General features: G+C 43.0%; 59 protein-coding genes, 1 other RNA gene and 1 riboswitch (1 of these 61 running past the window's edge). Of the genes, 32 read left to right on the top strand and 28 right to left on the bottom strand.

All coding sequences use genetic code 11. The annotated features are described in order from the left end of the window. The 4 genes in view from lptA to H150_RS0102880 are tightly spaced (each overlapping or abutting the next) and all read right to left on the bottom strand, a layout consistent with a single transcriptional unit that may run on beyond the window. Positions 1 to 197, bottom strand: partial view of a lipopolysaccharide transport periplasmic protein LptA gene (lptA, locus tag H150_RS0102895; RefSeq protein ID WP_019957545.1) — the start only. 322 nt of this gene lie to the left of the window's left edge; 197 of the gene's 519 nt are visible here — the first part of the coding sequence; it begins with the start codon at positions 195 to 197; the stop codon falls past the left edge of the window. Further along, positions 181 to 762: an LPS export ABC transporter periplasmic protein LptC gene (lptC, locus tag H150_RS0102890; RefSeq protein ID WP_019957544.1), complete on the bottom strand. Its 582-nt coding sequence runs from the start codon at positions 760 to 762 to the stop codon at positions 181 to 183. Before lptC ends, lptA begins: the two co-directional genes overlap by 17 nt. Then, positions 759 to 1,322 carry a KdsC family phosphatase gene (locus tag H150_RS0102885; RefSeq protein ID WP_019957543.1) on the bottom strand — a complete coding sequence of 188 codons (564 nt, stop codon included), beginning with the start codon at positions 1,320 to 1,322 and terminating at the stop codon, positions 759 to 761. The genes lptC and H150_RS0102885 overlap by 4 nt, the downstream gene beginning before the upstream one ends. Continuing rightward, on the bottom strand, positions 1,319 to 2,296 hold the full coding sequence (locus tag H150_RS0102880; protein ID WP_019957542.1) for a KpsF/GutQ family sugar-phosphate isomerase: 978 nt from the start codon (positions 2,294 to 2,296) through the stop codon (positions 1,319 to 1,321). Before H150_RS0102880 ends, H150_RS0102885 begins: the two co-directional genes overlap by 4 nt. Before the next feature lie 583 nt (positions 2,297 to 2,879). On the opposite strand from H150_RS0102880, the gene H150_RS0102875 reads away from it, so the two are divergent. From H150_RS0102875 to H150_RS0102855, 5 genes are all read left to right on the top strand, one after another. Further along, positions 2,880 to 4,535 (top strand): ABC transporter substrate-binding protein, encoded by a 1,656-nt coding sequence (locus tag H150_RS0102875; RefSeq protein ID WP_019957541.1) that lies wholly within the window; start codon positions 2,880 to 2,882, stop codon positions 4,533 to 4,535. Between the two features lie 83 nt (positions 4,536 to 4,618). Beyond that, positions 4,619 to 5,638: an ABC transporter permease gene (locus tag H150_RS0102870; protein WP_019957540.1), complete on the top strand. Its 1,020-nt coding sequence runs from the start codon at positions 4,619 to 4,621 to the stop codon at positions 5,636 to 5,638. Between the two features lie 14 nt (positions 5,639 to 5,652). Next, positions 5,653 to 6,561: an ABC transporter permease subunit gene (locus tag H150_RS0102865; protein WP_019957539.1), complete on the top strand. Its 909-nt coding sequence runs from the start codon at positions 5,653 to 5,655 to the stop codon at positions 6,559 to 6,561. Then, complete coding sequence (locus H150_RS0102860) at positions 6,561 to 7,562, top strand: ABC transporter ATP-binding protein (RefSeq protein ID WP_019957538.1); 1,002 nt, start codon at positions 6,561 to 6,563, stop codon at positions 7,560 to 7,562. Before H150_RS0102865 ends, H150_RS0102860 begins: the two co-directional genes overlap by 1 nt. After that, positions 7,559 to 8,536 (top strand): dipeptide ABC transporter ATP-binding protein, encoded by a 978-nt coding sequence (locus H150_RS0102855; protein ID WP_019957537.1) that lies wholly within the window; start codon positions 7,559 to 7,561, stop codon positions 8,534 to 8,536. The genes H150_RS0102860 and H150_RS0102855 overlap by 4 nt, the downstream gene beginning before the upstream one ends. Positions 8,537 to 8,634: 98 nt before the next feature. Here H150_RS0102855 and H150_RS0102850 read toward each other — a convergent pair whose 3' ends face one another. The 3 genes from H150_RS0102850 to H150_RS15255 form a co-directional block, all read right to left on the bottom strand. Then, complete coding sequence (locus tag H150_RS0102850) at positions 8,635 to 9,558, bottom strand: MetQ/NlpA family ABC transporter substrate-binding protein (protein WP_019957536.1); 924 nt, start codon at positions 9,556 to 9,558, stop codon at positions 8,635 to 8,637. Between the two features lie 91 nt (positions 9,559 to 9,649). Next, a complete protein-coding gene (locus tag H150_RS0102845) occupies positions 9,650 to 10,972 on the bottom strand; it encodes an NAD(P)/FAD-dependent oxidoreductase (RefSeq protein WP_019957535.1) in 1,323 nt (440 codons plus the stop codon). A 368-nt stretch (positions 10,973 to 11,340) separates the two neighbouring features. Then, positions 11,341 to 11,940: an OmpA family protein gene (locus H150_RS15255; protein ID WP_019957534.1), complete on the bottom strand. Its 600-nt coding sequence runs from the start codon at positions 11,938 to 11,940 to the stop codon at positions 11,341 to 11,343. 188 nt (positions 11,941 to 12,128) lie between these two features. Here H150_RS15255 and glyQ point away from each other — a divergent pair, with 188 nt between their 5' ends. Together glyQ and glyS are read left to right on the top strand one after the other, a co-directional pair. Further along, positions 12,129 to 13,034 (top strand): glycine--tRNA ligase subunit alpha, encoded by a 906-nt coding sequence (glyQ, locus tag H150_RS0102835; protein WP_019957533.1) that lies wholly within the window; start codon positions 12,129 to 12,131, stop codon positions 13,032 to 13,034. A 75-nt stretch (positions 13,035 to 13,109) separates the two neighbouring features. Then, on the top strand, positions 13,110 to 15,173 hold the full coding sequence (gene glyS, locus H150_RS0102830) for a glycine--tRNA ligase subunit beta (protein WP_019957532.1): 2,064 nt from the start codon (positions 13,110 to 13,112) through the stop codon (positions 15,171 to 15,173). Between the two features lie 79 nt (positions 15,174 to 15,252). Here glyS and H150_RS0102825 read toward each other — a convergent pair whose 3' ends face one another. From H150_RS0102825 to H150_RS0102810, 4 genes are all read right to left on the bottom strand, one after another. Then, positions 15,253 to 17,052, bottom strand: coding sequence for a DUF262 domain-containing protein (locus H150_RS0102825; protein WP_019957531.1), 1,800 nt, complete (start codon positions 17,050 to 17,052; stop codon positions 15,253 to 15,255). A gap of 183 nt (positions 17,053 to 17,235) precedes the next feature. After that, positions 17,236 to 18,108 carry an MBL fold metallo-hydrolase gene (locus H150_RS0102820; protein ID WP_026353416.1) on the bottom strand — a complete coding sequence of 291 codons (873 nt, stop codon included), beginning with the start codon at positions 18,106 to 18,108 and terminating at the stop codon, positions 17,236 to 17,238. A 7-nt stretch (positions 18,109 to 18,115) separates the two neighbouring features. After that, entirely contained in the window at positions 18,116 to 18,532 is a 417-nt protein-coding gene (locus H150_RS0102815) for a YeeE/YedE family protein (protein WP_019957529.1), read from the bottom strand. After that, on the bottom strand, positions 18,529 to 18,948 hold the full coding sequence (locus H150_RS0102810; RefSeq protein ID WP_019957528.1) for a YeeE/YedE family protein: 420 nt from the start codon (positions 18,946 to 18,948) through the stop codon (positions 18,529 to 18,531). Before H150_RS0102810 ends, H150_RS0102815 begins: the two co-directional genes overlap by 4 nt. Positions 18,949 to 19,040: 92 nt before the next feature. On the opposite strand from H150_RS0102810, the gene H150_RS0102805 reads away from it, so the two are divergent. Beyond that, on the top strand, positions 19,041 to 19,352 hold the full coding sequence (locus H150_RS0102805) for an ArsR/SmtB family transcription factor (RefSeq protein ID WP_026353415.1): 312 nt from the start codon (positions 19,041 to 19,043) through the stop codon (positions 19,350 to 19,352). 25 nt (positions 19,353 to 19,377) lie between these two features. On the opposite strand, the gene H150_RS0102800 is transcribed toward H150_RS0102805, so the two are convergent. Continuing rightward, a complete protein-coding gene (locus H150_RS0102800) occupies positions 19,378 to 19,740 on the bottom strand; it encodes a YidH family protein (RefSeq protein WP_019957526.1) in 363 nt (120 codons plus the stop codon). Positions 19,741 to 19,919: 179 nt separating this feature from the next. Here H150_RS0102800 and H150_RS0102795 point away from each other — a divergent pair, with 179 nt between their 5' ends. From H150_RS0102795 to H150_RS0102770, 5 genes are all read left to right on the top strand, one after another. Then, complete coding sequence (locus tag H150_RS0102795) at positions 19,920 to 20,849, top strand: YihY/virulence factor BrkB family protein (RefSeq protein WP_019957525.1); 930 nt, start codon at positions 19,920 to 19,922, stop codon at positions 20,847 to 20,849. 164 nt (positions 20,850 to 21,013) lie between these two features. Further along, complete coding sequence (locus H150_RS13590) at positions 21,014 to 23,506, top strand: AI-2E family transporter (protein ID WP_051082976.1); 2,493 nt, start codon at positions 21,014 to 21,016, stop codon at positions 23,504 to 23,506. 115 nt (positions 23,507 to 23,621) lie between these two features. Further along, positions 23,622 to 24,278 carry a hypothetical protein gene (locus H150_RS0102785; protein WP_019957523.1) on the top strand — a complete coding sequence of 219 codons (657 nt, stop codon included), beginning with the start codon at positions 23,622 to 23,624 and terminating at the stop codon, positions 24,276 to 24,278. Between the two features lie 282 nt (positions 24,279 to 24,560). Then, positions 24,561 to 25,922 (top strand): MFS transporter, encoded by a 1,362-nt coding sequence (locus H150_RS0102780; protein WP_040755620.1) that lies wholly within the window; start codon positions 24,561 to 24,563, stop codon positions 25,920 to 25,922. Between the two features lie 344 nt (positions 25,923 to 26,266). After that, positions 26,267 to 26,581, top strand: a complete 315-nt coding sequence (locus H150_RS0102770; RefSeq protein ID WP_026353413.1) for a hypothetical protein — start codon at positions 26,267 to 26,269, stop codon at positions 26,579 to 26,581. A 96-nt stretch (positions 26,582 to 26,677) separates the two neighbouring features. On the opposite strand, the gene H150_RS0102765 is transcribed toward H150_RS0102770, so the two are convergent. After that, positions 26,678 to 27,079, bottom strand: coding sequence for a hypothetical protein (locus H150_RS0102765; RefSeq protein WP_019957520.1), 402 nt, complete (start codon positions 27,077 to 27,079; stop codon positions 26,678 to 26,680). Positions 27,080 to 27,186: 107 nt separating this feature from the next. Between H150_RS0102765 and H150_RS0102760 the strand changes: the two genes are divergently transcribed. Both H150_RS0102760 and H150_RS0102755 read left to right on the top strand, forming a co-directional pair. After that, positions 27,187 to 27,780, top strand: coding sequence for a thermonuclease family protein (locus H150_RS0102760; RefSeq protein ID WP_019957519.1), 594 nt, complete (start codon positions 27,187 to 27,189; stop codon positions 27,778 to 27,780). Between the two features lie 450 nt (positions 27,781 to 28,230). Further along, positions 28,231 to 29,334 carry an ABC transporter substrate-binding protein gene (locus tag H150_RS0102755; RefSeq protein WP_019957518.1) on the top strand — a complete coding sequence of 368 codons (1,104 nt, stop codon included), beginning with the start codon at positions 28,231 to 28,233 and terminating at the stop codon, positions 29,332 to 29,334. A 70-nt stretch (positions 29,335 to 29,404) separates the two neighbouring features. Here H150_RS0102755 and H150_RS0102750 read toward each other — a convergent pair whose 3' ends face one another. The 3 genes from H150_RS0102750 to H150_RS0102740 form a co-directional block, all read right to left on the bottom strand. Next, positions 29,405 to 31,363 (bottom strand): oxidoreductase, encoded by a 1,959-nt coding sequence (locus H150_RS0102750; RefSeq protein WP_019957517.1) that lies wholly within the window; start codon positions 31,361 to 31,363, stop codon positions 29,405 to 29,407. A gap of 101 nt (positions 31,364 to 31,464) precedes the next feature. Further along, the gene (locus H150_RS0102745; RefSeq protein WP_019957516.1) at positions 31,465 to 31,818 is read right to left on the bottom strand and encodes a cupin domain-containing protein; all 354 of its coding nucleotides are present in this window, start codon (positions 31,816 to 31,818) and stop codon (positions 31,465 to 31,467) included. Between the two features lie 227 nt (positions 31,819 to 32,045). Then, on the bottom strand, positions 32,046 to 32,615 hold the full coding sequence (locus H150_RS0102740; RefSeq protein ID WP_019957515.1) for a helix-turn-helix domain-containing protein: 570 nt from the start codon (positions 32,613 to 32,615) through the stop codon (positions 32,046 to 32,048). A gap of 312 nt (positions 32,616 to 32,927) precedes the next feature. On the opposite strand from H150_RS0102740, the gene H150_RS0102735 reads away from it, so the two are divergent. Then, positions 32,928 to 33,413 (top strand): DUF2798 domain-containing protein, encoded by a 486-nt coding sequence (locus H150_RS0102735; RefSeq protein WP_019957514.1) that lies wholly within the window; start codon positions 32,928 to 32,930, stop codon positions 33,411 to 33,413. A gap of 64 nt (positions 33,414 to 33,477) precedes the next feature. Here the strand turns inward: H150_RS0102735 and H150_RS0102730 are convergent, their stop codons facing one another. From H150_RS0102730 to H150_RS13585, 4 genes are all read right to left on the bottom strand, one after another. Then, on the bottom strand, positions 33,478 to 34,080 hold the full coding sequence (locus tag H150_RS0102730; protein WP_019957513.1) for a hypothetical protein: 603 nt from the start codon (positions 34,078 to 34,080) through the stop codon (positions 33,478 to 33,480). A gap of 110 nt (positions 34,081 to 34,190) precedes the next feature. Continuing rightward, positions 34,191 to 34,757 (bottom strand): HdeD family acid-resistance protein, encoded by a 567-nt coding sequence (locus H150_RS0102725; protein ID WP_026353411.1) that lies wholly within the window; start codon positions 34,755 to 34,757, stop codon positions 34,191 to 34,193. Positions 34,758 to 35,031: 274 nt separating this feature from the next. Next, the gene (locus H150_RS15250) at positions 35,032 to 35,448 is read right to left on the bottom strand and encodes a VWA domain-containing protein (protein ID WP_211206665.1); all 417 of its coding nucleotides are present in this window, start codon (positions 35,446 to 35,448) and stop codon (positions 35,032 to 35,034) included. Further along, complete coding sequence (locus H150_RS13585) at positions 35,381 to 36,319, bottom strand: TerD family protein (RefSeq protein ID WP_211206664.1); 939 nt, start codon at positions 36,317 to 36,319, stop codon at positions 35,381 to 35,383. The genes H150_RS15250 and H150_RS13585 overlap by 68 nt, the downstream gene beginning before the upstream one ends. 80 nt (positions 36,320 to 36,399) lie before the next feature. On the opposite strand from H150_RS13585, the gene H150_RS0102715 reads away from it, so the two are divergent. Together H150_RS0102715 and H150_RS13580 are read left to right on the top strand one after the other, a co-directional pair. Next, positions 36,400 to 37,644 carry a TerD family protein gene (locus H150_RS0102715; RefSeq protein ID WP_342345097.1) on the top strand — a complete coding sequence of 415 codons (1,245 nt, stop codon included), beginning with the start codon at positions 36,400 to 36,402 and terminating at the stop codon, positions 37,642 to 37,644. Positions 37,645 to 37,740: 96 nt separating this feature from the next. Next, complete coding sequence (locus H150_RS13580) at positions 37,741 to 39,279, top strand: KAP family P-loop NTPase fold protein (protein WP_019957510.1); 1,539 nt, start codon at positions 37,741 to 37,743, stop codon at positions 39,277 to 39,279. A gap of 57 nt (positions 39,280 to 39,336) precedes the next feature. Here the strand turns inward: H150_RS13580 and aspS are convergent, their stop codons facing one another. The 5 genes from aspS to lysM all read right to left on the bottom strand — a co-directional run bounded on the left by aspS (position 39,337) and on the right by lysM (position 44,106). After that, on the bottom strand, positions 39,337 to 41,145 hold the full coding sequence (gene aspS, locus H150_RS0102705; RefSeq protein ID WP_019957509.1) for an aspartate--tRNA ligase: 1,809 nt from the start codon (positions 41,143 to 41,145) through the stop codon (positions 39,337 to 39,339). A gap of 26 nt (positions 41,146 to 41,171) precedes the next feature. Continuing rightward, entirely contained in the window at positions 41,172 to 41,858 is a 687-nt protein-coding gene (locus H150_RS13575; RefSeq protein ID WP_019957508.1) for a DUF502 domain-containing protein, read from the bottom strand. 53 nt (positions 41,859 to 41,911) lie between these two features. After that, positions 41,912 to 43,027: a phospholipase A gene (locus H150_RS0102695; RefSeq protein ID WP_019957507.1), complete on the bottom strand. Its 1,116-nt coding sequence runs from the start codon at positions 43,025 to 43,027 to the stop codon at positions 41,912 to 41,914. An 83-nt stretch (positions 43,028 to 43,110) separates the two neighbouring features. Beyond that, positions 43,111 to 43,374: a 30S ribosomal protein S20 gene (gene rpsT, locus H150_RS0102690; protein WP_019957506.1), complete on the bottom strand. Its 264-nt coding sequence runs from the start codon at positions 43,372 to 43,374 to the stop codon at positions 43,111 to 43,113. A gap of 255 nt (positions 43,375 to 43,629) precedes the next feature. Then, positions 43,630 to 44,106: a peptidoglycan-binding protein LysM gene (gene lysM, locus H150_RS0102685; RefSeq protein ID WP_019957505.1), complete on the bottom strand. Its 477-nt coding sequence runs from the start codon at positions 44,104 to 44,106 to the stop codon at positions 43,630 to 43,632. Between the two features lie 206 nt (positions 44,107 to 44,312). Here lysM and thrB point away from each other — a divergent pair, with 206 nt between their 5' ends. Together thrB and H150_RS0102675 are read left to right on the top strand one after the other, a co-directional pair. Next, the gene (gene thrB / locus H150_RS0102680) at positions 44,313 to 45,236 is read left to right on the top strand and encodes a homoserine kinase (protein ID WP_019957504.1); all 924 of its coding nucleotides are present in this window, start codon (positions 44,313 to 44,315) and stop codon (positions 45,234 to 45,236) included. Positions 45,237 to 45,249: 13 nt separating this feature from the next. Continuing rightward, entirely contained in the window at positions 45,250 to 46,650 is a 1,401-nt protein-coding gene (locus H150_RS0102675; RefSeq protein WP_019957503.1) for a hypothetical protein, read from the top strand. Between the two features lie 112 nt (positions 46,651 to 46,762). On the opposite strand, the gene H150_RS0102670 is transcribed toward H150_RS0102675, so the two are convergent. Together H150_RS0102670 and H150_RS0102665 are read right to left on the bottom strand one after the other, a co-directional pair. After that, on the bottom strand, positions 46,763 to 47,425 hold the full coding sequence (locus H150_RS0102670) for a 7-cyano-7-deazaguanine/7-aminomethyl-7-deazaguanine transporter (protein ID WP_019957502.1): 663 nt from the start codon (positions 47,423 to 47,425) through the stop codon (positions 46,763 to 46,765). Between the two features lie 82 nt (positions 47,426 to 47,507). Beyond that, positions 47,508 to 47,552: riboswitch (PreQ1 riboswitch) on the bottom strand. 50 nt (positions 47,553 to 47,602) lie between these two features. Then, the gene (locus tag H150_RS0102665) at positions 47,603 to 47,986 is read right to left on the bottom strand and encodes an Mth938-like domain-containing protein (RefSeq protein ID WP_019957501.1); all 384 of its coding nucleotides are present in this window, start codon (positions 47,984 to 47,986) and stop codon (positions 47,603 to 47,605) included. Between the two features lie 118 nt (positions 47,987 to 48,104). On the opposite strand from H150_RS0102665, the gene H150_RS0102660 reads away from it, so the two are divergent. Together H150_RS0102660 and H150_RS0102655 are read left to right on the top strand one after the other, a co-directional pair. Further along, positions 48,105 to 49,418 carry a homoserine dehydrogenase gene (locus H150_RS0102660; RefSeq protein WP_019957500.1) on the top strand — a complete coding sequence of 438 codons (1,314 nt, stop codon included), beginning with the start codon at positions 48,105 to 48,107 and terminating at the stop codon, positions 49,416 to 49,418. Continuing rightward, complete coding sequence (locus tag H150_RS0102655; RefSeq protein ID WP_019957499.1) at positions 49,411 to 49,812, top strand: hypothetical protein; 402 nt, start codon at positions 49,411 to 49,413, stop codon at positions 49,810 to 49,812. The genes H150_RS0102660 and H150_RS0102655 overlap by 8 nt, the downstream gene beginning before the upstream one ends. Positions 49,813 to 50,103: 291 nt before the next feature. Here H150_RS0102655 and H150_RS0102650 read toward each other — a convergent pair whose 3' ends face one another. Continuing rightward, positions 50,104 to 50,598: a DUF1841 family protein gene (locus H150_RS0102650; protein ID WP_019957498.1), complete on the bottom strand. Its 495-nt coding sequence runs from the start codon at positions 50,596 to 50,598 to the stop codon at positions 50,104 to 50,106. Between the two features lie 119 nt (positions 50,599 to 50,717). On the opposite strand from H150_RS0102650, the gene ssrA reads away from it, so the two are divergent. The 10 genes from ssrA (at position 50,718) to H150_RS0102595 (ending at position 57,568) form a co-directional block, all read left to right on the top strand. Then, positions 50,718 to 51,082: a transfer-messenger RNA gene (ssrA, locus tag H150_RS14935) on the top strand. 252 nt (positions 51,083 to 51,334) lie between these two features. Further along, entirely contained in the window at positions 51,335 to 52,528 is a 1,194-nt protein-coding gene (locus H150_RS0102640; protein WP_019957496.1) for a tyrosine-type recombinase/integrase, read from the top strand. 81 nt (positions 52,529 to 52,609) lie between these two features. Further along, positions 52,610 to 53,695 carry an ATP-binding protein gene (locus H150_RS0102635; RefSeq protein WP_019957495.1) on the top strand — a complete coding sequence of 362 codons (1,086 nt, stop codon included), beginning with the start codon at positions 52,610 to 52,612 and terminating at the stop codon, positions 53,693 to 53,695. Positions 53,696 to 53,858: 163 nt separating this feature from the next. Beyond that, on the top strand, positions 53,859 to 54,689 hold the full coding sequence (locus H150_RS0102630) for a hypothetical protein (protein ID WP_155970382.1): 831 nt from the start codon (positions 53,859 to 53,861) through the stop codon (positions 54,687 to 54,689). 185 nt (positions 54,690 to 54,874) lie between these two features. Beyond that, positions 54,875 to 55,126, top strand: coding sequence for a helix-turn-helix transcriptional regulator (locus H150_RS0102625; RefSeq protein WP_019957493.1), 252 nt, complete (start codon positions 54,875 to 54,877; stop codon positions 55,124 to 55,126). Positions 55,127 to 55,128: 2 nt separating this feature from the next. Next, positions 55,129 to 55,428 carry a helix-turn-helix domain-containing protein gene (locus tag H150_RS0102620; protein ID WP_019957492.1) on the top strand — a complete coding sequence of 100 codons (300 nt, stop codon included), beginning with the start codon at positions 55,129 to 55,131 and terminating at the stop codon, positions 55,426 to 55,428. Continuing rightward, entirely contained in the window at positions 55,428 to 56,096 is a 669-nt protein-coding gene (locus H150_RS0102615; protein ID WP_019957491.1) for a KilA-N domain-containing protein, read from the top strand. The genes H150_RS0102620 and H150_RS0102615 overlap by 1 nt, the downstream gene beginning before the upstream one ends. Positions 56,097 to 56,562: 466 nt before the next feature. After that, entirely contained in the window at positions 56,563 to 56,799 is a 237-nt protein-coding gene (locus tag H150_RS0102605; protein ID WP_019957489.1) for a hypothetical protein, read from the top strand. Beyond that, on the top strand, positions 56,796 to 57,155 hold the full coding sequence (locus H150_RS0102600; protein ID WP_019957488.1) for a hypothetical protein: 360 nt from the start codon (positions 56,796 to 56,798) through the stop codon (positions 57,153 to 57,155). Before H150_RS0102605 ends, H150_RS0102600 begins: the two co-directional genes overlap by 4 nt. Before the next feature lie 98 nt (positions 57,156 to 57,253). Continuing rightward, positions 57,254 to 57,568 (top strand): hypothetical protein, encoded by a 315-nt coding sequence (locus H150_RS0102595; protein WP_019957487.1) that lies wholly within the window; start codon positions 57,254 to 57,256, stop codon positions 57,566 to 57,568. Positions 57,569 to 57,671 lie beyond the last annotated feature (103 nt).

Here is a 57,671-nt window from a genome sequence, read left to right as displayed (position 1 = left end):
GCACGAATGTCAATAGAACCTTGTTTAACCACCACATTGCCACTGAACACCGTCACTTGTTTGCCTTGATCGACCACGCCATTGTCCGCTTCAATGCTGATAGGCTGATTTTGATCCGATTGTAAAGCCCAAACAGGTGCAGCCAAGGCACAAGTGAGCAATGCCACACTGTATTTGAATTTAAGGTTGCTCATCATAAATAATTGCTTTCACACGAGATTGCAGGTTTAACACATCGTTTTTTTTATCATAATTGAATCCAACCGCACTGCCATGCGATTGACCATATTCATATTGCACTTCTGCATCGGTATGCGCCATTTGCGTGGGAATGTCTACAGTCAAAGTCGGCATGCTCACTTTTCCCTCTAAGCCACCATCCACTGCGGTTTTGGTCAACACCACTTCTTGCTTGAAAAAGATTTTTTCTTCTTGATCTGCATAACGCGCCTCTTGTGAACTCACTCGATACAATGGCTGCCCTTGTTGCCAAACTTGACCATCTGGCTGCTGCAATAAAACATCGTTGCTATTGGGATACATCGATGCTTCTTTGGCAACCAAAGTTTGTACGGGCAAGCCTTGCGCATCAAAACGCAAACCACTGATGTCTTTCATCACATATTGTGGCTGACTCAAATCCAACAAGGTGGTTTCAACGTTGACATCTGTGGCACGATTCAGCCAAAACGTCATACCACCCATCAACACGGCCAAAACCATTGGAAAAACCAATGGCATCATGCGACTGGAGATATTCATAATACATACTCAGTCAAAGCGTCCTGTAAACTGCCTTGTGCCCACATAATCATCTCGCACGCCTCACGCACAGCGCCCAATCCTGCTGCCGCTTGCGTCACATAATCGGCATAATGAATCACCCAGTTGTGTGCACTTGGCACCGCAATCGGCAAACCACAACGCACCATCACCGGCAAATCCACCACATCGTCACCCACATACGCACATTGCTCTTGACTCAAACCCAATTGGGCAATCAAATTCAAATAAGCTGTGCGCTTGTCATGAATGCCTGCCAAATAATGGTCTATGCCCAAACCACGCACACGGTGTCCCACACCTGCGGCATCGCGTCCTGTAATGATTGCCAACTGTACGCCTGTTTTTTGGAGCATTTTCAAACCATGTCCATCCAAAGTATTGAACGCCTTGATTTCTTCGCCTTGCGCTGTGATATAAATCTCACCATTGGTCAAGACACCGTCTACATCCAAAATCAATAATTTAATCGCTTTGGCTCGTTGTAAAACCGCTTCGGGCACATCAAGATTGAATGCCAATTCAGGGATATTTTTCATACAATTCCTGCTTTTAATAAATCGTGCATGTGCAACACACCCACCAATTGTTGTTCGTCATCGACCACCAACAAACCATTGACTCTCTGGCTTTGCATCACGTGCAAAGCTTCGCTTGCCAATTTGCCCATTGCAATGGTTTTAGGGTGTAAGCCCATCACATCTTTGACCCAAATGCCATGAATTTGACCACTGTGTTCTAAAATGCGACGCAAATCACCATCGGTCAAAATACCGATTGCTTGGTTGCCCTCAACGACAGCCGTCATACCCAAACCTTTAGCGCTCATTTCCAAAATGGCTTCTTTCAAATCCGCACTCACGTCCACTTGCGGTAAAGCACTGTCTTTGTGCATCAAATCTCCGACACGCACCAACAAACGCTTGCCCAAAGAACCTGCAGGATGGCTTAAAGCAAAATCATCAGGCGTAAATTGGCGTGCTTGCAACAACACCACCGCCAAAGCATCACCCAAGACCAAAGATGCCGTGGTACTTGAAGTAGGTGCCAAGCCCAAAGGACAGGCCTCTTGGCTGACTGCTGCATTTAAAAAAATGTCTGCCGCTTGCCCCAAAGTCGATTCACGACGGCCGCTCATCGCAATCAAGGTCACCCCTTTGCGCTTTAGAGCTGGCAACAAATTGATTACCTCTTCGCTCTCGCCTGAATGCGACAAGGCCAAAACCACATCTTTTTCCATGACCATACCCAAATCGCCATGCGCCGCTTCCGCAGGATGCACAAAAAAAGCAGGCGTCCCCGTAGATGCCAAAGTCGCCGCAATTTTGCGGGCAATGTGACCTGATTTGCCCATACCAGTGACAATCAAGCGGCCTGTAGTATTCAAAATGGTATCAATGGCTGCTGCAAAACCTTCGTCCAACTGCGAACTAATTTGTCGCAATGCCGCTTGTTCAATTTCAATCACAGTACGCGCTTGTTCAATATAGTTTTTTGTCATTTTCACCATCATCAAAATTCATCCAACTCATGAAGACAAAGCTCAATCAGTGCTTTGAATTTCTCACACCATCCATTGGCAAATTCACAATGTCTGTTATGTACCCATCACATTGTATCGCACAGTGCCTGTTTGAGCACCATCAACCCTCGCGAAGGCTGTCACTGTGTACCATTACAATGAATCCATCCTAAACAAGTCGCTTTATTTTAAAACATACTTCTATAAAGTATCCATTGTCTATTTCGCCTATTCAAATCTAAAATTGTGTTGTAAATAACACTGCTTAAACCCTGCCTACTCAGCAAAATAGGTAGCGCAATCCAGCTTTTGAAGCTCCTAAAAGCCCCTGATAATTCACTATCTGACCTTATTTTGCTACTTTAAATAGATTATTTACCCATCAAAAAAAATCAATTCAATCAATACAAAATTGTCAAATTTATTCATTTAACACCCGTTCACTGCAGAAATTTTCTTGATTTTGAATTTTATTGTCACTATATTTATTCAGCATTTCATAAAGTCGTAACAAACTCTGTTGTACTCCCCAAGTAAATTTGAAGTTCCTCTTTAAAGAATCGGAGTAGTCATAATGAAAAAACGTCTTTGTACTTTGTCTGTAATCAGCGCAAGTTTATTACTTGCTGCATGTGGTGGTGGCAATGATGCCCCTGCTAAGGGTAACGAGCCTGCCAAGCAAGAAGCTGCTGCCACTGGCGGCAGTAAAACATTGGTGTATTGCTCAGAAGGCAGCCCCGCTGGTTTTGACCCTGGTCAATATACTGCTGGTACAGACTTTGATGCGGCGGCATACCCGATTCGCAATGGTCTGGTACAGTTTGAACGCGGTGGCACCGAAGCCAAGGCAGGTTTGGCTGAAAAATGGGATATTTCAGAAGACGGTAAAACCTATACTTTCCATTTACGCAAAGGCGTTAAATTTCATACCACCGACTACTTCACACCTTCTCGTGACTTCAATGCAGACGATGTAGTATTCACCTTCAAACGTTTGACTGATCCTAATTTTGCATTCAACAAAGCTTATCCTGCAGAGTTTCCATACGCCACCGATATGGGTTTGCCTGACAACATTGTCGCAATTGACAAAATCGATGACCACACAGTCAAATTCACTTTAAAAGAAGTAGATGCTCCTTTTATCCAGAATCTAGCCATGCCTTTTGCTTATTTGCATTCGGCTGAATACGCAGAAAAACTAGAAAAAGAAGGCAAAGCCGCTGACATCAATACCCATCCGATTGGCACAGGTCCATTTGTGTTCAAGTCTTATCAAAAAGACAATATGATTCGCTACGCGAAACATCCTGAATATTGGGACAAAGACAATATCCACATCGATAATTTGGTCTTTGCCATCACCAAAGATTCTGCGGTACGGGCGCAAAAAGTCCAAGCAGGTGAATGTAATGTATCAGCTTACCCAAAAACCGCCGAAATTGAAGCGGCTAAAAAGTCTAGCAAAGTCAATGTACTAGACAAACCAGGCTTTAACGTCGGCTATGTCGGTTACAACGTCAAAAAAGACAAATTGGGCGACCTGAAAGTACGCCAAGCTTTGGACATGGCGATCAATCGTGATGCCATCATCAATGCCGTATATCAAGGTGCAGGTACGGTTGCGACCAATCCCATGCCACCGACCCAATGGTCTTACAATGACACGTTGAAAAATGCACCTTATGATCCTGAAAAAGCCAAAACTTTGTTAAAAGAAGCAGGTGTACCAGAAGGCCATCAAATCAACTTATGGGCAATGCCAGTACAACGTCCATACAATCCTAACGCCAAATTGATGTCTGAGATGATTCAAGCAGATTGGGCGAAAGTCGGTATCAAAGCCAATATTGTCAGCTATGAATGGGGCGAATATTTGAAACGCGCTTCCAAAGGTGAACACGATGCGATCATCGTTGGTTGGACTGGTGACAATGGTGACCCTGATAACTGGCTGGGTACGTTGTTAAGCTGTAAAGCCATTGGCGGCAATAATTATGCCCAATGGTGTAATCCACAGTTCGACCAATTGGTCACTGATGCTCGCCGCATCACCGATACGAGCAAGCGCACTGAATTGTATTCACAAGCCCAAGTCATATTCAAACAAGAATTGCCATGGACGACGATGGCTCACTCGGTGGTGACGGTAATGACCACACCGAATGTGAAAGAATTCAAGATTGATCCATTTGGTTCTGTACGCTTTGAAGGGGTCAAAATCGACTGATGATGCAACAACAACCGTACTGACACACTCGTGGCAGTACGGTTTTTTTTACCTGTTGATTGTTTTCCCACAAGGAAGTGCATATGTTTTCTTTTATTTGTAAACGGATCTTACTGCTGATTCCGATTTACATCGGCTTGACCCTCTCCACCTTCACCTTGGTTCGTATGGTGCCAGGAGACATTGTGCAAGTTTTAATGGGTGAAAGAATGGTCGATCCAGAATTACATGCCCAAGCCATGAAGCGCTTAGGGCTAGATCAACCCTTGCCGGTGCAATATTTTGACTATCTCACCAAAATTTTAAAAGGTGACTTTGGCAATTCTTTCCGCGACCGCAGCCCGGTTTTGAATGACTTTTTCTCTCATTTTGTACCCACTTTAGAGTTGGCCATTTGCGCCATCTTGATTGCCAGTGTTTTGGGAGTTTCATTTGGCATTATCGCTGCACTCAAACGTGGCTCGTGGCTAGACTACACATTGATGAGTGCTTCTTTGGCTGGCTACTCGATGCCTATTTACTTATTAGGTCCAATTTTAACTGGTATTTTTGCGCACTACTTGGGCTTGTTGCCCGTGTCTGGCGTCATCAGCGTAATGCAATTTTTAGATGTTGAGCCTTATTATGGCTCATGGTTATTGGGTTCTTTCTTCAGCGACCAACCAGGGGCATTTTGGGACGTCATCAAACACTTTATCTTGCCATCCATTGCCTTATCAACCATCCCACTAGCCATGATTGCCCGCATGACCCGCTCTGCTATTTTAGAAGTTTTGGGTGAAGACTACATTCGTACCGCCAAAGCCAAAGGTCTGTCCCCGACTCGCATCGTGCTCGTTCATGTGATGCGCAATGCTTTGATTACCGTTGTCACTGTCATTGGTTTGCAAATGGCGACTTTACTGGCAGGCGCAATTTTGACTGAGACCATTTTTTCATGGCCGGGCGTTGGCAACTGGTTGCTCGATGGCTTTCACAATCGCGATTACCCTGTGGTGCAAAACGGCATTTTATTAGTCGCCACCGCCTTGATGCTCATCAGCTTGCTGGTAGACATTTTGTACGGCTTGATTAACCCTCGCATTCGCCACGCGGCCAAATAAGGAAGGGCTTTTATATGTCACAAACGACCACCCCCGCCACAGCCGCCAGTTTAACACCACCCAAACAGTGGCAACAATTTGTCAGTGCTTTTATGAAAAACCGCGGCGCAGTCATTGGCTTATTGGTCTTGATTGCTTCCATCATCATCGCACTTTTCGCCCCGCTCATCGCCCCACACAACCCATATGAATTGTTTCAAGGCAAAGAGCAATTGCCACCTGTCTTCATGGAAGGTGGCGACAGTACGTTTTTATTGGGTACGGACGATGCAGGACGCGATACCTTGTCACGCGTCCTGTACGGCGCACGCTATTCTTTGTTCATTGGTTTGTGTGCCACCACTTTGTCTTTATTGATAGGCGTCAGTTTAGGTTTGATGGCCGCATTTTGGCCCAAGCTTTTAGGAAAATTCATCATGCTCATCAATGACATTTTGATGTCTTATCCAAGCTTGCTATTGGCCATCATCATCGCCGCCATCTTAGGGCCATCGATGACCAATACCATTTTAACCATTGCCTTGGTGTGTTTGCCGCCATTCATCCGTTTGACCCGTGCCACCGCTATGGTGGAATTGCAACGCGATTATGTTACCGCTTCTCGGGTCATGGGTGCGGGCACCATGCGTTTGTTATTTGTCACCATTTTGCCCAATTGTATGGCGCCGCTGATTGTACAAGCGACCATGGTCTTTTCTTCGGCAATTTTGGAAGCTGGTGCCATTGGTTTCTTAGGCTTTGGCGTTCAACCACCCGATGCCGAATGGGGTGCGATGCTCGGCACAGCACGCCAATACATCCAAAGCAATGTGTGGTTGGCGATTTTTCCAGGTGTGGCAATTTTCATTTCTGCATTGGCAATTAATTTGACTGGCGACGGTTTGCGCGATGCCTTAGATCCAAAACTCAAAGAGGTATCATAATGACAGAACCTTTATTACACATAGACCATTTGAGCGTGGTGTTTGGCAAAGGCGAACGGGCTTTTCGTGCAGTCGATCAAGTGAGCTTGTCTTTACAAGCGCAAGATGTGTTAGCCGTAGTCGGAGAATCGGGTTCTGGCAAATCAGTCACGATGATGGCATTGATGGGTTTATTACCCAGCAGCGCCAATATCCACGCCAACAGCTTGCGTTTTAATGGCCAGGATTTGCAAGCCATGAGCGCCAAGCAAAAGCGTCAAATCATCGGCAAAGACATCTCGATGATTTTTCAGGACGCTATGAGCAGCCTGAACCCAAGCTTCACCATCGAAACCCAAATCAGCGAAGTTTTAAAAACCCATTTGGGTTTAAAAGGGGCAGCCGCTCACCAACGCTGTATTGAATTGCTGCAACTGGTGGAAATTCCCGATGCCAAAAATCGTCTCAAAGCCTATCCACATCAATTATCAGGCGGCATGAGCCAACGGGTCATGATTGCGATGGCTTTGGCGTGTGAGCCCAAATTGTTGATTGCCGATGAACCGACCACCGCACTGGATGTAACGGTACAAGCACAAATTATGGATTTGTTGCGCCGCTTACAGCAAGAACGACATATGGCGATGATTTTAATCACACATGATTTAGGTTTGGTAGCAGAAAATGCCCATGAAGTGGCGGTGATGTACGCAGGGCAAATGGTGGAACGCTCACACGTTGCCAAAATTTTCAAACGCCCTGCCCATCCTTATACCGAAGCTTTGCTCGCTGCCATTCCTGAATTGTCTATTGGTCAAAAACGCTTGCATTCTTTACCAGGGGTCGTACCGAGCCAATATGACCGCCCACAAGGTTGTTTGCTGTCACCGCGCTGCCCTTATGTACATGAGGCGTGTCACCAGCCCGTGTTGTTGCAAAACAGCCCTTTTGGACAAGTGCGCTGCGTTTATCCTGACATCAGCGCCATTTCCACCTCTCAAATCACGGGAGTTTCAGCATGACCCATTCACAAAACATCGTGCTCAGCGCCCAACAATTGAGCCGCCATTATCAAATTCCACAAGGCTTTGGCAAATCCAAAGCCACTGTCAAAGCCTTAAATGGCGTGTCGTTTGAATTGGCGCAAGGCAAAACCTTGGCCATCGTGGGCGAATCTGGTTGTGGTAAATCCACGCTCGCCCGACAACTGACTTTAATTGAAGAACCCACTGGTGGCAGCTTGTATGTCAATGGTCAAGACACCACCCATTTGAACAAAAACGCCCAAAAAAAACTGCGTACCGAAATTCAAATGGTGTTTCAAAACCCATACGGCTCATTGAATCCGCGCCATACCATTGGTTTTCAATTGACCGAACCTTTGGACATACACACATCGCTGAGCAAAACAGAAAAAAAAGACCAAGTGGAAGCGATTATGAAACAAGTCGGCTTGCGACCTGAACATGTAGGGCGCTATCCGCACATGTTTTCAGGCGGCCAACGCCAGCGCATCGCCTTAGCGCGAGCGATGATGTTGAATCCCAAAATCATTGTTGCCGATGAGCCCACTTCCGCTTTAGATGTGTCAATTCAAGCACAAGTATTGAACTTGTTCATGGATTTACAGGACGCTTATCACACCGCTTATGTGTTCATTTCACACAATTTATCGGTGGTGCGCCATGTGGCGGACGATTTGATGGTGATGTATTTGGGCAAAGCGGTGGAACACGGCCCCAAAAAAGCCATTTTTGACAAACCTTGCCATCCCTACACACAAGCTTTGCTCGCTGCCGCTCCCAGCTTGAACGGTCATCAAGCCCAAATCAAGCTTGCAGGCGAATTGCCCAGCCCTTTGAATTTGCCGCAAGGCTGCGCCTTGCATTTGCGTTGTCCTTTTGCCCAAGAAACGTGCGGCCACAGCGAACCTGAGCTGCGTCCATGGCAAGGTCGCTTGGTTGCCTGTCATCGTTTGGAAGAGATTGCCGCTTAAAAAGGATATTTCACCATCAATGCATTAAGCATTGTATAAAATCAAGCGTCCTGTAAAACATTTACAGGACGCTTGATTGACAATCACATTACGTCAAATCAATGGGTTGCAGAAGCTGCTTGCAAAGCTTCAGCTGAGCCTTCGCTGGCACCTGATTTACCCGCGACTTTCCACTGTACTGGGTATTTGTAACCTGGATAAGTTGCAAACGTGTATTTTTTGAACTCATCTGACTCATAAGCTGCGATGACATCTTGCGCCCATTTGCTGTCTTTGTCAGCGGTACGGAATGCGCCCCAGTTCACATACGCATAGCTTGGCTCTTGGTACAAAGCATCGGTCAATTTCATGCCGCTGCTCAAAACGAAATTGCCATTGATAATGGCATAATCGGCATCAACGCGCGCGCGGGGCAAATTCGCCGCTTCCATTTCGATGAATTCTACTTTTTTGATGTTTTCAGCAATGTCGGCTTTCGAAGCTTGCAAAGCATTGACATTGTCATTCAAACGAATCCAACCCAATTCACTCAACATCACAATCGCACGTGCAAAATTCGATGGGTCATTCGGCACAGCAACAGTCACGCCATCTTTGACTTGGTCTAGCGCGGTCAATTTACCTGCATACAAGCCCAATGACGAAGTCGGCACTTGGAAACCCATGCTCAAAGGCAATTTGTGTTCGGCCACAAAACTGTCAAAATACGGTTTGTGTTGGAATACGTTCACATCCACCGCACCCTCAGCCAAAGCCATATTTGGGGTTACATAATCATTGAATTCGGTCAATTTGACTTGATAGCCTTGCTTTTCCAAAATTGGCTTAATGGAATCTTTCACCATGTCACCAAAATCGCCCGCAGACGTACCAATCACAATTTCTTTTTTCTCAACATCCACACTCACTGCACTACCAGACGCTTCTTTGGCCGCAGGCGCAGCCGCTTGTGGTGAACAAGCAGCCAAACCCAAGCTGACAAAAGCCGCAGTCAAAGTCATCGTCGTTTTCAAGCCCAACATACATCTCTCCCAATGCGCCGCAGCGCCACTACTTCAGTCTAAAAAACACAGCAATGCTGTGGCTGATGCGTAAGAGCCATCAGCTGCTCCGTCAAATATCCAAACCCGCAGTTTGCTGCTCTTTATGGATGCGCCATTTGGCACCTAAGCTGCGAAATGGCTCAGGTGGTACTTTGGTTGGTTGGCTGGTTTGGCGAATAAACTCCAAAGCCTCGCTGTTATTGCCATGCATCATTTCTGCCATGTAATAACCCAAATACGTTCCCTTAGCCACGCCCACACCGTTACAACCACAAATCACATACACATTGTCTTGCGGCTGTGCAAACACCGATTGGTAATTCATCGTCACCGCCAACACGCCGCCCCAAGTGTATTGAAAATCCACTTGTTTCAAAAATGGGAAACGCGCTTCAAACGAGGCACGATGTTGTTGCCATGCTTGTTGGCGCTGCTGCTCGCTAGAATGTTGACTAGGATTGAATTCCAAAATATTGCGCACTAAAATACGGCGGTCTGGCGTCCATCGAACCGTGGTCCCCGCAGGATGTGCCGAAGTCACACCCCAAGGCTGAATATGATGAAAATGTTTTTGCCACAAATGTTCTGGTAATGGGTCGGTTAAGCTGCCATAGGTGAATACAGGCGCGATGGTATTTTTGGTCAACGCACTGACATCGGTAAATGAGCTGGTACATTGCACCATTTTTTTGGCATGTAACACGCCACCTACCGTATGCAATTTAATTTCATCGCCATATTCAATATGAATGATGGGAGAACGGGTATAAAAATCGATGTGTTCTTGCAAACCCAAAGCAATACCGCGCACCAAAGCCGCAGGATTCATCAAAATATTACCCGGTGTGAAAATACCTTCTTGATAATAATCTGTTCCCAAACGTGCCGCCAATGCGTCCCGCTTGAAGCGTTGATAAGCATCTTGACGTTTTTGCAACGAGGCTTCAAACGCATCCAAACCGGCTAAATTGGCGGTTTCTTTGGCAACCAAATATTTGCCAGCTTGGTGCCACAAACAATCAATTTGAAATTGCTCACGCCAATTTTGCAAACGCTCAATGGCAAACGCATTCAATCGGCGAATGTGTGCATCTTGTTCAGGCGTGTTTTCTTGAGCATCGACATTGTGAGGCAAATCAATGATGAATCCGGCATTGCGGCCTGAAGTGCCTTGCCCCACATCCAAAGCCTCCACAACGGCAATGGTTTGATTGGGATACAATTCCTTCAAACGCTGCGCTGCTGATAAGCCCGTAAAACCCGCGCCCAACACCACAATGTCTGCGCGCTGCTGACCTTTTAAAGGTCGTCCAATACTTTGCTTGACATTGGCAGCCGTCAAATACCAACCCAAATCCCCATCCACTTGCGGCAAACACTTGATTACACCCATCACACCTCATCCCAACAACTGCCCGTCAATGTCATTTTGTTGCTGACACATGCCATTGACACGCCAATTCATTTATTTCGAATAACAAACTCTGAGCAATGATGATACAAGTTTAAAATAAGCAATTGGTTGTTATTCATACACATCTAAATAAAATCAGCATAAAATATTTATTAAATGCCAAAAATCCCAATGTTCATACCAAGATTGAGCATTTTTTTGCCATGATTGTGACTTGTTTACATCGAAAACAACGCTTTATGTGCCTCTTATGTAGATTCATAAACAACAAAATATTCTATTTTTGAACATTTAAAAAAGCGTCCTGTAAACATTTACAGGACGCTTTGTATGCCATTTCAATTCATTTATTTCAAAACCACTTCCACGCGACGTGCCTCAGCATTTTCGCCTGTGCCTTCCAATACTTTTGGTTTCACCAATTCAATGTCTTGCTCAGGCACACCCAATTTCACCAATGCATCACGCACCGCCTGCGCTCGTTCCTTAGACACGCGCTCATTCACTTCCAACGAACCCGTACTGTCGTGAAAACCCGACACTTGTGCTTTTTTGCCTTGTTTCACGCCTGCAACTATGGCTTCTAAAGCCTCATCAGCACCGGTTGCCAAAGCAGTTTGACCTGACGCAAAATAAAATTTCACCGTGCCTTGTTCTACCACCACGCGCGCACCGTCACTCTCCACCGCAGCCACAGGCTCACTCGCACTCGCCATCACAGCAGGTTCAACGATGACCAAACCATTGGCTTCTGCAATTTCTTGGCTGTCGGCTGTGGCAGGCTGCTCAGCCACCACATCGCTTGCTGACGGTGCTTGATTTTCTTTGGCATCCACCGCAATGGCATAAAACAACACGATTGCCGTCACCGCACCCACCAACGTACCGAGAAACAAAAACAATTTACGTTGGGTCTTTAAATCTTCATCTTCATTATCGAACGACACCTGACACTCCTTGTTACTTCTATCAATGGGAACAAAATCAAACTGAACTTTTCAATAAAACCAAAGCATTATACTGTTTTTTATTTTCTATGCGTATGTTTTGCCATGCAATCGGCGCCGTTCACTACCCACTGTCCGCTTGATACAGTAGAATAAGCCTATTTACGACTACCTCTAAAGTCCGTTCCATGTTGACCTTTCAAGAAATCATTTTCAAATTACAATCATTTTGGGCAGCCCAAGGCTGTGTGGTTTTACAACCATTTGACTTAGAAGTCGGCGCAGGTACATCCCACCCTGCCACTTGCTTACATGCTTTGGGCCCTGAACCTTGGTTTGCCGCTTATGTACAACCTTCACGCCGCCCTAAAGACGGTCGTTATGGCGATAATCCAAACCGTTTGCAACACTATTACCAATTTCAGGTCGCTTTGAAACCCGCTCCTGACAACATCCAAGAATTGTACTTACAATCGTTACAAGAATTGGGCTTGTCTCCTTTGGAACACGACATCCGTTTTGTCGAAGACGATTGGGAAAATCCTACTTTGGGCGCTTGGGGCTTGGGTTGGGAAATTTGGTTAAATGGTATGGAAGTGACGCAATTTACCTATTTCCAACAAGTTGGCGGCATTGATTGCTCACCTGTTTTGGGTGAAATCACTTACGGCATCGAACGCTTGGCGATGTATTTGCAAGGCGTAGAAAATGTGTACGATTTGGTGTGGGCAAAAACCTTAGATGGTCAAACCGTCACTTATGGCGATGTGTACCACCAAAACGAAGTGGAACAATCGACGTACAATTTTGAATATTCCGATGCTGAATGGTTATTGGGTCAATTCAACCAATACGAAGCACAAGCGCAACGCATATTGGCAGTGGAAGACGCATCTTTGGCTTTGCCTGCTTACGAATTGGTGTTAAAAGCAGGTCACACTTTCAACTTATTGGATGCGCGCGGCGCCATTTCTGTGACCGAACGCGCCACTTACATTGGTCGTGTGCGTGCGTTGAGCCGCGCTGTGGCACAAAAATACGTCGACAGCCGCGAAGCTTTGGGCTTCCCATTGATTAAAAACGCCGACAAATAATATTAAAGCGTCCTGTAAACCCAATCTGTTTTTACAGGACGCTTGATTTCCAAGATTGCAAAAAAGGTTAGCCAAATGAGCACCGAAACCCTATTGATTGAACTTCGTACCGAAGAATTGCCGCCAAAAGCTTTGAACAACTTAGGTCAAAGCTTTGCCCAAAACATCATCGAACAATTGCAAAAAGACCAATTCATTGGTCAAGATGCCGTTTACAAAGTCTTTGCCTCACCACGTCGTTTGGGTGTGCAAATCCAAAACGTCACCGCCATTCAAGCCGATCAACAAATCGTGAAAAAAGGTCCATCTGTTGCCAATGGCATGAAAGATGGCGAACCAACCAAAGCTTTATTGGGTTTTGCCCGTGGTGCTGGCGCGGACGTGGCGGATTTAAAAGTTGTTTTCGATGGTAAACAAGACGTTTACGCCTACGAATACACCCAAGCGGGTCAAAGCTTGGAAAGCGTGATTTCAGATGTGTTGGCACAAGCGGTAAAAAAATTGCCGATTCCTAAAGTGATGCGTTGGGGCAGCTCAACTTACACTTTTGTGCGTCCTGTACACGGCTTAATCGTGATGTTGGGTGCACAAACTTTGAACGCTTCTGTGTTGGGTTTAGAAAGCCAAAACTGGACTTTGGGTCACCGCTTTTTGTCTAACGACCCTGTGACTTTCAACCATGCTGACGAATACGAAACCAAAATTGCCGAACAAGGCAAAGTGATTGCCAATTTCGCGGCGCGTCGTGCTTTGATTAATTCACATTTGGCACAAGCGGCTGACAAATTAAACGCCACCGTTGCCGCTGATGAAGCTTTGCGTGACGAAGTCACCGCATTGGTAGAATTGCCTGTGGTTTTGGAAGCAGGTTTTGAGGCGCATTTTTTGAATGTGCCACAAGAATGCTTGATTTTGACCATGCAACAAAATCAAAAATACTTCCCATTGCTCGATGCCAATGGCAAGTTGATGAACCGTTTCTTGCTCGTGTCTAACTTGAAAGCCCAAGACCCGATTCACATCGTTCAAGGCAACGAACGTGTGTTGCGTGCGCGTTTGTCTGATGCGGAATTTTTCTACCAAACCGACCGCAAAAATACTTTGGAAAGCCGTTTACCACGTTTGGATACTGTGGTTTACCACAACAAAATTGGCAGCCAAAGCGAACGCATTGGACGTTTGGTGGGCATCGCCTCTCACATCGCAAGTTTGATTGGTGCCGATGTGACCTTAAGCGAACGTGCTGCACGCTTGGCCAAAGCCGATTTGGTCACTGAAATGGTGGGCGAATTCCCGGAATTGCAAGGCACTATGGGCAAATATTATGCCCAACACGATAACGAAAACGCCATTGTTGCCCAAGCCATCGAACAACATTACCAACCACGTTTTGCAGGCGATGCTTTGCCTGACTCAGCCGAAGCCACTGCAGTCGCTTTAGCAGACAAACTCGAAGCGATTGTCGGCATTTGGGGCATTGGCTTGATTCCAACAGGCGACAAAGACCCTTACGCTTTGCGCCGTGCGGCTTTGGGCGTGGTACGCATGTTGATGCAATACAATGTCAACTTACCGAGCTTGGTACAGGCCGCTTACGACAGCTTCCCTGCAGGCATTTTGGCTGATAAAACTGTCTCTGAAGTGGTCGACTTCATGTACGCGCGTTTGGCGGTATTGTTGCAAGGCGATTACGCCCACGACGTGGTCGCAGCAGTCTTGGCACACCGCCCTGAAAGCTTGCACGACATTGGCGCACGTTTGGAAGCGGTCAGCGCATTCAAAGCCTTGCCAGAAGCGGCAGCTTTGGCAGCAGCCAACAAACGTGTGCACAATTTGCTCAAGAAAACCGATGGTGAATTGGGTGCAGTGAATGCCGATGGTTTACAAGAAGACGCGGAAAAAGCTTTGTTTGCAGCCACTGAGAACTTGCAAGCGAGCATCAACACTGCCATTGCAGCGCAAGACTTCACCGCAGCTTTAAGCCAATTGGCGACTTTGCGTGCACCTGTGGATGCGTTCTTTGATGGCGTGATGGTGATGGCAGATGATGCCGCTTTGAAACAAAACCGCTTGAATTTGCTCAATCAATTGAATTTGCAATTGAATGCCGTAGCAGACATTGCCTTGTTAAGCGAATAATCTAAGCTTGAAACCACTTTAAACCATTTAAAAAGCGTCCTGTAAGGTTTACAGGACGCTTGTTTTTAATGCGATACCATTACTGCATAAAAATAAAATCAATCAAACGCTGCGTGGCTTTGTCAGTGGCCGCTTCAATGTCTGACTTTTCCCAAACATCTTTTGGATAATGCTGTAATGCTGCTGCAATGTGGTATTGGCTGTCTTTATAACCCGATTTTTCGGACACGGTCTTTTGTTTTTTGGTTTTAAACCATTGGTTGCCAATGGATTTGTTAATGTTTTCTTCCAACAAAATTTTATTGCCCACTTGGTTCACCAACGCTTTGAACTCTTCTTTGTCCTCAATGCCTGCATCGGTCTGAATGCTGGTGATGTTATTGCCGCTAGATGGCATGATGTGTTCAATATTCACATTGTCTGCAAAATCAAATGGCAAACCTTTTTCTTTGGCATACAAATATTCATTTAAATACACCAACGCATTTTTTTCATATACCCAAATCGCCTCTGCAACCGCTTCAGAACGCCAATTTTTTTCATTGCCTATATGCTGATTAAAGTCTTGCTCGATTGCATTAAAATCAATTTCAGCATCGACCAATCTGATGTTTTCTTTGAATAAAAAAGCTTTGTATTTCGCGCTAGAATAAGCCGTATCATCAAGCTCTAACAACACAAACAAACGCAACAAACATTCACAAATATCGGTAATAATGGCATCGGTTAATTGCGCAACATCATAACGATATACATAACTGGCCAAAAACAACTTGGCATTTTCATTGAATTTCAACAACAATTTCACCATAGGATGCGTTTTAATGGCATCCCAAGCATCGGCGATTTTCAACAAATCCGCACACAACTGCATCGGCTGATCTAATAATGCACTATTGATTTCAGTGTAATACCGTCTCAATCCCGGTGTGCTGGCATCGAACTCATTGTTTTTAGCACGCTGAATATACATAAATTGTTGCAATACCGAATTCATATCCACCATTTTTTGATGGCTTAATTCATGCACCAAATGGTTGATTTTTTCCCACTCTGTATTAAATTGAGTTTTGTCTTCAGACTTGGAATACATTTGTGCTGAAATGATGTCTGCATCTGACAACGGCATACCTGTTGAATTCAGAGAATTGAACATCGTGATGGCTTGAGCGACTTCCCAACTGCGAATTTCAATGATTTGGCATTTACCTAAAAAATTTTTAGCAAAACCATTTAATTCAGATCCATCTTTTTTCTCCAACTCTTTGTAGAAAAATTTGAAATTTCGAAAATGGTGGGTGTATTTGTTGTCTCTTTGCTTGCGCGGCAATTTGGCCACATGTTTTTCTGCATCCATAAAATCCACAGCAGCAAGAATTTTTGCCACTTCATCTTTGTAAAGTTCATTAATAGAATGATTTTCTAAAATGACAATACCTTGCATACTGCTAGGATTTTTAATCATCGCAGGGATATCTTCTGCTTCTGCTTGATACAAGATACCCATAATTTTCTTGCGATTGTCTTTTAAACCTTCTTTCAAAGGTTCCGATTCCTCATCATTAGAGATTTTGGGAATCACCTCATTCAACCGCACCAATAATGCTTTTAGTAACAATAAAAATGTCGTGGTTCTTTGCTGTCCATCAATCAAACTAAATGTTTTAGAATCTGACACATCCACAATCACCGTACCGAAAAAATAAGGATCATCGGATTCTGATGTCCGAAATGCTTCAATGTCTTGCCATAATTTATCACACTGATCCAAACCCCAAGAATATGCTCTTTGATAGTTAGGAATCACAAACTTAGCAGATTTTTCTAACTGTAAATAAGTACTGATTAATTTCAATGTTGGTTCAATGTTCTTTGCCATACCATTTCCTTACTGACATACAATATTGTGTTTTAAATTCGTTCGGCATATATACCACTGCAAAAAGACAGGTTATGTCTATCTACACGACAATATAATGCTTTGCCTCATAAATTCCAAATAAGTAAAAGCGTCCTGTAAACACTTACAGGACGCTGATTGCATACACGTTGGAAATCAATATTATTTTTTAAAATAATTCAAAGGCAATTTCAAATACGACACACCATTGCTTTCCGGCTCTGGCAATTGACCGCCGTTCATGTTAATTTGAATGGCAGGCAACATCAATTTGGGCATGCTCAAAAATGCATCGCGGCTTTGGCGCAGACTGATAAAATCGGTTTTAGTGGTGTGTTGGTTAATGTGAATATTGTGTTGCTTTTGCGTGCGAATATCGGTCTGATATACATATTCACTTCGGCTTTCAGGCAAATAATCATGGCATAAAAATACCCGTGTGGTTTCAGGCAAAGCATATAATTTTTGCACTGAATCGAACAAATCGGCAGCATTGCCTTTAGGAAAATCACAACGTGCCGTACCATAATCAGGCATGAACAAAGTATCGCCTACAAACACATTATCGCCAATCACATAACTCAAACATGCAGGAGTATGTCCTGGTGTGGGAATATTGTACGCTTGCAAAGTACCGATTTGAAAAGCCTCACCATCGGCAAACAAATGATCAAAAGGCGGCATGTCTCGGTATTTTTGCACATCCAAATGGTAAATTTGACTGAACATTTCTTGCACCAACACGATGTGTGCACTCATCGCTACTTGACCACCCAGCTGCTGTTGCAAATAATGCGCAGCACTCAAATGGTCTGCGTGCACATGGGTTTCCAACAACCATGCCACGGTCAATTTTTGTTCTTGTATATAGGCAATGATGCGGTCTGCATGAGTCGTTGTCGTGGTGGCACTGGCTGTATCATAATCCAATACACTGTCGATAATGGCACACTCACGGGTATTGGCATCACTGACCACATAACTGAAGGTATTGCTTGATTCATCAAAAAAAGCTTGGACTATGGCTTGGGACACGATGTATTCACCTTTTTGAATATTGACGATGCAACCACACACCAACGGCCATCGCAACAATAAAATAACCAGCCTCATAATGACCCAAACCAATTAAGGTCAAGCTCGGTGCTGGACACATGCCTGCAATGCCCCAACCGATACCAAACAACACACTGCCTATTAGCAATGGGCGGTCAATTTGTATGGCTTGTGGCAAATCTATCGGCTCATTGAATACGGTAGTCGGTTTGGCTTGGCGCGCTGCTTTTTGAAATGGCACAAACGCCACCGCAATTGCACCCATCATCACAAAAGCCAAGCTGGCATCCCATTGTCCAAAAACATCCAAAAAGCCCAACACTTTTTCAGGATTGGCCATACCTGAAAACGACAAACCTATGGCAAAGATGCCACCGAATACAAACGCCAAAATATTTTTCATGAAATGACTCCCACCACATGGCGCATTACTGCAACCGTAGCCATGCCTGCTAACATGAATACGGCCGTTGCCACCAACGAACGCTTGGACAAACGACTAATACCACAAATGCCATGCCCACTGGTGCAGCCTGAACCCATACGCGTGCCAAAGCCCACCAACAAACCTGCTAAAATCATCATCCAAGGATTGGCATCCACCCAGATTTCAGGCTGAGAAAACCACGCATATCCAAACGGCACAATCAACAAACCCGCTAAAAACCAAATGGCAGGTGTTTTGAAAGCCGTTTGCGGATTTAAAGTTTGGGCAATCAAGCCGCTGATGCCGGCAATGCGACCGTGGACGTACAAATAGCCCACCGCCGCCAGCCCTAACAAAGCACCACCTAAAAAGGCAGCCAAAAAATCGTGCATGCTCAACACCTCAAAAATAAAATATATTTTTATATTATATAATTTTATATAATATAACAAGCATGATGTTTCAAATACCTATGGATACCCAAATGAATCCCGACACTACTCACACCCATTTCGATTTTTCGCAAGCGGAGCTTGTCAGCCAATGTTTGAAAGTTTTGTCCAATCCTGTGCGATTGAAAATCTTGTGTGTTTTGGCCAATGCTGAATTGAATGTGCAACAAATTGAAGCCATGACCGACATCCATCAACCCACGTTATCACAACAATTGACCATTTTACGCAACCATCACATGGTCACCACGCGCCGTGATGGCAAACAAATTTTTTATCAAATCCATGATGACAAAGTGCTCACACTGATGCAAACCTTGCACCAACTGTATTGCCAAGCATAATCAGTTTACAAGCGTCCTGTAAAACTTAATGTATCCAAAACGAAACCATGAGCAACAAGCCTGTTAACAAAGTAAATAAGTTTAATACCAGCGGATATTGGGTGCGATAATGTGGCAAAAATTCTGCCTCGGTTAAAGAGCGCAAACCTGCTCGGTATTGAAACAAAGAACCGACATTTACCACCATGCCAAACACAATCACCGCCACGCCCAACCAATGGTTGTAAACAATTTTGTCATGGTATTTTATAGGGTCAATTAACTGTACCAACAAGCTGGATTTTTGAATCAAAAAACCAAATGCGACCAAGGCCAAAGCACTGCGATTCCAAGCCAAAGCCGTACGCTCTAATGCAAACAAAACTCTCGGATCTTCTAAATTGGACATAGCCCCACCTCTTAAATAATATTAAAACGTGCATTCTATGATGTCTGTTGCTGAATAGGCCATCTCAAACCTAACGCAACTTTAACCATCAAAAATCACACAAATGGATCAAATAAAAATAAACTTGTTTGACCTTGATTTTATCTATCATTCATTTGGTTTATACAAAAAGGCCACATATGCCTCCATTCATCCAATATATTCAATCATTTGTAGTGAAAAATCCCAATCAAATCGATATTTTGACTCACAAAGGCATGTGGCAAGATTTGATTTGGCGGGTCAAAAACGTGGACTTGTCTGCATTAGGGGCTCAATTGGCCTATTTTTTCTTATTGTCATTTTTTCCGCTGATGATTTTTTTCATCGGTTTGATTCCCTATTTGAATTTAAACCCATCGCATGTGTATGAATTGATGGCGGATGTGATGCCGCCTGATATTTTTAAAATGGTACAACAAATTCTAAGCCCGATTTTGACCCATCAAAACAGCAATATTTTGTCTTTGGGTGCATTAGGTACTTTATGGTCGGCTTCTAAAGGCATGAATGCTTTGATGGCTGCGCTGAACAAAGCTTACAACCTCGAGACCGCCATGACTTTCACAGACCGTTTGTGGTCGGTGATATTTACTTTGCTGTTTTTAGCACTGCTGCTGATGGCGTTGGTATTGCCAATTTTTGGTGGGGCGATTATGACATTTGTACACCAATGGATTGACGTGCCCGATGCCATACGTGGCTTGTGGGAGACTTTGCGTTTGATTATGCCTGCGTTGATGATTTTTGTGTTGTTATTGGCAATGTATTGGATTGTGCCCAAAACCAAACCGCGCTTACATGTCTCACGTGTCTTTGTAGGCACATCGGTCGCAAGCTTAGGTTGGTTGGCGTTGACTTATGGCTTTTCCACTTACATTGCCCATTTTGGCAATTATTCAGCCACTTACGGCAGCATTGGTGGTGTGATTGTGCTGATGTTATGGCTGTATTTCACTGGCATGATTTTGATTTTTGGAGGCATCATCAACGCCACTTTTCAACGCCGCCACGATGCCAAATTGCGTTTAAAAACACCGTTAACACAAACACAATCCCCGACCATTTAAGTCGTCAGCTGCGGCATGCTTAAAACTTTACAGGACGCGTAAAAGATGATTTGCCATATTCATGTTAAACGACAGCCTGAACTTTTACCGTCCGTCATTCATCTGAATTCATACTGATGAATTCAATTTAAATCTTCATGAATCAATACATAAGGATGGTTGCCATGAATCAACCCAATCCCCATCTTCCTCCAAATAAACCCACGCCCTCTGCCGAAAACCCACACGACAATACAACACCGCAACCCTCAGATACCACCTTAGAAAACCAACATTTAATGGCGCAAATAGTCTCATTATTGCCCAATTTGCGCATCTTAATTGGATTGTGTATTGCCGCTTTGGTCATCAGTGGTTTGTATTTTGGACGCTCTTTATTGATTCCCTTAGCTTTGGCAACATTTTTAGGCTTTTTATTGCATCCCATCGTCTTAAAACTCAAACATTGGGGCTTGCCACATTTGGTTTCAGTGATGACGGTGATTACAGTCTGCTTGGCTTTGCTCATCGCTGGCACCACTTATTTGGGCATGCAATTGGTGAATTTGAGCCAACAATTGCCCACTTACCAAGACACCATTCAAGAAAAAGCCCAAAACCTGAAAACCTATACCGAAGGACCAAGCGTGTGGGACGGCGCCATCAGCACATTTTCTATCATTCAACAAACCATCAGCGACACAGCACCTAACATCAAACACGATGATGACCAAGAACCCAAAAATTCCAATGAAGCGGCCATTACCGAAGTCAAAATTGTTTCAGATGAATCCAATCCCATCAATGCAGTGGCGGTATGGATTCAAGCGGTGGCAGAACCGATTGTCACCGCAGGCATTGCGTTGTTGTTTGTGATTTTAATTTTAATCAATCGCAGCGAATTGCGTGATCGCATTTTATTGATTTTAGGTAGAAATTTGAACGTCGCCACTGACATGCTCAATGAAGCCGCACAACGCATCGGTACTTATTTGCGCATGCAATTGTTGGTCAACGCCAGCTACGGCATTCCTATGGCCATAGGTCTGTGGTTTATTGGTGTGCCTGCTGCATTTTTGTGGGGCACGATTGCCGTTGTCATGCGTTTTATTCCGTATGTCGGTCCTGTGATTTCATCCATTTTTCCATTGGCTTTGGCTTTTGCGGTAGACCCTAGTTGGGACATGGTTTTGTGGACTATTGGTTTGATTGTGGTATTGGAATTGATCAGCAACAATGTCATCGAGCCGTGGCTGTATGGCAGCAGTACGGGTTTGTCCACCTTATCCATCATTTTAGCCGCCACATTTTGGACCGCTATTTGGGGACCTGTGGGCTTGATTTTGTCCACCCCGATGACGGCTTGTTTGTTGGTGTTGTCTCGCTCCATTCCATCTTTGCGTTTTATTGAGGTTATTATTGGCAGTGATCCTGTTTTAGAAACCCCACAACGCTTTTACCAAAGATTGTTAGCACAAAATATTGCCGAAGCGGTAGAGCTGGCCGAAAATTACATCGAAGCCGACTTACCGCACAAAGCCGATACACCACTGCTGGCACGCAAAGTCATTGGTTTTTACGATGATGTTGCCATTGAAGCTTTGCGCTTGTTTTCCTCTTCACACGATGATATCGCCACCGCGCGCCACCGCTTGCGTATGAATTTAGGCATCGCTGAATTCAACCAACATATGTACAAAGATTATCCAGTTAACGACATTGCCTCCGTATGTGATTTGAATATTGTGTGTTTGGGCGCACGCTGGTATGTCGATGTGCAAGCGGCGGCAATGGTGACCCATGCATTGCAATTGAGCGGCTTTCAAGCACAAACTCACAACAATGCTTTTTTGCAAAACCAAAATGGTTTGGAGCAAATTGATTGGGAAAATATGGATGTATTGTGTTTGTCTATTTTCAATGCCGAACCCATGGCACAAATTCGCCTGATTGCCCGCCATTTACGCGCATATGAGCATTTGCATATTATTGTCATTGCATGGAATGGCGATATTCAAACCTTGAACGTCGCCATGCAAGAGCGATTTGAATTGACCGCAGTTGTGGACAGCATACACAGTTTAAACTTGCACTTGCCTTTATTGCCTAGCCATCATTCCACCACCATTAACCCGACTTTATTGCCCGACAACGAAGCGGAACGTTTACAAGCTTTGGTGCAATGCGATGTCTTCAATGCCGCTTATTTGCCTGTTTATCAACATATTATTAAACAAACCTTGCACAGCTTCAATGTGGATTATGCACAAATTGCTTGGGTAGACGAGCATTGGGTACACACCCCTGCCAATACTTTGTTATCAAACACACAAGACACTGGCATTGCACGCGAACAATCCATCGCCACCTATATCGTGTATGAAAATGAAGATTTGATTTTGGAAGACATTCAAAACGATCCTCGTTTTGACAAACATTCTGAATTGGCAGGTCATAAAATCCGTTTTTATGCAGGTGTGCCACTGCGCAATAAAAAAGGTTTGATTTTGGGATGTTTATCCATTATGAACCATCAAAGTCGCAGCTTGAACGAGCAAGATTTGGAAGTTTTGCACAGTATTGCTGATTATTTGATGCAATTGCTGCGAGAACCCAATCAAATGAATGCTTTAATTGCCGAATTACAAGAAACGGCATCAATCGACTCTACCCATTAATCCAAGCGTCCTGTAAATCTTTACAGGACGCTTTTTACATTCATTTAGAATAAAGCCATTGCCAAACAATCTCTTACTGTTTTAATCTTGCAAGCATATTGAGATTAGGAGAAAAATGTTGAAAACAATACACAAAATCATCGCTATCAGTATGGTTTTAGGCACGGCTCAATGGGCACAAGCACAGGTTTTAGGCGAAGCGCGCGGGGATTTGGATGGTGATGGGCAAGCAGAAATCGTGGTGGTGACCGATACAGGACGCCCAAGCAACAATGATTTAGGCAGCATACGCAAATTGGAAGTATTCAAAATCCAAAATGGTAAACGCAGCTTGTGGCAACAAAGCCAACAAGTGATTTTGCCTTCCCAAGCAGGTGGTATGATGGGCGATCCGTTTCAAGAAATCAGCATCAAAAACGGCTCTTTGTTTGTCAACCACGCCGGTGGCAGCTCATGGAAATGGGACACACGCGACCAATATCGCTATCAAAATGGTCAATTTGAATTAATCGGCTACCAATCTTCCAGTGGGCGTATTTGTGATTCTTGGACAAAAATTGATGTCAATTTTCAAACAGGTAAAATGATTTACAAGCAAGAAGCCGATGGCAATGTCGATGCATGCGATGACAATATTGCAAAAATAAAACCCATCAACGAAACCTTTGTGAATAAAAACGTTAAATTAAACTTCAAAAATCGCCATGCCCAAGAAGTGTATGTCATTGCACCAAAATCTAAAGAAAAAATCTATTTTTCTTCAGGCAATTAGAAAACAATTTATACATGATGCCCATTGATGCATCTGCCACATTAATGGGTATTTTTATACTCAAAATATGACTATTTCATGTCAAAATCAACCAAAAATAAACGAATACATTAATTCAGCTATGCATTTAAAACATATCAATTAGATAAGTTTTTTGCTATTTCCTAGACAAAATTGCGCCTAATATGCATCTTCGCCTCGTATAACTAAGCATATTAAATATGCATTTTAAACATAATAAACGCGAGGCTTCTCAAACAACTAGTCAGAAGAGAAGACCAAATGAAGATTAACGTGCAGGAATTTTTCAATCAACACAAGTTGTCATCCTTTCAATGGATGATTTTCGTATTCACATTCTTAGTGGCATTTTTTGATGGCTTGGATACCGCTGCCATCGGTTACATTGCACCAAGCTTGCTCGCAGAATGGGGCATGGAGAAAAAAGAATTGGCTCCTGTGATGAGTGCTGCCTTGTTTGGCTTGGCATTCGGTGCAGTGGCATTCGGTCCTTTGGCTGACAAAGTCGGTCGTAAATTGATGTTAGTCGTATCTGTCTTCATTTTCTCTGCATTCAGTATCGCGTCTGCTTTTGCAACCAACTTAACGCAATTGGAAATCTTGCGCTTTATCACAGGCGTGGGCTTGGGTGCAGCGATGCCTAATGCTGTGACCATTTTGTCTGAATTTTGTCCTGAGAAAAAACGCTCATTCTTGGTGAACACCATGTATTGTGGTTTTCCTTTGGGTGCGGCAGCAGGCGGTTTTGTTTCAGCGTGGTTGATTCCTAATTTTGGTTGGCAGTCTGTATTGATTGTGGGTGGCTCGATTCCATTGATCATGAGCATCATCATGTTGTTTATGATTCCTGAATCTGTAAACTACATGGTTTTGAACAAACACCCGTTGGATAAAATCAAACGCACTTTGGCCAAAATCGACCCTTCTGCTAACCAAGCAACCGAATTCGTCTTGACTGAAAAAGCACCTGTGACAACCAATCAACAAAGTGGTATGTCAGTAGTATTGTCTAAACACTACATCGTGGGTTCGGTGATGTTGTGGGCATCTTACTTCTTGGGCTTGATGGTGTTTTATGCCATCATCAACTGGATGCCAACTTTGATTGCCGAAGCCAAAGGTGCAGGTATGGATCCTAAATTAGGTCCTGTGATTTCTGGTTTGTTTGCTTTGGGTGGTTTGGGCGCGATTGCCAATGGTTGGTTGATGGACCGCTTTAACGGTAACTTGTTGATTGCTTTGTTCAGCATTTTAACTGCTGTGTTTGTAGGCATCATTGGTGTGTCTTTGAGCTGGGGCGTATCGGCATTCATTGCTGTGGTGATTTTGGCAGGTATTTTCCAAAACACAGCCCAATCGTCTTTGCCTTCTTTGGCAGCCAACTTCTACCCAACTGCTGGTCGTACTACTGGCGTGTCTTGGATGACTGGCATTGGTCGCTTCGGTGCGATTGCAGGCTCATTCTTGATGGCTGAAATGGTAGCGCGCGAAATGACTTTGGAAAACATGTTCTACGTTTTGGCAATCCCTTCTGTCATCATGATGGTGTGCTTGTTGGTGAAAAATGCTGTGTATCCAGAGAAAAAATCTGCTAGCAATGCCAATCAAGTAGTGGGTCATTAATTGACTTAAGCAGTCACAATATACAGCGTCCTGTAAAGCTTACAGGACGCTTTTTTTATGTGAAATAGCCGTGTCATTCTCTCAATATATACATCATTGGCATATTCATTCATCTTCGCTAACCGACTATCAATAAGCAAAAAAACACCTGACATGGGTCAACAAATTTCGAGGCCATGACTCTATGTCATATGCCTGTTCACCATCATTGATTAAGACCATGCCATGAACACACCCACCACCTTTTCATCGCTGTCGCCTTCAATCTTTGCCTTTTTTCCGCGCATGCCACCCATCTTAAAAAATCAATGCCGCCTATTCCCAGCAGCTTTCAAGGCGATTGGATGAATGTTGCCAATGAAACACGCCGTTTGAAATTATGCCGTCAATTGGCAGAAAACGCTCATATGCCCATTCCCAAAATTTACGCCCTCACCTTCACAGAGCAAACGGTTGAGCATCGCTATATTGCAAACGGTCAACCGATTTTTGTGAATGAATTCAAGCTGCGTTACAGCATTTTTAACGCCAACCACATTATTGGTAAAAGCGAGCAAGAATACCAAAAATGGGGGACAGAGACCGAATTTCCTGTGCGCTTTAATCTGCCTTTTGCTTACACCATTGACAACCATGTCATACACACCTCATTTGCCTAGCAAACGTTTTTATCCTTGTCCCAAAGATTCACCTTATTAATTCCAATAAAAAAGCGGCCTGTAAAGTTTACAGGCTGCTTGATGCATACATATTAACTAATCCGCAGACATCACAATTTCCACTTGTACATTGCCACCTTTAGGTTGCAATAAAACGGTGGTTTCACCGCCTTGATAACCCAAATCCATAACCCAAGCACCATTTTTCAATGAATATGCCGCCTTCACCAAACCCTCATCGTTGTTCTCAGGCAATTCATCGCTCACAGCTTGTTGTGGAAATTGTTCACGCAATAAATCGCCACCATCCAACACGCTGCGCACATGTTGATAAACTTGGCTCAAATTTTGGCTTTCATACACACAAACCATTTTGTCTGCACCCGCACCCAAACTCACAGATTTACACGATTTCGGTGGTGCTGCCCAAGCCAAAGAACTGCCTAAAACCATACTTACTGCTGCCAAAGTCAAACTTTGCCATGTTTTTACTGTCATCGGTTTTCCTTATTTTTTTGTCATAGTACACATTGTAAACAAATCTCATATTAAGGCAAAAAAGCTTTGGCAATGCGTGTATCTATTTTACAATGACTCTCTTTTTAATGTGCAACAGCACGAATGTGGATGTGGTTTTGAAAGCTTGGTTATTAGAATATTGGCAATGGCTGGTCGTTGCAGTGTTAATGTTGTTGCTGATTGTCGTTGTAGTCTACACCTTAAAACAAATACACCGCTTATGGATGATTTGGACTGAACCGTTTAAAAAAGGCCACACTTACCGTTGTAAAATCATCCGTGTCACCGATGGCGATACTGTGGTTTGCCAAAAACGCTTTTTCAGTCGCCAACAAACCACTGTGCGCCTAGCCTATATCGATGCCCCCGAAAGCAAGCAAGTTTACGGCAGTGAATCCACACATGCTTTACAACGCATGGTCTTGAACAAAAACGTCCAAATTTTGATTACCACCATCGATGGTTATGGTCGCCATGTCGGCGATTTGTACCGCAATGGCAAAAACATCAACGAAACCATGATTACCCAAGGCCATGCGTGGGCTTATCCGACTTATGGTAAAAACAAAGCCCACAAAGAACATTTATTGTCTTTGCAAGCCAAAGCGAAAACCAAGAAAATCGGCTTGTGGAAAAACCGCAAAGTGGAAAATCCCAGCGATTTTCGCAAACGCAAATAACCGCAAATCAACCTATATACTTCTGCTGATGTCGGCAAACGCCCACATGATTTTAATAAAGCGATGGATTGATGAAGGTGATTTTGACATCTTATCGCCTTCTGTATCTTCATACATTTAATCACATCTTAAGAAGCGTCCTGTAAAGATTTACAGGACGCTTCTTCAATAATCCATATAAAACATTCAAATATTCATTAATATTTCAAACATTTAAAAACCATTTTCAATCGAATTTACAACGGCTTAAATTTTATTAAAAGTAAAAAATAATATTGATTTTTTACTTTTAACTAATTATTCTGAATATGAATTTTAAACCATGCTCATGCAATAATTCGCCAAAAGCATGGAATAAAAATCATCTTGATAAAGGCTTTCCCCATTCACATACCACTTATGTTTTTTTACACTTTATAAAAATAAAAAACGTCTCTACAAAGGAAGTTTATGAAATTTGCATCAATCGCCTTATGCCTCAGCAGTTTGTTCGCAGTTGCGGCATGTGGTCAAAGCAATCAAACCACCAGCAATGCGGCAACAGATACTCAAGCAAGTTCTAATACCCATTCCAACCAACGCAGCTTCACCATTGCCGCCACTGGTGGCAATTATCAAGATGCCATACGAACCTTATATTTCAAGCCTTTTTCAGAGAAAATCAAACAACCTGTTTTAGACGAGGTGTTTGATGGTGGCTTTGGCATCATTCAAGCCAAAGTACAAGGCGGCAACGCCAATTGGGATGTGGTACAAATGGAAGCCCAAGACTTGATTCGAGCTTGCGACGATGGCTTGTTAGAGCCTTTGGATTGGGCAAAATTGGGCGGCAAAGAAAGCTTTATCGACAGTGCCACTTTCAGCGAATGCGGCGTCGGCTCAATCATGTGGTCAACAGCGATTGTTTACGACGGTAATAAATTGCAAGACGGTCCGAAATCATGGGCAGATTTTTGGGATTTGAAACAATTTCCAGGCAAACGCTCTTTGCGCAAAACGCCTGAATACGCTTTAGAAGCTGCCTTATTGGCAGATGGCGTACAGACCGATCAAGTGTATCCATTGTTGGAAACCGAAGAAGGCATCAACCGAGCTTTCAAAAAGTTGGATGAAATCAAGTCGCAAGTATTGTGGTGGGATAGTGGCGCACAACCATTGCAATTTTTGGCTTCAGGTGAAGTGAGCATGGCAGCGGCTTTCAATGGTCGCGTCACGGGTATGAACCGTACCGAAGGCACCAATTTTAAAATTGTATGGAATGAAAGCTTGTATGGCATAGACAGCTGGACCATCTTAAAAGGCTCGCCTTATAAAGATGTGGGCATGGATTTTATCGCTTATGCAACCTCAGCAGACATTCAATCTAAACTACCTGAAACCCAAGCATATGGCATTACCAATAAAGCGGCTATCAGCAAAGTGTCTCCTCAATTGGCAGCGGATTTGCCCTCTACGCCTGCCAATATGCAAGGTGCGTTTGCTTGGAATGCCACGTATTGGGTCGATCGTTCAGAGGAGTTGACAGCTCGTTTTAATGCTTGGTTAGCCAATTAGTCATACTTTGGTTTTTATCCAATAAAAAAGCGTCCTGTAAACATTTACAGGACGCTTTAAAACATGCCAATCAAATCATGGCAGCATATTTCAAACCTTCATAAATCGCTTCTTCGGCTGTGCGTGGCGTATTGCAATCACCCAAACGGTATAATGGTATGCCCATGTCTTCCAACACCTCACCCAATTCATCTTTAGCCACATGCCCATCACACGTGATGATGCTATCAATACCTTCTAATTCAATGGCTTCAGCACTGGTATTGTGTTGCAAATAGACGGTGCCTGCATCAAAACCATACAAGCGGCTGTTGTGTAACAAACGAATGCCCAAGCGGTGTGCCGTCGCGCTCAAATCGTCACGCACATACAAAGGCAAAGTCTCGCCCAAACACAAACCATTGATAGCAACCGTGACATCAAAACCTTGTTTGACCAATGATTCTGCAATCCCGGGGGCAATCCAATCGCAACGCCAATCGGTAATCAACACCGATTTGCCTTTTAAACTTGCGCCTTGCAAATATTGCCATGCATTCAAACGCTGTACGCTGTCGTCTTGTGCCTCCAAAGCCCGCTCATACGGCACCGCTCCCGTTGCCAATAACACCTCATCAGGTTGCTGCGCTTGAATCAAAGCCGCATCTACGGGCGTATTCAAATGGATGCTGACGTCTTGATGTGACAAAGCCTGTTTCAAATTGGTAATCAAACCACCAAATTCACTGCGCCGCGACAAGTTTTGTGCCAACAACGCTTGTCCGCCCAATTGCGATGCTTGTTCATACAAACTGACTTGATGACCTCGTTGTGCCGCAATCAAAGCCGCTTTCATGCCCGCAGGTCCGCCACCAATAACCATGACTTTTTTGGTTTGCTGCGCCTGCGCCAATTGTCCATATTGTTGCTCACGCCCTGTTTGCGGATGTTGGATGCAAGAAATTGGTTGGCCTTTGTGAAAGTGACCAATACAAGCTTGATTGCAACCGATACAAGCACGAATGTCATCGAATTGGTTGTCAGCTGCTTTTTGTGGCATTTTCGGGTCACAAATCAATGCACGAGTCATACCACACATATCAGCTTGGCCTTTTTCAATGATGACATTGGCGTCTTGTGGCTGATTGATGCGACCTGCAATCAACACAGGAATATTCAAATGATCTTTGAAAATTTTGGTTTGTTCCGCCACATAGCCTGCTTTGAATGCCATCGGTGGCGCAATGTGCATCGCACCGCCTAAGCTTGCCGATGTACCCAAAGTCAAGTTCACATAATCCAAATGAGGCTCTAAAGCTTGGGTGATTTGCAAAACCTCATCTGCCGCCAAACCACTGGCATCTTGTTCATCAGCAGAAATGCGCATTCCAATGATGAAATCATCCGAAGTGGCTTCCCGAATCGCTTGCAAAATGTCCACGCTGAAACGCAAACGGTTTTCCAATGAACCGCCATATTGGTCTTCACGCAAATTCACTTGTGTGTTCATAAATTGTGCTGGCAAATAACCATGACTGGCAACAAACTCCACACCATCCATGCCCGCTTCATGCATATAACGAGCGGCCTGTACATAACCTGCTGATATTTCATCTATCATTTTTTGATTCAAAGGCTTGGGCATCACATGAAAACGCTCGTTGGGCACAGCAGAAGCAGAGTATGCTACCGCCAACAAACCTTCGCCCGCCTCCATAATTTCACGTCCCGGATGGAAAATCTGCCCCACCACCGCACAATCTTGTTCATGACACATCTGCGCCATTTTACGATAGCCTTCAACACAGCCGTCATCGGTTGCCATCAACAAATGCGTGGTATAACGCGCACTTTCGTGAACGCCCGACACTTGCAACACAATCATACCCACGCCACCATCAATACGAGCTTGATGGTAAGCGAGCAAACGCTCATTAATCGTGCCATCGGTTGGCATCGTGGTGTCGTGACCGGTTGAAAAAATACGATTTTTGATGCTCAAATGGCGAATTTTTAGCGGCTCAAACAAATGCGTTAAAGATGATGACATGTTCCAATTCTCTCTATTTTTGTAGATTTTTTATCAATTTTTACATCCAAAACCAACCTATCAAGCAAGACCATGCTTGCTTGATGTTTCTCATCACAATTTTATTGGGCGCTGTCTTTGAAAATCACATACGTTTTACAAACAGGCTCATCCACTTCCCATACGCCATGCGTATTAGCAGAAAAATACATGCTTTCCCCTGCTTTAAACTCAATCGTCTCTCCACCAACAGGTGTAAAGCGGCCTGCACCTTTTAAGAAATAACTGTATTCAGCTTGCATGATTTCACGCTCAAAACTGCCCACCGTACATTCCCAAAAACCAATGTCTGCTTGTGGCACTTCTTCGTTCAAAGCCAAACGTGCTTGTGCAATTGGCACACCCACTGGCTTACCTAAAGGTTTTGCTTCACCAAATTGCGCATCGCCTTCTAATTTAAAATGTATCGGTTGCATTGTTTTTCCTTTGTGACTGAATCGATTAATCTGTTTTGAGACCATTGTATAACGCCATGACTTCATGCATGTTTCATAACTGTCATCGCAGATTAATCAGATAAAAGTAAAAAATCAATATATTTTTTTACTTTTATAAAAATTTATATCCGTTTTTCAATGCAACCTACCATAAAAAAAACAGCCGTCTTCATCGATAAGACAGCTGCTTTAAAATAATGTATTTATTAATAAGTGGGTGGTGTAATCACCCATAAAATTTTAGCAAGCTCTTTGCCTGTATTGCCATAGCGATGTGGCTGCGTACTTAAAAAGCTAAATGAATCGCCTTCTTTCAATTGAAAATGCCGCTCTCCTACCCAAATCTCAAACTCCCCTTGCATGACCAAACCAGCCTCTTCGCCTTCATGCGCATATTGTTTGTCTGAAAAAGTATTAGGTGGAAAGTGGGAAACCAACATTTCCAATTGTCGATTTTCAGCGAATGCCATAAATTCATCCACAATTCCATTTTCATACTCAACCCGAGTACGACAGTCCGCACGCACCACATAACCTTTGTCAGCAGCATTGACAATTTGTGCAGAGGATGCAAAAAACCACTGCACCGTCACACCCAATTGTTGGGCGATATTGATTAAGGCATTAATTGAAGGTTGCGCCAAACCACGCTCTAACTGACTGATATAGCCAATCGACAAATCACACATTTGAGCCAAATTTGCCAAAGTAATTTTTTTACTTTTGCGCAAAGACCTGATTCTAAATCCTAAAAATTGGTTTTCAGCAACGCCCATGGCTCTCTAACTATGATAACTAAATAAAATATTGGCGTTTATTGTATCTAAATGTTTTGTTGAAAACCACTTAAACACCAAAATACACACAGCATCATAAAATAATTTAGACTTGATATACAACCATCAACGCTCTTGGCTAATGAGTACCAAATCACAAATATCCAAATCATTTCAACGTTTATAAATGCCCGCATTGCTCACAGTTTTAAGACTTTCAATGATGTATAAATCAATCCTGCTCATAAAAAATCCCAACTTACCTCGCATAAAAAATACTGCGTAAAATCGATGGCTTTGTTAGGACAATCCATGCAATTAGATCCTCGTTTGCCACATACACCACGCGAAGGGGCAATTTATGGCGCTATCATTTGTTTTCTAACCAGTTTGTTCATGACGGTTCTCAACGTCTATTGGATGATGGGAGGCTTGCATCAACAAGCTTTATTGGCCATATTCAAATGGTGGCCACTGATGTTTGTCATTGCCATGGTCATTGAACCTATGTTGATTGGTCGCTTAGCAGAAAAAGCCATGCACAAACTCAGCCCTCCCACAGACAGCGGTAATGCAAAAATCATGTTTCGCTTGATTTTCACTGTGTTTGGCATGTCGTTAGCCATGACCAGCATCGGCATTATGTTAAGCAAAGGTTTACATGCAAACTTTGCAGTGACACTGTGGCATCAATGGCCACGCAATTTTTTCATCGTTTTATTGGCAGAAGCCTTGGTCATTCAACCGATTGCCCGCACAGCCATGCTCAAACTACACCAAAAAACAATAGCTGTTTAAACCATCAAAGCGGCCTGTATCTGGCAGGACGCTTTGATTGACATCATCCATCATCTGGCTTCACTCAATTGAATTTTGGCAATAAATTGTCTGTAAAATATTTAAAGTTATTTATACCTGCCTTATGGTCACTGGCAGACTTACCCAACGTCACCATATATTGATGGTCATTGGCGAAACGGGCTTTAATATGCTTGTTGTTTTCAAACAGTTCAATACCAAACTTGCCCAATGCCTCCATGACTTGTGGCGTAGGTCCTTTATAACCGACCAATACCGCTCTTAAATCTTGTAAATCTTGTTCTACTTGTTGCAAAACTTCCATATTCTGCTGTTTTAAATCATCCACCAATTGTGTGTATCGCTTGTGATGCCCATATAATCGGTGGGTTTTCAAAGCTTCAATGATGAAATAACGGATTTCTCCATCATAATATTCACTGACTGCATTCATTTTCAAATACACACCACTTTGTTGCTGCGCTGCCGTTTTGTTTTTTGCCGCCTTAGCCTTACGCAAGTTATTCTCTGTGACTTCTAATTTTTGATTTAACGCATGTATTTCTTGGTTTTTCTGTCGCAATTGCGCTTGTAAATCATCGCGCTCTGCTTCGATTGCTTGCAACATTTCCAAAGCAATATCGTCTTCACTTTCTACATCAAACATATCACCCCCCCTATCGTTAAAGCGTCCTGTAATTGTGATTACAGGACGCTTACCATTACAAAGAAGCTGGCTTGATATGTCAATTGAATTAATAAAAATTAATATTTCGACTAAGTAGGCTTAGGCACTTCGCGTTTGATATAAGAAGACAAAGCCAAATAATTAAATCCTTGAAACAACAAATCCATGGCAAAAAACAAGCCTAAAACCCAAAACGGTGCTGTCGGAGTGAACAACACCATCAAACCTGCCACGGTCGTAATCACACCTGAGAGGAAAGTCCAGCCACGGGCATGCATATTTTTTGCAAAAAACACCCCAACCATGCGTGTAATACCCGCAATGATTAAGAAAATAGCCAATAAGTTGGTCAAAGCAACCGCAGTTTGTGCCGGTGACGTCAACGCATAATAGCCTGCAATAAAATACAAAATGGCAAACAACAACCAAAAAATGCGAAACACGCCATCAAACAGTTTCACTCCCGCAATAATGTGTATCACGCCACCTACCATCATGGCCAAACCAAACCAAAAAATGACTGCAAACGTCGCAAAAGGTAAAAAAGTAAACAGCCCTGTTGCAAACAAAATAAAAACAACCCCAAGCAGCAAATACCATTTCCGATTGGCATGCAACATGGCTCGACTCTCATCATCCAGCGGTATATTGTTCATCTTTGACCTTTCTGTATTTCAAATCATCATTGGCCATTCAAAATGGCTTAGGATAGACCCATGCTTTATTTTATGAGTTCCTAAATCAAATCATTCAAAAATAAAGCAAAATCAATTATTAACCATCAAGTCATTACTTTCATCTCTTCATACTTCCATCTGTTGTATATTCAATCAAACCTATGAAAACAAGCGTCCTGTAAATGCTTACAGGACGCTTGTTGGATGGGAATAATCTGGCTGCAATACTCACTACAGCAAACACAGCGTATGATTATCTTAAAATATTTTTTTGCTTGGCTTCTGTCAGCCACTGCGGAAACTCTTTTAACAAGCATTCATACAATTGCTCATCCGATATTTGCGTAATATGGTCTAGCGCAAAAAAATTACAATTATCGATAAAACGCCCTGACATCTCATCCAACTTTTCTAAAATGCCATAGCCATGCCCACCAATGCCAATGAATTGCCAAAAAATAGGCAGTCTTACTGCTTCAGAAATCAAACGGGTAATTCTACGGCTCTCACCAACACCACCATCGGAAATAAAGACAATATAAGTGGGAATGCCATCGTTAAAACGAGAATAATACGCCATGACTTTCTCAATGGCTTCAGGCTCATAATTGACCGCAGGACCGACATCCCAATTGCGCCAACCCCGATTGGAATCGGTTGGTATAATCACGCACATTTTTCATAGACACATCGTCTAATTGCACCGTATTGCGACCAAAAGCCCAACATTCAAAACTGCCATCATCATCAAAATTCAGTGCCAAAGGCAATACCCGATCTATCACTTTTTGCACATCGCCTTGCTGGTATTGTTTAAACATCGAACCTGAACGGTCTAACACCAAACCCACACGGGCTTTCAAATTGAGCAAATTCTTTTTTTCTAAAGAAATGAGCGATTTTTTGGTTAAATCCAGCAATTGCGGTGCTTGATGGGCGACTTTATCCAACACCAATTTTTTACGCAAATCAATATTGGATGCCACTGGCGCTGGTGTCACAGGAGCAGACTCTTGTGCCACTTCGCCACCAAAATGCTCGACCAAAGCCTTCAAACCACCATTAAAACCTTGTCCAATCATACCCAAACGCCACACACCACTTTTTTGATACACCTCCACAAACATCACCGCTTTTTCAGCTGCAAATTGTTCAGGCTTAAATGTATATACCGCCACCACCTGCCCTTGATTTACCAGCTCAATTTTGCCTTGCGCAACCTGTGATATCACGGCTGTAGGATGGTCTAGCGTGGCACAAATGACATAACGTTGTGGCGAAGCGGCTTGTATTTTAGTCAAATCGAATTTGAAAGATTCTGCCTGCCCATTTTTTTGATAACACACTTCAGCATGAGGCGATTGTGGCTGATTGAAAAAAGTCATGTAATCATCATGCAGTAATTTGGCTTGTTCATTCAAACCAAAACAAGAATAATCCATTACAAATGGTGCTTGAAATTGCATCCGAATTTCAAACTGCTGCTGCGACCCCAATAAATGGCTCAGCGGCTGTTTTTGGCCATTGCTTAATGATTGCATTGTAGCTGACTCCTCTATTCAATTGACTGGTATGGTTTTTAACTCTTTCTAGGGCAAATTAAGGTAGACTCAAAGTTTGAATACTCCAAAGCAGTGAATCCAAAACTCATCAGATTATTAAGGGAAATAGAATGCAACTTACCGCTGGCGCCAATTTGGCACTTCCAAATTCGGATGTAATGGTCAAAATCAAAACGTCTGTACCTTCTCATCTTGGTTTAGATATTACCGCTTATATTCTAGATGCATCAACATCCAAAGTGCGTGGTAATGCAGACATGATTTTTTATGGTCAAACACACACTGCCAATAAAAGTGTCGAATTACAAGAATCTGCACACAAATCACCGTTTGAAACCACATTGCATGTCAATACCAATTTATTGGACAGCAGCGTGGGTAAAATCGCCTTGTGTGCCACGCTAGATGGTCAAGCCAATATCAGCGCATTGCAAGATATCCAAATCGAGCTTTGCAGTCACAATCAAATTACAGCCACGGCTTTGGTAAACAGTGCGTCTAAAACTGAAAAAGCTTTGATTTTGGCAGAAATCTACAACCACAAAGGCACATGGAAATTCCGCTTTGTCAATCAAGGTTTCAATGGTGGCTTACAACCTTTGGCCGAACATTTTGGTGTCGTGATTGCCAATGAGCCAACGCCAAGCGCACCTCCGCCGCCTGTTGAAACACCCAAACCCGCTTCTACCATCAATTTGTCCAAAATCACCTTGGATAAAAGCCGCCCTTCCATCAATTTGTCTAAAAATGACGGGCGTTTTGGTCGCATCGCCATCAATTTAAACTGGAACCGCAACCCTGAAAATGCGAAAAAACCGAGCAGATTCAATCCATTTGCCAAAACCAAAGGCATCGACCTTGATTTGGGTGCCATGATTCAATTTAAAAATGGTCATATTGATTTGGTACAGGCTTTGGGCAAGCGTTTTGGTCAATACAATGCGCCGCCATTGATGCAATTGCAAGGCGATGACCGCACAGGCGCATCGAGCGATGGCGAATGGTTGTACATCAATGGCAATTGTTGGGATCAAATTGAGCGCATTGTGGTGTACACCTTTATTTATGAAGGCGTGCCAAATTGGGCCAGCACCGATGCGTTTGTCACCATACAAATCCCCCAACAAGCCCCCATTGAAGTACAACTGACCGAATCTTCGCCGCTAGGAACCTGTGCGATTGTGGCATTAACCAATACCAACAACAGCATTCAAGCCCAACGAGAAGTGAAGTATTTTAAAAACCAAGAATTCCTAGACCAACATTACCACTTTGGCTTTCAATGGAAGGCTGGCTCAAAATAATGGTTTAGAAATGAATATAAGCGTCCTGTAAAGGTTTACAGGACGCTTAATTATATTTATGGCATATAATCAAGCATCTATTTTTGAAAGTTCAAAATGTCTGAAACTGCTGAAAATACTCTCGAACCATTCGGTTTTCAACGTGATACCGATTATGCCAAAATTACCGAACCTTTTAAGGGCTGTTTATTAAAGCGAAAACCTTTGGCTGAACATTTGACTCGCTACATCGACCGTTTGCAAGTCGGTGCCGTTTTGGCACTAGATGCACGTTGGGGTGAAGGCAAAACGTGGTTTGTACAAAATTGGAAAGCATATTTAGAACAAACAGAAAAACCACACAATGTGATTTATTTGAATGCATTTACACAAGACTATTTAGAAGACCCATTTATGGTTTTGGCAGCAGAAATCAGCCATGCTTTTGATACGGCTAACGATGAACATCCATTGATTCAAAGTTTCAAAGACCAAGCCATCAACGCCACCAAAGCTTTATTGCCTGAATTACCTAAGTTAATGCTTTCACTGGGTATCACTTTAATGGGTGCAGGTTATTTGGGTAAAACTTTAGAAAATGCAGTGAGTACAGCTCAAGATGCTATCAATACAACTAAGGAAACATATGGTGATGAAGTGTTTGATGGTATCAATGAAACCATCAATGAGAATATTCAAGAAGCCATCAAAGAACGTTTTGAAAAACATGAAACCGACAAACAAACGTTAGAATCTTTCAAACAATCTTTAAGTACATTGGCAGCCAATAAAGATTTGAATCCCAAACCTTTGGTTTTCATCATTGACGAATTAGACCGCTGCAATCCGCTGTTTTCAGTACGTTTGATTGAACGCATCAAACATTTTTTTGATATTCCGAATATTGTGTTTGTATTGGTGACAGACAAGACCCAATTGCAAGCAACAATTTGCCATCAATTTGGTTACAATGAGGCGGCAAGCGAAGCGTATTTGGACAAGTTTGTGGATTTTTCAATTAAATTAGAGCGTCCAAAAAATATAGACAGAAAAGATGAGTATTTACAAATCTTTTCTACAACCCTCACAAATCTTGGCTTTTCAGATGAAGAGGTCATTAGATATCAATATTTTGGCTTGATTTTTTCAACCATTTCCAACACTTCAATTCGTCAAATAAAGAAAATTTTAAATCGTTTCAGCTTATTGTATTTAAAAAATGAGATAAAAGACGTTGCTTTGCTGTATAAATTATTTTTTCCTAATTTAGACAATCAAATACCTTTATTTATGCACATGATTTATGATTTTAGTCGCTATTTTGATAAAAATCTGGTGACTGCAAATAGTGATGAAATTGAGAAATTTATTAAAGAAAAGCTTTTTTCATTTGAGGAAAATTTTCAGGAGTACAGGTCTACTGAAAACAACAGGTATATTGAAAGTACATTTAGAAACAATGTAAGTCAGGCTACAGGTCATTTTTTCATGAGACTATTAACTACAAACTACTCTTATTTAAAAATGGTACATTTCAATTTAAGCACATCTCATATAGATAGTTTTTGGCATGAATTATCAATCACTCCTGTCAATCTTCCTTTAGAATTAAATACTACTTGGAGTGCGTATATTAATACAGGTTTAAAAGAATAAAAAAGCGTCCTGTAACCATTTACAGGACGCTTTTAAAACACTCAAAACTTAAACCAATTAAGCCTTAGGTTCTTCTGCTTGTTTCACTTTCAAGCGCAAGCCCAATTCTTTCAATTGTTTCTCGTCAACCAAGTTAGGTGCGTCAACCAACAAGTCTTGTGCACGTTGCGTTTTAGGGAAGGCAATCACATCACGAATCGACTCAGCGCCAGTCATCATCGCTACCAAGCGATCCAAACCAAATGCCAAACCACCATGAGGAGGTGCGCCGAATTTCAAGTTATCCAACAAGAAACCGAATTTGTTTTGTTGCTCTTCAGGAGAAATTTTCAACGCCGCAAACACTTTTTCTTGTACGTCAGCTTGGTGAATACGCACCGAACCGCCACCGATTTCCCAACCATTCAATACCATGTCGTAAGCACGTGCCAAGCAGTTTTCAGGATCAGAATCCATCAAATCTTCATGACCTGGTTTTGGTGCGGTAAACGGATGGTGAACCGCAGTCCAACGGTCGTCATCTTCGTCGTATTCAAACATTGGGAAGTCAACCACCCACAATGGACGCCATTCGTCCACGAAGTAGCCGTTGGCCAAACCGTGTTCTTTACCCACGCGGATACGCAATGCGCCAATGGCTTCGTTCACGACTTTGGCTTTGTCTGCGCCAAAGAAAATGATGTCGCCGTTTTGCGCTTCGGTGCGTGCGATGATTTCAGCCAAAGCTTCGTTAGACAAGAATTTCACGATTGGAGACTGCAAGCCGCTGTCTTCACCGTTGCTCAAGTTGGTCACATCGTTGACTTTGATGTATGCCAAGCCTTTGGCACCATAAATACCCACAAATTTGGTGTATTCGTCGATTTCTTTGCGGCTGAATTTCGCGCCATTAGGCACGCGCAAAGCCACAACACGACCATTTTTCATGTCAGCTGCACCGCGGAAGACTTTGAATTCTTCCGTTTTCATCAAATCGGTCAATTCAGTGAATGCCAAATTGATGCGCATGTCAGGTTTGTCTGAACCGTATTTGAACATCGCTTCAGAGAACGGCATGCGTGGGAAATCGCCCAGTTCTACGTTCAAAACATCTTTGAAGACTTTTTTCGCCATGCCTTCGGTGATGTCCATGATTTCGTTTTCATTTAAGAACGAAGTTTCCAAGTCGATTTGGGTAAATTCAGGCTGACGGTCAGCACGCAAGTCTTCGTCACGGAAACATTTGGTGATTTGGTAGTAACGGTCAAAACCTGCCACCATCAACAATTGTTTGAACAATTGTGGTGATTGTGGCAAAGCGTAAAATTCGCCCGGGCTCACACGGCTAGGCACCAAATAGTCACGCGCGCCTTCTGGCGTTGAGCGAGTCAATACAGGTGTTTCAATGTCGATGAAGCCTTGGTCATCCAAATAACGACGCACACCCATGGCCACTTGGTAGCGCATGCGCATGTTTTTTTGCATCACAGGACGACGCAAGTCAATCACACGATTGGTCAAACGCACGTTTTCAGAAATGTTTTCTTCGTCGATTTGGAATGGAGGCGTTGCCGCTGCATTCAAAATTTCGATTTCTTTGCCCAAAATTTCAATACCGCCTGAAATCATACGTGCGTTTTTAGTGCCTTCAGGACGGCTGCGCACGCGGCCTGTAATGCTCAATACGTATTCGTTACGAGATTGATCAGCCAATGCAAAGGCTTCTGGGGTATCAGGGTCAATCACCACTTGTACCATGCCTTCACGGTCACGCAAGTCGATGAAAATCACACCACCGTGGTCACGACGACGGTGTACCCAACCTTTTACGGTTACAGTTTGGTCTAAATAAGCTTCGTTAATCAAACCACAATAATTGGTACGCATGTTCTTCCTTAATTAATGGCTGTCATTTATTTTGACAGCGGCTCTTCTTGCTGTTCGTTTGGTTCGCGCCCATCAGGACCGACCATACCAATAGAAATGATGTATTTTAACGCATCATCGACACTCATATCGAGTGCTTTGGTATCCGATTTTTTAACAGTGATGTAATAACCACCCGTTGGATTCGGTGTGGTGGGTACATACACATTCAAATATTCATCATCGGCATCAATTTCAGGCAGTGTATCAAGCAAAATTTGCGGCACTGAGCCTGAAACAAATGCCACTGTCCAAACCTGTCCATGAGGAAAATTCACCAACAATGGGGTTTTAAACGATTGGCGGGAATCGGATAACAAGGATTCAGACACTTTTTTGGTGCTCGAATAAATCGATTTAACCACTGGAATGCGCCCCATCATCGCATCCCACATTTCAATGATTTTGCGGCCAATGACATTGGCACCAAACACACCAGTAAAAAACAATACCAATACGGCAATGATTAAGCCAAAACCAGGCACATCATGACCGACTAAAACGCGCGGCTGCCACTCAGCAGGCAATAAAGAAACCAATCCATCTGACAAACCGATGATGTAAGAGATAACCCACAATGTCACCACAATGGGCAACCATACTAATAAACCGGTGAGCAAATAACGCTTTAATGAAAATTTGCTTTTCTTGTCTGATGTTGTCTGTGACGACATACTGTTATTTTCCTTGAGGTGTCTGTGCGCAAGTGCATGAGTTTACACTTTTGCTACAAACTGTGCCAATCCGTCAGTTTGATACCGATGCCAATACTGCGATTGTAATGGTTATAGTCTAATAAATTCATGCCATAACCATCAAAATAACGCACATAGCCTTTAAGTTTGTCTTTGATAGGGAAAGTATAATCGGCCTGTATTGCACCTTTGCCTGTGGCAGGATTCAAACGCACCAAAGTGCTGACAGATTTTTTGTTGGGCAATTGGTAAGTAGCGCTGATATCACCATAACCCATATAATCTGAAATATCAGGATTGTCGTCACTGTCTTCGCCATCAACACGCACCCACACGCGCGGCATCACAGACAATTTACCCCATTCCATACCCGCCATCACATAAGCTCGATTCCAAGAACGAGACAAAGGCTCAGTGCGACCATTAGATTGATGCACCAAGCCCGCACCCAACATGCGCAATTGACCATCGAATGGCAAATTCATTTTCACCGGTTGGGTCAAAATCAATTCTGGCTCGTAATCGGTATTGCGAAATGGAGCGGAGTTATCACGGTTATACACTTGCCAATGCGATACTTGATTGTAGCCAAACCACAAATCAGCACGTGTGCTGAATAAATCTTCGGCCAATTTGGTTTTAAATGAAATTTGCATGCGTGATTCGACGTTTTGATCGCCATCGGTAGATGCTTGAGCGGCTTGACGTGTCGGTGATTGAGGCGTGTTATTGCGTTTAGAATTGTACCAAACAGGCATCAAGGAAATTGGATGGTGCTCACGCACGGAAAAAATCCCGCTGTCGTGATTGCGATCGAGATCCCACGCCTGACTCAAAGGCGTATACGTATCACTGATGTAAGATTCTGCATCCATATCGGCCAATTGGGCTTGGTGATCGGTATCTGTAAAAACAATTTGAGCATCGCTGTTTTCCAACTTAGCCGCCACTGTTTTTTCCAAATCTACCGCTTTGACCGTTTTTGAGACTTTTCCATCTACGGCTGCCATACGGTCATAACAAGCCAAACGCGCGACATTGTCACCAATGGCAACACATTGCTCAATACCATTGATATTTTGCGCCAAAACCCATTGCGAACTGCTTAGCATACAGATTGCCGCAGCCAATTTAGATAATTTTTGCATGCAATTTCTCCCCAAATGCCTATGAGCATAGATAGCAAAAAAAAGCTCCGCAAAGCGGAGCCTTTTAAGCATATTCGCTAAAATTAAGCCATTGCTTTAACTTTAGCAGACAAGCGGCTCTTATGACGAGCTGCTTTGTTCTTGTGGAACACGCCTTTGTCCGCAATGCGGTCCAAAACGCGAGTAGAGTCACGGAATACTTCTTGTGCAGCAGCTTTGTCACCAGCTTCAACAGCTTTGATTACTTTTTTTACTGCAGTACGGAAAGCAGTACGCAAGCTAGCGTTGTGAGCGCGTTGTTTGATTGCCTGACGGGCGCGCTTACGAGCTTGTGCGCTATTTGCCATGGATGTCTCCTAATAATATAAAGAATAAATTTCTGTAAACGTGCAATTTTAAACGCTTAACCACTTTCAGACAAGCGTTAATTATATGATTCATCATGACTTGGTGGTTGATGCGACAAATTCTGACTAAAAACCCACAGAACACAGCATTTAAAGCCGCATATTAAGCGAATTCATGCTGTTAAAAACGCAATAAAGCGTCCTGTAAATGTTTTACAGGACGCTTTTTTTGCTCAATGTAACATCAAATTGACATCACTTAGGAATACGCAATTTTTGACCCACATAAATTTTATCTGGATGCGAGAGCAATGGTTTGTTGGCTTCAAAAATCTTCATGTACAAATTGGCATTGCCATAATATTTTTTAGAAATGCCAGACAAAGTATCGCCTTTAACCACATCATGGTATTGCGAAGGCTCTTCCACTGGTGCAATCAAATTATTGTCCACACTGGACACACCCGTAACATTGCCCGCTGCCAAACCTGCTTTTTCAGCGGCTTCTTGGCTAGGTGCATTGCCCGACAAAGTGACCAAACCTGTTGTACCATCAAACGACACAACCAAACCTTGCAAGCCCAAGCCTTGTGCTTCAACATGAGCACGAATGGCTTCTGCAGCTTTGCGATTGAGTTCTGGCAAATTAGAAGTCGCTTCTTTTTGCACTTCCTCTTCATCTTTACCAAATAATTTCTCACCTGCATTTCTGATAAAACTGAACAATCCCATTTCTCACTCCTTACTGAAACCATTTAATGACTAAAATGTCACTTGAATGAGGCTTTGTACGACAAAGCCCTTTAAAGACGACACAGATTACAATAGCTACCTTAGCATGTTTTTTTTAATTTGGCATGAAATGATCATTGCATCCATCTACTGATTCCATAATTTTTGTTATCATCAGGTTTTGTCCGTCTTCTGGTCTTCAGCTCATGTCTGTTTATACTTCTGTCTCTGAAGCGCAAATGCGCTCGTTTTTGTCTCATTACGATTTGGGTGAATTCACCAACCTTAAAGGCATTGCGCAAGGCGTCACCAATACCAATTATTTCGTCACCACAACAAAAGGACGTTTTGTCTTGACCTTATTTGAAGTATTGAGCCAAGACGAATTGCCATTTTATTTACAATTAATGCAACATTTGAGTCAAAACAATGTCGCCTGCCCTAAACCAATTGCCCAAATCAATGGTCAATTAGATGCCAACTTGGCGGGCAAACCTGCTTGCTTGGTCAGCTGCTTACATGGCGCTGATGTTGCCCATCCTACCGCAGAACAATGCCATTCTGTGGGCAAAATGTTAGCCAAGATGCATGTCGCTGGCAGCCATTTTGAACAACATATGGACAACCCTCGCGGCAAAGCTTGGTGGACTAAGGAATGTGAACGTTTGCTACCATTGATGAGTTATGTGGATGCAACACTGCTCAAAGACACCATCGCCAAACTGAATGCCCATGATGACAGTGTATTGCCTAGCGGCATCATTCATGCCGACTTGTTCAAAGACAATGTATTATTACATGGTGATGATGTGGCAGGATTCATTGATTTTTATTATGCTTGTCATGGCAATTTTATGTATGACTTGGCCATTGCGCTCAATGATTGGGCTCGCACCGATGCCAATCACATTGATGCAGAGTTTCAGGACGCTTTGTTGGCAGGTTATATGAGCGTGCGCCCATTGAGCAAAGCCGAGCAGCAATATTTGCCGCTGGCACAAGAAGCGGCCTGTATTCGTTTTTGGGTATCGCGCTTATTAGATTACCATTTTCCACCAGCTGGCGAATTGACATTTACCAAAAATCCAGATGTCTTCCGCGATTTGCTTTTGAAGCTACAACAACAATAAATAGGACTTTGCCATGAGTGTTCGCTGCATTTACATCGTGCCGTCACATTATGCTGAAGCGATTCAGATTGATGAAACCAAAGACATGCTGATTGTCAGCGACAATCCGCAATGGCAAAACTATTTGCCTTTGCGTGCCAATTTCATTCACTATATCGGCAACGATCACGGTGTATTTGAATTTGCACGCAAAGTCGGCGTGTTGTCGGTCAGATGGCAACCTCTTGTAGCTTTAGACGTAGAAGTATCGGGTTTAAACCATGTCATTTTACATCTTGCCTTATTGGCACCTTTGACTTTGCGCTGCGATGATGCCTCATTCAGTGAGATTCATCTCACTCATGGCAGCGAATGGTTTAAACCGCTCTTTAACGAGCATCAACTGCCACTGATAGTTCTCAAAGCTGACAAGCACAATGGGCGCATCCCTAATTTGCCGAATTTATACCATATCAAAGAGTTACACATTGATATCGTTTGGAATAGACATCAAAAAATACCATTTGATTGTTTACAATTGCTGCCATTTTTATCCTTGGAAACTTTGATTATCAAAGGTCCCATCAACATGAGCAAGACCTTGACGCAATTGCCATTGGTGGAATTGGAATTGCACCATGTTCCTGATTTACGCGAATTTCCTGCTTTAAATTTGTTTTCAAAACTAGAGGAATTAACGCTGTGTGCATGTGAGACTTTGGGCAGCCAAGATTTGCAGCAACAAGCGAAAGCACTTCCAGATTTGATGCTGTATTACATGTCAACCACAGACCAATCCCAATGGGAACAACGGGGTTATATTTATGATGCACAAGCAAACGCAGCTTTAGCAGCGGCGGTTTCTAAACACCATTTGGGTGACAACATCATCTCCATTGAATTGGATCAATTAGAAGAAGTTGCAAGCAATACAACAGCGCAAGAGACTTCAGACACTGAAATGGAATCCATCAACGATGCAACCAAATCTTTATTTGAACGCATGCGTACCGAATCGGTAGCCGACTTCTTTCGTAACAATAAAAAAGAAAATAACATTACCGAATCAAACAGCAATGAGCCATCTTTGTTTGAACGCATGCGCACCGAATCGGTGACAGATTTCTTCCGTCACAATAAAACCGATACCACAACCAAAGAAACCAAAGCCTCTGCCAACGAAATCGAGACTGAAGCCACTCAAGAAATCGAAACCCAACAGTCTTTATTTCAACGCATGCGCACCGAATCTGTCTCTGAGTTTTTCCGCAATAACAAAACAGCAGCCGATACACCTTTGGCAACAGAAACAGAAGCGACATCAGAAACACCTGCTGATGCAACACCAGCTAGCGATGAAGAGCAGCAATCCTTGCTCACTCGCATGCGTACCGAATCGGTGACGGATTTCTTTCGCAACAAACGCAATAAGTAATTTGGTCTTTCAAATCAGCCTACAAAACATTACAGGACGCTTAATATTCGTTAAGCGTCCTGTAAGTATTATGAAGATAACATCCTGATTCAATCTTCCAACATCATCAGGTTCAAACCAATTGTGCTGGTGTTTTTTGCAAAATCGTCAATTTTCGCAACAAGTATTGCAACAATACGCCATAAACCGGCAAAAACAAGCAAGCACCAATCACCAATTTGCACAAATAATCCACCATACCTATGCCTATCCAATTGGCGGCCATAAATGCATCTGCACTTTGGTAAAATGCCACCGAGAAAAATACAAACGTATCAATAGCGCTGCCTACCAAGCCTGCCACAGCAGGTGCCAACCACCATGTTTTGGATTCACGCAAACGGTTAAAGACTTTGATGTCCAATAATTGCGCTACCAAATACGCCATAAAACTCGCTACCGCAACGCGCGCGCCCATAGAATGAAAGGTATGAATGGCTTCAAAACCATGCCATTGTCCATCCACAAACAACGCCGAAATCACATAAGACAAGCCCAGCGCTGGCAACATCACCATCAAAATGATTTTGCGAGCCATTTGACTGCCAAAAATACGTACGGTCAAATCTGTCGCTAAAAAAATGAATGGATAAGTAAAAGAGCCCAAAGTGGTATTAATAGAGCCGATTTGAATGGGAAATTGAACCAAATAATTGCTGGCGGCAATCACACAAATATGCCAAAAACACAACCAATACAACGCCTTTTGGCGCTGGGTAGAAGAAAATGAATACATAATAGATTCCTGATTTAAGTTACAACCAGGGCGAACAGACAAAAGCGGTGTACACAACACCGCTGGGACAGAACCAATTGTAAGACGCCTAGTTTTTTATAGTGGGAGGGTTACGAACCACTTGTGTCAAAATAACAGCGAAAGATTATACGTTATTCTAAAGACGTACAACAACCGTTACGACGCTTGCGTGGGCCACAAAATCGCCCAAACTTTACGGTCTTCGCTGAGCAAAATATTGAACGTGCGACATGCCGCAGGTGTGGCCATCATTTCCAAACCAATGCGATTTTTGGCAATCAAGACTTGCAATTTAGGAGGTAAAAATTGCTGATTATTTCCCGTTCCAACCACAATCAACTCAGGTTGATGAGATTGCTGCAATAATTCGCTCAATAACTCTTCTGTCATTTCTTGGCACGTTGCCAAATCCAAAGGCAAAACTTGGTTGTTTTTAACCAAAATGGCTTGAGTATAAGTTTGACCAGCCACCTCAATACTGCCCGCATCATAAGCATCAACGCGGAATACGTCGCCTTGATTGTGTTCGGTAAAATCCATAGTGTGTTTCTTTCTTGCTTGATTTTAAAGGTGCAATATTGGGCATTTTACGCTAGCATGACGGGTTTGTTTATCAGTTTGTTTGTCATCTAAAGTAAACCCCTTAGTAGGAGTATGCATGAAGCCCATCAATGTCGGGATTATCGGTTTGGGAGTAGTCGGTGGAGGCACTGCCCAAGTATTGCGCGAAAATGCGAGTGAAATCAGCCGCCGTTTAGGCCGCGATGTGCGCGTCACCATGGTATCACGCCGAGACACGACCAAAGCCCAAGAAATCATTGGTACCGATACCGATATCACCATTACGGCAGATGCTGCCACAGTGGTGAATCAACCAGACATCGATATCATTGTCGAATTAATTGGCGGTACAACCATCGCCAAAGACATGGTGTTACAAGCCATTGCCAATGGCAAACATGTGGTGACTGCCAATAAAAAATTATTGGCTGAACACGGTAACGAAATTTTTGCAGCTGCCAAAGCAAAAAATGTGATGGTGATGTTTGAAGCAGCCGTTGCAGGCGGCATTCCGATCATCAAATCTTTGCGTGAAGGCTTGGCAGCGAACAAAATTGAATGGATTGCTGGCATTATCAATGGCACCAGTAACTTTATTTTGAGCGAAATGCGCGCCAAAGGCAGTGATTTTGCCGATGTATTGAAAGAAGCCCAAGAAAAAGGCTATGCCGAAGCAGACCCGACATTTGACATTGAAGGTCATGATGCTGGTCACAAATTGACCATCATGTCGTCTGTGGCGTTTGGCGTGCCTTTAGACTTCTCTAAATGCTATTTAGAAGGCATTTCTACATTAGAAGGCAAAGACATCAAATATGCTGAAGAATTGGGCTACCGCGTTAAATTATTGGGCATCACTCGCCGTCGTGAAGATGGCGTAGAATTGCGTGTACACCCGACTTTGATTCCTGAAGAGCGTTTGATTGCCAAAGTCGATGGCGTGATGAATGCGGTATTGGTCAAAGCCGATATGGTAGGCGTCACCATGCATTACGGCCCGGGCGCAGGCTCTTTGCCAACTGCCAGCTCAGTGGTGGCAGACATTTTAGACATTTGTCGTTTAATGGATTCTCAAGCAGAACAACGTGTTCCTTATTTGGCTTTCCAACCAGATCAAGTACAAACTTTGCCTGCCATCAGCATCGATGACATTCGCAGCAGCTATTACTTGCGCATTACCAGCACCGATGAACCGGGCGTATTGGCAGCCATCACTTCAATGTTGGCTCAGCACAATATTTCAGTAGAAGCCTTGATTCAAAAAGCCACCGACCACCAAGAAGCAGAAATTGTGATTTTGACCCACTCGGCTTTAGAGCGCGATGTCAAAGAAGCGATTGAGCGCATTGAAAACTTACAGCGTGTGGTAACGCCAGTGGTGATGATACGCATGGAACCATTTAGTGGCTAATCCTGCTTTACCCAAAAAAGCCAAAACCATTCGGATTTGGCTTTGGATTATCATTTTGTCATTTATTGTTTTGTTTTTCACTATGAAATATACCGTTTTGGGAAAAAACAATATTATCAATGGTTTTGTGACCAACTGTACTCAAAGCGCGCCTGCTGCACCCAACTGGTCAGCGGAGTTGAAAAAATTTGGTTACAGCGGCGATACTTCATGGCTGCCTCAAGCATATTGTGAATGCGTTTTGTTCCCTGTATTTGAACCCATGAGCGAAACGGAAATTCGCAAATTTGGCGATTTATCTGCAGAACAGCGCATGGTAAAAATGGGTGGCGCTCTGCGTTTTCAACAACGCCATGAGCAATGTTTACAAGAATTTGCACCTAAATCAAAATAATGGTTTCGTATTCATTTGAAGCATTTCCAAGCGTCCTGTAAGTTTTTACAGGACGCTTTTTTAATACAACCAAGTCAATCATTAATAATCAAAAAAGTGTAATGCCTTTTTTTGTACTAGCAAGCACAAAAACTCAGCCCGCATACCAATCATTTCTATAAAAATGATTGGTATGCGGGCTGAGTTTTTATATATTAGGCCACACAAACCAAATATACACACTACACACAATTTAAATTATAGCAATAGGTGTGCCAATATTATGCCGAACAATGCCATTACAAAAACTTACTATTTCTTAGCAAAATGGTTTTGCACTTCATGCGGATTCAAGCGACGATCATCTTCTTCACCCAAGCCCACCAAGCGGCGCAAACGCGTCATGTAAGCGTTCACATCCAAACCTTGATTGTGGCGCTGTGCTTGCCAAATGGTTTCGACCAATGCTTCCATCATTTCATCTTCAGCTTTAACCCAATTATCATTGTACATACCGACCAATTTTTGATGTATCGTACGAATGCCAAAAGGTTGATTAATACCAACTTGTTCTTGAATGGACAAATGCAAAGACAAATGCAAAAACGGATTGGTTTGCCCTTCTTCTGGCGTCCAATTTTTATCCAAATAATCTTCAATATTCTCTAAATACACTTGGTATTCGGGATGTGCCTCAATAATGCGTAAGGCTTTTTGTTGCAGAGCATCCAATTGCAAAGGATTCAGGCGATTTTGCCAAACATGCGCAAAATAGCGGCGCACGTCGTGGGTATTGACGTCATACATGGTAATTTTCCATTACAGGGCGCTTGTTTTCAATCCATGTTATCGACAAGCGTCCTGAAAAAATAGTGATTAAACTGGCGTATTGTACCTGATTGTCGTACAATACAGTTCTTACATCTGGGGGCGATCTTGGTTTCGACGGGGATTGCAAAGCGGATGCGGGCATACCGAGATCTCAGAATCTCGTAAAACACTGAAAAATATATAATCGCAAACGACGATTCTTACGCTTTAGCCGCTTAAGGCTTAGCCGTTGCAATGGTTGGTCAATGGACCATGAGGGGTTAAACCCTCCGCAACGTCATTCACATTGACTGGTTGGTGCTTGGGTTACTTAAGCATTGATGAGACTTAAGGTGACTGGTTCAATCTCAGCCTGTCCGTCGGCGGAGCTTGAATGAGATTTTAAGTAGACAAGACTAAGTATGTAGAACGCTTCGTAGAGGGTTTTCGGACGGGGGTTCAATTCCCCCCGCCTCCACCAAACACAGATTCCAAGGGTTATCAGCAATGCTGGTAACCCTTGTTTTTATTGGGTTTCAGGCTAATTTCACACGCTGCAATATTCAGCAATACTCTGGACAGCTCACACACTTTGGGGGCAAAATTGGGGGCAAGAACAATTTGCCCCTTTCTTTTTATCATAAAAACAATACCAAAAATGGGGCAAAAATAGCCAAATTCTAAAAATATTGTTACTAAACAATGTACTAAAATAAAAAGGCTTGCCCCCAAAATGCTCACAGACAAACAAATAAACGCCATCAAGCCACCTGAAAAAGGCAGCATGAAAAAGGCAGACAGTGGCGGGCTATACATAGAGATATACGCCAATGGTTCAAAACAATGGCGACTTAAATATCGCCGTCCACACGACAAAAAAGAAGATAGGCTCACTTTTGGGCGTTATCCTGACATATCCCTAAAAACGGCAAGAATCCTACAGGCTGAGGCCAAAAGTCTTATTCAGGATGGCATAGACCCAAAGCAACACCACAAACAACAAATTGCACAGGTAGACAATAGCCATACGTTTGAGGTGATAGCAAGGCAATGGCACAGCAACCGCAAGGACGATAACAACAGGTGGACTACTGGACACGCCACCCGAATATTGAGAAGCCTAGAAATACACGTTTTCCCCTATCTTGGGGGCAAGGACTTGGGGGCAATCATGCCTTTAGACGTTTTAACCGTTGCCAAGAATATCGAAGCTGGGGGCAAGGGAGATACTGCCCACCGTGTTTTAGATGTCATGCGCCAAGTATTTGCCTATGGTGTCAAAATGCGCCTGTGTGTATTCAATCCAGCAAGCGATCTATCAAGTGAATTAAAAACCCACGTTTCCAAAAATTACCCATCAATTACAGATGAAAAAGAATTGGGCAAGCTATTGGCCAACATTGACCAATGGAATGGCACACCTACCGTTAGGGCTTTACTAAAAATATCCCCTTATGTTTTTACAAGGCCTAGCGAAGTTAGGCTAATGCGGTGGTGTGAATTGGATTTAGAGGCAGGACTATGGACAAAAGAAGCCGACCAAATGAAAAACGGCATTGCCCATGTTGTGCCTTTAAGCAATCAGGTTATTGCCATTCTTGAGGATTTGAAGCCTTTTTCAGGACGCTTTGAGTATGTATTTTGGAATCACGCCACCAAACAGGCATTAAGTGAGGGAGCAACACGCAAAGCATTAGAACGCATGGGCTATAAGGGGCAATTTACCCCGCATGGCTGGCGACATACGGCCTCTACCCTATTACATGAACAGGGCTTTAATACAATGTGGATAGAGGCGCAATTGGCCCACAAAGACAATAATGAAATACGTGGCACATACAACCATGCTCAGTATTTGAATGACAGACGAACCATGATGCAAACATGGGCGGATTATTTAGATGGTTTGAAATTACAGCAACCTTAAATTAGCCAAAATTAGTTTTTAGATGACTAATTAGCTATTAATTGTATAATTGCTGCTAACTCCTGACAGCTAGAGAATATTATGAAGCACTCAGACCCTCTATATTTTCCGAGAGCAAGTTATGCAAAAAAATTGCTAACCAGTCTACATGATGGCATCACCCATGCCTTTACTCTGTTTGCACCGCGTCGCATGGGCAAGACCCAATTTTTGCTACAAGACATTGCGCCAATGGCCGAGCAAATAGGCTTCAACGTATTTTATTTTTCATTCATGGATGACAACCCCGACACATTGGCCGAACGATTCCAAGCCGCTTTGTACGAATTTGCAACCAATAAGCCAACTGAAAAGGCAAAAACCTTTTTTGCTGGCGTGAAAAAAATCGCGGCAATGGGTGTGGAAATTGAACGGAACGAATCCCCTCAAACCATTCCGCCAATAAGTAACATTATTAGCCATATCGCCAATGATAAACGCCAAACCCTATTACTACTGGATGAAGTACAAGAGCTTGCCAGAGCATCCAATACGAAAGACCTAATACGTTCATTGCGTACTGGCCTTGATATTAATCAAAACCAGATTAAGACCATATTCACGGGTAGTAGTACCAACGGCTTAAAAGCCATATTCAACGACAGCAAAGCCCCCTTCTTTCACTTTGCCCATTCTTTGGACTTCCCGACACTGGGGCAAGACTTTACCGACTTTCTAGCCGACATTTACGAACAAAGGACAGGCAACGCCACCGACAAGGCTGCTTTTTATCAAGTATTTGAACGACTGCAAAAAACACCTATGTACATGCGGGCAATTGTACAAGACATGATTGTAAACCCTGCCCTTAGCCTTGAGGATGCAGCCAATATCCGATTAGAACAGATACAAGAATTGTCCGACTACTCAGGTTTATGGGCTGGATTAAAGCCACTGGATAAAGTGTTATTAACCGATATTGCAAGCGGTAATACCTCGCCATATACCGTGGCCTCAAGAACACACTACGCAGAGGCATTAGGCATTGATACCGTATCAACTGCCAATGTACAGGGATGTATTAGACGCTTAGAGCGACAAGAGTTAATTACCCGCGACACAACCAATGCGCTTCAAATTAACAGCACCGCATTGCAAACTTGGATTTTGGGCAACATAGAACAGTAAACCAACTTTAACCATGCCTAGCCTGCGATTAGCTACCAAAGGTGAAACCGATAACCCTTAATCGTTGGCATGGTTATCCTTTTCCTAAGGGACATTGATTAAAATTAAAGGGTTTTCAATGGGGATAATTTCTCAACACTTTCAAAATTTAAGAAAAGACTTTATGTCTGCCAAACAAATTATTTTATATTTTCAATATATCGATGAGGAGAACCCAAATTTTTCGGATATTGCAAAATATCTACTGATTAATAAATTTGATAAATTTCTTTCTCAAAATGTATTTTCTATAAACTATTTAGGCGTATATGATCAATTACAGGTAGAGCTTGACAACTGGGGAAATTCTACTAATATTTGTGAATTTAATGATGATTATTTACTATTTAATGATGTAAATGAGTTCCTACATGATTTTTTGAACAATAATGCTGTAGGTGATAATGGTCAAGAAATTGAATATAACATTCACATTAAAATAAAAGATTTACAAAATTTTGTAGATAACTTACATCTGGGTAAGCACATTATAACTGTACAAGATTATCTAAATAAATCATATGAAGTAGAGCAATATAAAGCTATTAATTCATTACCAAAAGTTGATTCGAGTCAATTTGGTACACCAACGATTACCGTTGCGCCCATGACCATAGAAACTTTTCAAAAAAAAATACAGAGTCTTGAAATCAAGATTGCTGACCTTACGAATGAATTAACTCAAGCCAAAACGCAACAAAAAACACCCGAAATATTGCGATACAAATCAAAATATAACAATCCTTTAATTGATGTTGCTATATCTATTAGTGCTGATTACTACGACACATTAAATGATGGTGATATTCCACCCAAGCAAGGAACTTTAGATGATGAAATTGCAGTGCGCTATAAGAAATTAACTGGCGAAGAGCCCGCTAAAAGTAATATTGAACATATTGATCGCTTTGCCCGTCCCATTCAATTTAAAAGAGGGGGTCAAAAAAAGAAATAATGGGTCACACCCTCAAAACATGTACTGGTGTACCTTTTAGATTGGGTTATACCCATCAGTTTAGGGTGCAACCCATTTTAGTTAAACCCATTATGTATTGCGTATAACCCAATCAAGAGCCTTACATTCACCCTCATGAAAGCTGCTGACATCTCAGCACAGCTATTAACCATGAGGGCATTTTTATGCAAGCTTCAAACAGTATTATCAACTTGGACATGTTGCCGAGCAACGCACAATTAACCTTGAAAGAATTGGCAAGCAGCCCATCAAAAAACAAACGTGGGTACACCCGTTTATCTGAAAGCCATATCCGCCGTTTAGAGGCTAGAGGTCTGTTTCCACGGTCACGCCAAGTCATTGGCACACGTTGCCGCTTTTATATTGCTGGCGAAGTTCGACAATGGCTTGCTGAGCAAGCACAGCAAAAGGCTTAACAATGGAAAAGAAAAAGGCCACCAACAAGGGCGGCCAATCTCACAGACAAAATCATTCTATCACAGACCAATTGATTAATACGAACGCCACCACACAAAAGTTGTTTGTATTGGCTTGTTTGCGTGAGCGTCCACACAGTAGCAATGAGTTACACATGAGAGGCATCTATGATCCACGCGCTCGTATTTTCAGCTTGCGCCAAGAGGGTTATGACATCTCAACAACATGGCGTTATGAAATTGACGTTGCTGGTATTGAACGCAAAATCGGTGTTTATAGTTTACTCAGTGAGGTGAAGTGATGGCTAAATTAATACCTTTAGAATATCAAGGCATGTCTATCCATGCTAATAGCGAAGCATGGTTTAACGCCACCGAAATGGCGGCTATGTTTGATAAGCGGCCTGTAGATTGGCTAAAGCAAGTAGATACAGAACGTTACATTGACACTTTGTGCAAAAAAAACGAAGTGACTAAAAATCACTTCGTAAAAACAATAAAAGGCGGCAATACCGCTAAACAAGGTACATGGTTACACCGTAAATTAGCGGTACGCTTTGCTCAATGGCTGGATATGGATTTTGCTATTTGGTGTGATGAACAAATTGAAGCCATGCTTACCAATGGCCAAACATGGCAAAAACACCGTACTGAATTATCCAGCATCACAATACTTCGTAATCGTTTTATTGAACAAAAGCGCACTGCTGAGGGCAAAGCCACAGAATCACATCATTACATCAATGAGGCATTGGTTGTTAATGAGGCCTTAACGGGTAAACGTACCGCTATTGATCGCAACAGCCTGACGCTTGAGCAAATCGCCATGCTGGATAAGCTGGAACAAGAAAACGTCTTGATGCTGTTACAAAACACACCCTATCCAAAGCGCAAACAACACTTGTTTGATTTGGCAGCGCCAATACGCCACCAAATGCAAATTACATCAATTAGCGGGGTGGCGTTATGAAACCTCTTGACCATTCAGGCGCATTGTTGCAATATTCGCTTGTCGGTTTCAATCAATCGACCAGCTTTGACAGGCTGAATACAGTTAGGCAGACAAGCCGCCTACTAAGCGGCATTTTTACGTCTGTAATACCACGCTATTGGTGCGCCTTTTTTATGGTGGGCAATGGCAGGGAAGCCTTACGGCTTGCTGGTTCTAACTGCCAGTCTGTCAACCCTGCCATTTGTCTGCCACCCCTAACGATTGACAGCGTAAAGGGTGGTCCTATTAGACCAGTTAGAAAAGGCTTTGCCATGTCCGCAATCCGTAAGGGCTACACACGCCCGTTATACATCCAAACAATCCGCAATTTCCCGACCCTTGAGGCCGCCAGCCGTCACGTTGATTTTCTTTTACGTGGCAATGCGCTTGCTTGCTTCAATATCCAACAAACGCATACAGGCTGGACCGTTGGGAGGGTTTGCGCGTGAATCAAGCATTAATCCCTACTCCACAACAATACATTGAATTACATGACATGGCGGCTGAAACACTATGGCAAGCTGAATTGGCAGGCATGAGTTTTTTAAGTGCCAACTTAGAAGACGATGAACTAAAAATGGCCTTACGTACAATGGTCACCATCATTCGAGCCTCAAAAGTCTACGATATACAAGGCATTGGCGAACTTCGTGTGGAATTGGAAAAAGAGGCCGCCTTATGAGCACCACCACACCCCAACCAAACTATGAATTGAACTGTGATGGCTTGAGTACATTCTTGAATATAGCGGCTCAAACTCTTGAAAAGCGTCTTTATGATGATGAACTTCCAAATGCGGAGGCGATTGTTTTGCAATCCCAAGCAGAACTGGCAATACACACATTAGGTACGATGGCTGAGTTTGCAGCACGAGATCAGATGGCCAATGAAAGTAGTCAACATTGTCCGTCTACATTGCTGATGGCAGCCCGTGTAATGCGTGAATTAGGCAGCATCATGACAACGGTCAACTGTGCCATCAATAACAATACAAAGCGCACAGCAAAAGCCAACGCCACCATAGTGAAGTCTACCTAGCGGCTTAAATTCCCCTTACATGAAACCAACTAGCCCATGCTTTTAAACGGCATAGGCTGGATTGTTGCAGCCTTTTTATAAGGCATGGAGTGTACTCAATGGAAAACCAAATTAAAAATAAGGCAATACCAAGCCGTTTAATCCCTTGCTTTAGTGTGTTGCAAACAGATGCCATACAAAGGCAACCATGCCACCAATTACCTTATTCAAAAGAAAATATATGGATTTTTGAGTCAACAATCACCACTGCCCACCAATTACGCCATATCAAGGATGTGATTGTAGAGGCTTTGGAATTGGGCTTAGTCGGTGTTTTTGATGCCAATGGCGTGGCAGTAATGGACTTTACCGATACAGGACACGCCCGTTATTGCCAACAAGCCACTAAAAACATGACAAATCCGAACAAATAAGCAGCACGAGCCGCCTTTGTGCGGCTTTATTCACTGATTGGAATCAAGATGATTGATTTTAAAGACATAGCGCACCATGCCATAGGGCAATGGCATTACGTTT

This window comes from Vitreoscilla stercoraria DSM 513 (assembly GCF_000382305.1).
GTDB classification, from domain to species: domain Bacteria; phylum Pseudomonadota; class Gammaproteobacteria; order Burkholderiales; family Neisseriaceae; genus Vitreoscilla; species Vitreoscilla stercoraria.
The sequence above is the reverse complement of the archived record's forward strand: the minus strand, read 5'-3'. Positions and strand labels throughout refer to the sequence as shown.

Excerpts from the sequence above, each read along its gene's own strand:
- H150_RS0102755 (WP_019957518.1), top strand. The coding sequence starts at position 28,231 with ATGAAATTTGCATCAATCGCCTTATGCCTCAGCAGTTTGTTCGCAGTT.
- H150_RS0102845 (WP_019957535.1), bottom strand. The coding sequence starts at position 10,972 with ATGGGTGTAATCAAGTGTTTGCCGCAAGTGGATGGGGATTTGGGTTGG.
- H150_RS0102865 (WP_019957539.1), top strand. The coding sequence starts at position 5,653 with ATGTCACAAACGACCACCCCCGCCACAGCCGCCAGTTTAACACCACCC.
- H150_RS0102625 (WP_019957493.1), top strand. The coding sequence starts at position 54,875 with ATGCAAGCTTCAAACAGTATTATCAACTTGGACATGTTGCCGAGCAAC.
- H150_RS13575 (WP_019957508.1), bottom strand. The coding sequence starts at position 41,858 with ATGTCGTCACAGACAACATCAGACAAGAAAAGCAAATTTTCATTAAAG.
- H150_RS0102750 (WP_019957517.1), bottom strand. The coding sequence starts at position 31,363 with ATGTCATCATCTTTAACGCATTTGTTTGAGCCGCTAAAAATTCGCCAT.
- H150_RS0102675 (WP_019957503.1), top strand. The coding sequence starts at position 45,250 with ATGAGTGTTCGCTGCATTTACATCGTGCCGTCACATTATGCTGAAGCG.
- H150_RS0102785 (WP_019957523.1), top strand. The coding sequence starts at position 23,622 with ATGTTGAAAACAATACACAAAATCATCGCTATCAGTATGGTTTTAGGC.
- H150_RS0102810 (WP_019957528.1), bottom strand. The coding sequence starts at position 18,948 with ATGCACGATTTTTTGGCTGCCTTTTTAGGTGGTGCTTTGTTAGGGCTG.
- H150_RS0102735 (WP_019957514.1), top strand. The coding sequence starts at position 32,928 with ATGCAATTAGATCCTCGTTTGCCACATACACCACGCGAAGGGGCAATT.
- H150_RS0102740 (WP_019957515.1), bottom strand. The coding sequence starts at position 32,615 with ATGGGCGTTGCTGAAAACCAATTTTTAGGATTTAGAATCAGGTCTTTG.
- H150_RS0102650 (WP_019957498.1), bottom strand. The coding sequence starts at position 50,598 with ATGTATGACGTCAATACCCACGACGTGCGCCGCTATTTTGCGCATGTT.
- H150_RS0102770 (WP_026353413.1), top strand. The coding sequence starts at position 26,267 with ATGAATGTTGCCAATGAAACACGCCGTTTGAAATTATGCCGTCAATTG.
- H150_RS0102860 (WP_019957538.1), top strand. The coding sequence starts at position 6,561 with ATGACAGAACCTTTATTACACATAGACCATTTGAGCGTGGTGTTTGGC.
- H150_RS0102640 (WP_019957496.1), top strand. The coding sequence starts at position 51,335 with ATGCTCACAGACAAACAAATAAACGCCATCAAGCCACCTGAAAAAGGC.
- H150_RS0102825 (WP_019957531.1), bottom strand. The coding sequence starts at position 17,052 with ATGGCAAAGAACATTGAACCAACATTGAAATTAATCAGTACTTATTTA.
- H150_RS0102875 (WP_019957541.1), top strand. The coding sequence starts at position 2,880 with ATGAAAAAACGTCTTTGTACTTTGTCTGTAATCAGCGCAAGTTTATTA.
- H150_RS0102805 (WP_026353415.1), top strand. The coding sequence starts at position 19,041 with ATGAATCCCGACACTACTCACACCCATTTCGATTTTTCGCAAGCGGAG.
- H150_RS0102880 (WP_019957542.1), bottom strand. The coding sequence starts at position 2,296 with ATGATGGTGAAAATGACAAAAAACTATATTGAACAAGCGCGTACTGTG.
- thrB (WP_019957504.1), top strand. The coding sequence starts at position 44,313 with ATGTCTGTTTATACTTCTGTCTCTGAAGCGCAAATGCGCTCGTTTTTG.
- H150_RS0102800 (WP_019957526.1), bottom strand. The coding sequence starts at position 19,740 with ATGTCCAATTTAGAAGATCCGAGAGTTTTGTTTGCATTAGAGCGTACG.
- H150_RS0102635 (WP_019957495.1), top strand. The coding sequence starts at position 52,610 with ATGAAGCACTCAGACCCTCTATATTTTCCGAGAGCAAGTTATGCAAAA.
- H150_RS0102745 (WP_019957516.1), bottom strand. The coding sequence starts at position 31,818 with ATGCAACCGATACATTTTAAATTAGAAGGCGATGCGCAATTTGGTGAA.
- H150_RS0102765 (WP_019957520.1), bottom strand. The coding sequence starts at position 27,079 with ATGACAGTAAAAACATGGCAAAGTTTGACTTTGGCAGCAGTAAGTATG.
- H150_RS0102660 (WP_019957500.1), top strand. The coding sequence starts at position 48,105 with ATGAAGCCCATCAATGTCGGGATTATCGGTTTGGGAGTAGTCGGTGGA.
- H150_RS13585 (WP_211206664.1), bottom strand. The coding sequence starts at position 36,319 with ATGCAATCATTAAGCAATGGCCAAAAACAGCCGCTGAGCCATTTATTG.
- H150_RS0102815 (WP_019957529.1), bottom strand. The coding sequence starts at position 18,532 with ATGAAAAATATTTTGGCGTTTGTATTCGGTGGCATCTTTGCCATAGGT.
- glyQ (WP_019957533.1), top strand. The coding sequence starts at position 12,129 with ATGTTGACCTTTCAAGAAATCATTTTCAAATTACAATCATTTTGGGCA.
- H150_RS0102850 (WP_019957536.1), bottom strand. The coding sequence starts at position 9,558 with ATGTTGGGCTTGAAAACGACGATGACTTTGACTGCGGCTTTTGTCAGC.
- lptC (WP_019957544.1), bottom strand. The coding sequence starts at position 762 with ATGAATATCTCCAGTCGCATGATGCCATTGGTTTTTCCAATGGTTTTG.
- H150_RS0102600 (WP_019957488.1), top strand. The coding sequence starts at position 56,796 with ATGAGCACCACCACACCCCAACCAAACTATGAATTGAACTGTGATGGC.
- H150_RS0102730 (WP_019957513.1), bottom strand. The coding sequence starts at position 34,080 with ATGTTTGATGTAGAAAGTGAAGACGATATTGCTTTGGAAATGTTGCAA.
- H150_RS0102885 (WP_019957543.1), bottom strand. The coding sequence starts at position 1,322 with ATGAAAAATATCCCTGAATTGGCATTCAATCTTGATGTGCCCGAAGCG.
- H150_RS13590 (WP_051082976.1), top strand. The coding sequence starts at position 21,014 with ATGAATCAACCCAATCCCCATCTTCCTCCAAATAAACCCACGCCCTCT.
- rpsT (WP_019957506.1), bottom strand. The coding sequence starts at position 43,374 with ATGGCAAATAGCGCACAAGCTCGTAAGCGCGCCCGTCAGGCAATCAAA.
- lysM (WP_019957505.1), bottom strand. The coding sequence starts at position 44,106 with ATGGGATTGTTCAGTTTTATCAGAAATGCAGGTGAGAAATTATTTGGT.
- H150_RS0102665 (WP_019957501.1), bottom strand. The coding sequence starts at position 47,986 with ATGGATTTTACCGAACACAATCAAGGCGACGTATTCCGCGTTGATGCT.
- H150_RS0102595 (WP_019957487.1), top strand. The coding sequence starts at position 57,254 with ATGGAAAACCAAATTAAAAATAAGGCAATACCAAGCCGTTTAATCCCT.
- H150_RS0102670 (WP_019957502.1), bottom strand. The coding sequence starts at position 47,425 with ATGTATTCATTTTCTTCTACCCAGCGCCAAAAGGCGTTGTATTGGTTG.
- aspS (WP_019957509.1), bottom strand. The coding sequence starts at position 41,145 with ATGCGTACCAATTATTGTGGTTTGATTAACGAAGCTTATTTAGACCAA.
- H150_RS0102620 (WP_019957492.1), top strand. The coding sequence starts at position 55,129 with ATGGAAAAGAAAAAGGCCACCAACAAGGGCGGCCAATCTCACAGACAA.
- H150_RS0102725 (WP_026353411.1), bottom strand. The coding sequence starts at position 34,757 with ATGAACAATATACCGCTGGATGATGAGAGTCGAGCCATGTTGCATGCC.
- H150_RS0102780 (WP_040755620.1), top strand. The coding sequence starts at position 24,561 with ATGAAGATTAACGTGCAGGAATTTTTCAATCAACACAAGTTGTCATCC.
- H150_RS0102760 (WP_019957519.1), top strand. The coding sequence starts at position 27,187 with ATGTGCAACAGCACGAATGTGGATGTGGTTTTGAAAGCTTGGTTATTA.
- glyS (WP_019957532.1), top strand. The coding sequence starts at position 13,110 with ATGAGCACCGAAACCCTATTGATTGAACTTCGTACCGAAGAATTGCCG.
- H150_RS13580 (WP_019957510.1), top strand. The coding sequence starts at position 37,741 with ATGTCTGAAACTGCTGAAAATACTCTCGAACCATTCGGTTTTCAACGT.
- H150_RS0102795 (WP_019957525.1), top strand. The coding sequence starts at position 19,920 with ATGCCTCCATTCATCCAATATATTCAATCATTTGTAGTGAAAAATCCC.
- H150_RS0102630 (WP_155970382.1), top strand. The coding sequence starts at position 53,859 with ATGTCTGCCAAACAAATTATTTTATATTTTCAATATATCGATGAGGAG.
- H150_RS0102870 (WP_019957540.1), top strand. The coding sequence starts at position 4,619 with ATGTTTTCTTTTATTTGTAAACGGATCTTACTGCTGATTCCGATTTAC.
- H150_RS0102615 (WP_019957491.1), top strand. The coding sequence starts at position 55,428 with ATGGCTAAATTAATACCTTTAGAATATCAAGGCATGTCTATCCATGCT.
- H150_RS0102855 (WP_019957537.1), top strand. The coding sequence starts at position 7,559 with ATGACCCATTCACAAAACATCGTGCTCAGCGCCCAACAATTGAGCCGC.
- H150_RS0102695 (WP_019957507.1), bottom strand. The coding sequence starts at position 43,027 with ATGCAAAAATTATCTAAATTGGCTGCGGCAATCTGTATGCTAAGCAGT.